The sequence below is a fragment of the Loktanella sp. SALINAS62 genome, assembly GCF_018263905.1.
In the GTDB taxonomy this organism is placed as follows: domain Bacteria; phylum Pseudomonadota; class Alphaproteobacteria; order Rhodobacterales; family Rhodobacteraceae; genus Loktanella.
In genome coordinates this window covers 3,701-47,706 of sequence record NZ_JAAFZU010000028.1, presented here as the reverse complement: position 1 = coordinate 47,706, position 44,006 = coordinate 3,701, and the positions used below count along the sequence as shown (strand labels likewise).

Annotated in this window: 43 protein-coding genes and 1 pseudogene; 11 read left to right on the top strand and 33 right to left on the bottom strand. The window is 59.0% G+C overall.

Annotated features, from left to right (window positions below; genetic code table 11):
* On the bottom strand, window positions 1–355 hold a 355-nt coding region (locus tag GZH79_RS10380), incomplete at its 3' end, for a DUF6691 family protein (RefSeq protein ID WP_249219105.1).
* 2 nt (window positions 356–357) lie between these two features.
* Window positions 358–810, bottom strand: coding sequence for a YeeE/YedE family protein (locus tag GZH79_RS10375; protein WP_211643719.1), 453 nt, complete (start codon window positions 808–810; stop codon window positions 358–360).
* Window positions 811–891: 81 nt separating this feature from the next.
* On the opposite strand from GZH79_RS10375, the gene GZH79_RS10370 reads away from it, so the two are divergent.
* The 5 genes from GZH79_RS10370 (at window position 892) to GZH79_RS10350 (ending at window position 6,003) form a co-directional block, all read left to right on the top strand.
* Complete coding sequence (locus GZH79_RS10370) at window positions 892–1,224, top strand: metalloregulator ArsR/SmtB family transcription factor (protein ID WP_249219104.1); 333 nt, start codon at window positions 892–894, stop codon at window positions 1,222–1,224.
* A gap of 92 nt (window positions 1,225–1,316) precedes the next feature.
* A complete protein-coding gene (locus tag GZH79_RS10365; protein ID WP_211643718.1) occupies window positions 1,317–2,339 on the top strand; it encodes a LacI family DNA-binding transcriptional regulator in 1,023 nt (340 codons plus the stop codon).
* Between the two features lie 145 nt (window positions 2,340–2,484).
* Entirely contained in the window at window positions 2,485–3,783 is a 1,299-nt protein-coding gene (xylA, locus tag GZH79_RS10360) for a xylose isomerase (protein ID WP_211643717.1), read from the top strand.
* Between the two features lie 20 nt (window positions 3,784–3,803).
* A complete protein-coding gene (locus GZH79_RS10355; RefSeq protein ID WP_211643716.1) occupies window positions 3,804–4,859 on the top strand; it encodes a sugar phosphate isomerase/epimerase in 1,056 nt (351 codons plus the stop codon).
* Window position 4,860: 1 nt separating this feature from the next.
* Window positions 4,861–6,003 carry a Gfo/Idh/MocA family oxidoreductase gene (locus GZH79_RS10350; RefSeq protein ID WP_211643715.1) on the top strand — a complete coding sequence of 381 codons (1,143 nt, stop codon included), beginning with the start codon at window positions 4,861–4,863 and terminating at the stop codon, window positions 6,001–6,003.
* A 71-nt stretch (window positions 6,004–6,074) separates the two neighbouring features.
* Here the strand turns inward: GZH79_RS10350 and ugpC are convergent, their stop codons facing one another.
* The 6 genes from ugpC to GZH79_RS10320 all read right to left on the bottom strand — a co-directional run bounded on the left by ugpC (window position 6,075) and on the right by GZH79_RS10320 (window position 12,172).
* Window positions 6,075–7,148 carry a sn-glycerol-3-phosphate ABC transporter ATP-binding protein UgpC gene (ugpC, locus tag GZH79_RS10345; RefSeq protein ID WP_211643714.1) on the bottom strand — a complete coding sequence of 358 codons (1,074 nt, stop codon included), beginning with the start codon at window positions 7,146–7,148 and terminating at the stop codon, window positions 6,075–6,077.
* Window positions 7,145–7,975, bottom strand: a complete 831-nt coding sequence (locus GZH79_RS10340) for a carbohydrate ABC transporter permease (RefSeq protein WP_211643713.1) — start codon at window positions 7,973–7,975, stop codon at window positions 7,145–7,147. The genes ugpC and GZH79_RS10340 overlap by 4 nt, the downstream gene beginning before the upstream one ends.
* Complete coding sequence (locus GZH79_RS10335; protein WP_211643712.1) at window positions 7,965–8,867, bottom strand: sugar ABC transporter permease; 903 nt, start codon at window positions 8,865–8,867, stop codon at window positions 7,965–7,967. The genes GZH79_RS10340 and GZH79_RS10335 overlap by 11 nt, the downstream gene beginning before the upstream one ends.
* 85 nt (window positions 8,868–8,952) lie before the next feature.
* Window positions 8,953–10,158: a sugar ABC transporter substrate-binding protein gene (locus tag GZH79_RS10330; protein WP_211643711.1), complete on the bottom strand. Its 1,206-nt coding sequence runs from the start codon at window positions 10,156–10,158 to the stop codon at window positions 8,953–8,955.
* A gap of 42 nt (window positions 10,159–10,200) precedes the next feature.
* Complete coding sequence (locus GZH79_RS10325) at window positions 10,201–11,145, bottom strand: sugar phosphate isomerase/epimerase (RefSeq protein ID WP_211643710.1); 945 nt, start codon at window positions 11,143–11,145, stop codon at window positions 10,201–10,203.
* 10 nt (window positions 11,146–11,155) lie between these two features.
* Entirely contained in the window at window positions 11,156–12,172 is a 1,017-nt protein-coding gene (locus GZH79_RS10320) for a Gfo/Idh/MocA family oxidoreductase (RefSeq protein WP_283094800.1), read from the bottom strand.
* Between the two features lie 182 nt (window positions 12,173–12,354).
* Between GZH79_RS10320 and GZH79_RS10315 the strand changes: the two genes are divergently transcribed.
* Window positions 12,355–13,380, top strand: coding sequence for a substrate-binding domain-containing protein (locus GZH79_RS10315; protein WP_211643708.1), 1,026 nt, complete (start codon window positions 12,355–12,357; stop codon window positions 13,378–13,380).
* Here GZH79_RS10315 and GZH79_RS10310 read toward each other — a convergent pair.
* From GZH79_RS10310 to GZH79_RS10275, 8 genes are read right to left on the bottom strand one after another with little or no spacing between them, the layout of a single operon-like run.
* The gene (locus tag GZH79_RS10310; RefSeq protein WP_211643707.1) at window positions 13,377–14,522 is read right to left on the bottom strand and encodes an alpha-hydroxy acid oxidase; all 1,146 of its coding nucleotides are present in this window, start codon (window positions 14,520–14,522) and stop codon (window positions 13,377–13,379) included. The two genes, GZH79_RS10315 and GZH79_RS10310, sit on opposite strands and share 4 nt — an antisense overlap.
* 5 nt (window positions 14,523–14,527) lie before the next feature.
* Complete coding sequence (locus GZH79_RS10305) at window positions 14,528–15,916, bottom strand: FGGY-family carbohydrate kinase (protein WP_211643706.1); 1,389 nt, start codon at window positions 15,914–15,916, stop codon at window positions 14,528–14,530.
* Complete coding sequence (gene rhaM / locus GZH79_RS10300; protein ID WP_211643705.1) at window positions 15,913–16,227, bottom strand: L-rhamnose mutarotase; 315 nt, start codon at window positions 16,225–16,227, stop codon at window positions 15,913–15,915. Before rhaM ends, GZH79_RS10305 begins: the two co-directional genes overlap by 4 nt.
* The gene (locus GZH79_RS10295) at window positions 16,227–17,222 is read right to left on the bottom strand and encodes an ABC transporter permease (RefSeq protein ID WP_211643704.1); all 996 of its coding nucleotides are present in this window, start codon (window positions 17,220–17,222) and stop codon (window positions 16,227–16,229) included. The genes rhaM and GZH79_RS10295 overlap by 1 nt, the downstream gene beginning before the upstream one ends.
* Window positions 17,219–18,202, bottom strand: coding sequence for an ABC transporter permease (locus tag GZH79_RS10290; RefSeq protein ID WP_211643703.1), 984 nt, complete (start codon window positions 18,200–18,202; stop codon window positions 17,219–17,221). The genes GZH79_RS10295 and GZH79_RS10290 overlap by 4 nt, the downstream gene beginning before the upstream one ends.
* Before the next feature lie 7 nt (window positions 18,203–18,209).
* Complete coding sequence (locus GZH79_RS10285) at window positions 18,210–19,730, bottom strand: sugar ABC transporter ATP-binding protein (RefSeq protein ID WP_211643702.1); 1,521 nt, start codon at window positions 19,728–19,730, stop codon at window positions 18,210–18,212.
* Window positions 19,731–19,784: 54 nt separating this feature from the next.
* Window positions 19,785–20,786, bottom strand: a complete 1,002-nt coding sequence (rhaS, locus tag GZH79_RS10280; RefSeq protein ID WP_211643701.1) for a rhamnose ABC transporter substrate-binding protein — start codon at window positions 20,784–20,786, stop codon at window positions 19,785–19,787.
* Window positions 20,787–20,827: 41 nt separating this feature from the next.
* Complete coding sequence (locus GZH79_RS10275; protein WP_211643700.1) at window positions 20,828–21,634, bottom strand: DeoR/GlpR family DNA-binding transcription regulator; 807 nt, start codon at window positions 21,632–21,634, stop codon at window positions 20,828–20,830.
* A gap of 186 nt (window positions 21,635–21,820) precedes the next feature.
* On the opposite strand from GZH79_RS10275, the gene GZH79_RS10270 reads away from it, so the two are divergent.
* Together GZH79_RS10270 and GZH79_RS10265 are read left to right on the top strand one after the other, a co-directional pair.
* Window positions 21,821–23,923: a bifunctional rhamnulose-1-phosphate aldolase/short-chain dehydrogenase gene (locus GZH79_RS10270; RefSeq protein ID WP_211643699.1), complete on the top strand. Its 2,103-nt coding sequence runs from the start codon at window positions 21,821–21,823 to the stop codon at window positions 23,921–23,923.
* 27 nt (window positions 23,924–23,950) lie between these two features.
* Window positions 23,951–25,192, top strand: a complete 1,242-nt coding sequence (locus GZH79_RS10265) for an L-rhamnose isomerase (protein WP_211643698.1) — start codon at window positions 23,951–23,953, stop codon at window positions 25,190–25,192.
* A 58-nt stretch (window positions 25,193–25,250) separates the two neighbouring features.
* On the opposite strand, the gene GZH79_RS10260 is transcribed toward GZH79_RS10265, so the two are convergent.
* The 5 genes from GZH79_RS10260 to GZH79_RS10240 form a co-directional block, all read right to left on the bottom strand.
* On the bottom strand, window positions 25,251–25,697 hold the full coding sequence (locus GZH79_RS10260; RefSeq protein ID WP_211643697.1) for a ferritin-like domain-containing protein: 447 nt from the start codon (window positions 25,695–25,697) through the stop codon (window positions 25,251–25,253).
* Window positions 25,698–25,708: 11 nt separating this feature from the next.
* On the bottom strand, window positions 25,709–26,533 hold the full coding sequence (locus tag GZH79_RS10255) for a manganese catalase family protein (RefSeq protein ID WP_211643696.1): 825 nt from the start codon (window positions 26,531–26,533) through the stop codon (window positions 25,709–25,711).
* A gap of 159 nt (window positions 26,534–26,692) precedes the next feature.
* Window positions 26,693–27,757, bottom strand: a complete 1,065-nt coding sequence (locus GZH79_RS10250; RefSeq protein ID WP_211643695.1) for a DUF1513 domain-containing protein — start codon at window positions 27,755–27,757, stop codon at window positions 26,693–26,695.
* Window positions 27,757–28,701, bottom strand: a complete 945-nt coding sequence (locus GZH79_RS10245) for an imelysin family protein (RefSeq protein ID WP_211643694.1) — start codon at window positions 28,699–28,701, stop codon at window positions 27,757–27,759. Before GZH79_RS10245 ends, GZH79_RS10250 begins: the two co-directional genes overlap by 1 nt.
* Window positions 28,698–30,212, bottom strand: coding sequence for a di-heme oxidoredictase family protein (locus GZH79_RS10240; protein ID WP_211643867.1), 1,515 nt, complete (start codon window positions 30,210–30,212; stop codon window positions 28,698–28,700). The genes GZH79_RS10245 and GZH79_RS10240 overlap by 4 nt, the downstream gene beginning before the upstream one ends.
* A gap of 87 nt (window positions 30,213–30,299) precedes the next feature.
* Between GZH79_RS10240 and GZH79_RS10235 the strand changes: the two genes are divergently transcribed.
* Complete coding sequence (locus GZH79_RS10235; RefSeq protein ID WP_211643693.1) at window positions 30,300–30,695, top strand: hypothetical protein; 396 nt, start codon at window positions 30,300–30,302, stop codon at window positions 30,693–30,695.
* A 25-nt stretch (window positions 30,696–30,720) separates the two neighbouring features.
* On the top strand, window positions 30,721–31,191 hold the full coding sequence (locus tag GZH79_RS10230) for a DNA starvation/stationary phase protection protein (RefSeq protein ID WP_211643692.1): 471 nt from the start codon (window positions 30,721–30,723) through the stop codon (window positions 31,189–31,191).
* A 2-nt stretch (window positions 31,192–31,193) separates the two neighbouring features.
* On the opposite strand, the gene GZH79_RS10225 is transcribed toward GZH79_RS10230, so the two are convergent.
* From GZH79_RS10225 to GZH79_RS10210, 4 genes are all read right to left on the bottom strand, one after another.
* A complete protein-coding gene (locus GZH79_RS10225) occupies window positions 31,194–31,463 on the bottom strand; it encodes a DUF1289 domain-containing protein (protein ID WP_211643691.1) in 270 nt (89 codons plus the stop codon).
* Between the two features lie 58 nt (window positions 31,464–31,521).
* Entirely contained in the window at window positions 31,522–32,784 is a 1,263-nt protein-coding gene (locus tag GZH79_RS10220; protein ID WP_211643690.1) for an imelysin family protein, read from the bottom strand.
* A 282-nt stretch (window positions 32,785–33,066) separates the two neighbouring features.
* Window positions 33,067–35,439 carry a PAS domain-containing hybrid sensor histidine kinase/response regulator gene (locus GZH79_RS10215; protein ID WP_211643689.1) on the bottom strand — a complete coding sequence of 791 codons (2,373 nt, stop codon included), beginning with the start codon at window positions 35,437–35,439 and terminating at the stop codon, window positions 33,067–33,069.
* A gap of 225 nt (window positions 35,440–35,664) precedes the next feature.
* Window positions 35,665–36,231: a molybdopterin-dependent oxidoreductase gene (locus tag GZH79_RS10210; protein ID WP_349291184.1), complete on the bottom strand. Its 567-nt coding sequence runs from the start codon at window positions 36,229–36,231 to the stop codon at window positions 35,665–35,667.
* A 231-nt stretch (window positions 36,232–36,462) separates the two neighbouring features.
* Here GZH79_RS10210 and GZH79_RS10205 point away from each other — a divergent pair, with 231 nt between their 5' ends.
* Window positions 36,463–37,098: a response regulator transcription factor gene (locus GZH79_RS10205; protein ID WP_211643688.1), complete on the top strand. Its 636-nt coding sequence runs from the start codon at window positions 36,463–36,465 to the stop codon at window positions 37,096–37,098.
* A 52-nt stretch (window positions 37,099–37,150) separates the two neighbouring features.
* On the opposite strand, the gene GZH79_RS10200 is transcribed toward GZH79_RS10205, so the two are convergent.
* The 8 genes and pseudogenes from GZH79_RS10200 to GZH79_RS10165 all read right to left on the bottom strand — a co-directional run.
* A complete protein-coding gene (locus tag GZH79_RS10200; protein ID WP_211643687.1) occupies window positions 37,151–37,546 on the bottom strand; it encodes a hypothetical protein in 396 nt (131 codons plus the stop codon).
* A gap of 123 nt (window positions 37,547–37,669) precedes the next feature.
* Entirely contained in the window at window positions 37,670–38,371 is a 702-nt protein-coding gene (locus tag GZH79_RS10195; RefSeq protein ID WP_211643686.1) for a hypothetical protein, read from the bottom strand.
* Window positions 38,368–39,234 carry a CsgG/HfaB family protein gene (locus GZH79_RS10190; RefSeq protein ID WP_211643685.1) on the bottom strand — a complete coding sequence of 289 codons (867 nt, stop codon included), beginning with the start codon at window positions 39,232–39,234 and terminating at the stop codon, window positions 38,368–38,370. Before GZH79_RS10190 ends, GZH79_RS10195 begins: the two co-directional genes overlap by 4 nt.
* Before the next feature lie 413 nt (window positions 39,235–39,647).
* Complete coding sequence (locus tag GZH79_RS10185) at window positions 39,648–40,688, bottom strand: YihY/virulence factor BrkB family protein (RefSeq protein ID WP_211643684.1); 1,041 nt, start codon at window positions 40,686–40,688, stop codon at window positions 39,648–39,650.
* 200 nt (window positions 40,689–40,888) lie between these two features.
* The gene (locus GZH79_RS10180; protein ID WP_211643683.1) at window positions 40,889–41,908 is read right to left on the bottom strand and encodes a mechanosensitive ion channel domain-containing protein; all 1,020 of its coding nucleotides are present in this window, start codon (window positions 41,906–41,908) and stop codon (window positions 40,889–40,891) included.
* Window positions 41,909–42,141: 233 nt separating this feature from the next.
* Window positions 42,142–42,399 (bottom strand): hypothetical protein, encoded by a 258-nt coding sequence (locus GZH79_RS10175; protein WP_211643682.1) that lies wholly within the window; start codon window positions 42,397–42,399, stop codon window positions 42,142–42,144.
* A gap of 57 nt (window positions 42,400–42,456) precedes the next feature.
* A complete protein-coding gene (locus tag GZH79_RS10170; RefSeq protein WP_211643681.1) occupies window positions 42,457–43,197 on the bottom strand; it encodes a mechanosensitive ion channel domain-containing protein in 741 nt (246 codons plus the stop codon).
* Between the two features lie 296 nt (window positions 43,198–43,493).
* Window positions 43,494–44,006, bottom strand: a pseudogene (locus GZH79_RS10165) (hypothetical protein); the annotation flags it as partial.

Sequence of the window (44,006 nt, the reverse complement as noted above, 5' to 3'; positions counted from 1 at the left end):
AGACCAGTGTGCCGGGCTGTGCCAATGGCAGTGCCGTCCATGCGGGACCGGGGCAGAACCCGCCAATCCCCCAGCCGATCCCGAACACAGCGGCGCCGGTCAGCAGTGGCGCATCGATGCGGTCGGCGGTTGGTAGATCAAAACTGTCCATGACCACGGGCGCGCCACGACGCCAGACAAGCCGGTAGCCGATAAATGCCGTGACACTCGCCCCACCCATCACAAACGCCAGTGACGGGTCCCATGCCCCAAAGACATCCAGGAAATTCAGCACCTTTGCAGGGTCAGACATGCCGGACACCACCAGCCCCACACCAAAGATCAACCCGCTTACCAAACCAAGGATAATACGCATCATCAAATCCACACATGCCGCAGCACAAAAACTGTCAGACCCGCCGCCACAATGAACGTGGCGACCGCCGCAGCCGAACGACCGGACAGGCGCGCCAATCCGCACACCCCGTGACCAGAGGTGCACCCGGAACCAAGCGCCGTGCCCACCCCGACAGCCAGCCCCGCCAGCGTCATACCCCACAGGTTTGATGGCACGCTGTGCGGGATGTCGGTGCCCGTGGCAATCACAACCAGCGGTGACGCGATCAATCCGACCAGAAACGCTAGCCGCCATGGCCAGTCTTGCGCGGTCATCCGGGTCGGGTCTGCCGGGCTAAGCCCACCCGTCGTTATTCCGGCAATCCCAGCGATGCGCCCGAATAATCCCATGACAAGTACGGCCGACAGCCCGATCAGAACGCCGCCGATCAGCGACGCCCAAGGTGTAAAAGATGTTGTAACGTCTTGCAGCATCGCGATCGGTCCTGTTGTGCGTTGACGGCCTGACCCCGACATATTAGAGCAATGCATATTAGACAAGTGAGATATAAAAAAATGCCTGACATTGCCCCGCTCGAATTGGCCGATCCGCTAGAGGCATTGCGTGAACGTGCGGATGTCGTGTCCGGCTATCTGGACCTGCTGTCGAACCCCAAACGATTGATGATCCTGTGTGTTCTGGCAAAAGGAGAGGCATCGGTCGGTGCGATGCAAGCCAATCTTGGGATCGGGCAATCGTCGCTGAGCCAACATCTGGCAAGGCTGCGGGCGGCGGGCGTGGTATCCACCCGGCGTGATGCGCAGACCATTTACTATACCATTTCAGACCCGCAGATGCGCAACCTGATGGCGCGGCTTTACGACATCTTCTGCGATCCTGCGGCCTGAACAGGCGTCATTGTGGAACGGTGCTTTGGTTGTGGCTTGCGTGTCCGTGCGGTCATATGGCATGAAACACGTCTGTCAGAAAAAGGCGTGGCATGACCCGATCCACTGTTCACGACGTCGCCCGCGTTGCACAGGTCAGCCTGTCGACGGTGGACCGTGTGTTGAATGGACGGCATGCGGTGCGGCCGGAAACCCGCGAACGTGTCGAAAACGCCGTGCGGGCGCTGGGCTATGTCCGCAATATCGCAGCGGCGAACCTGTCACGCGGGCGCGGCTTTCGGTTTCTTGTGTTGCTGCCCGGCGGGGCCAACAGCTTTATGCGGCTGCTTGAAGCCGACGTGCGCGACTATGCCAGCCAGATCAACACTGATGGCGTCGAGGTAGAGGTTCGCACACTTCCGCCCTTTGACAGCGACGCGGTGCGCGGCGCGTTGGACGCCGTGCAAGCGGATGGCTTTGACGGCGTCGCATTGGTCGCGGCCGATTCACCTGCCGTTCGCGATGCTGTGCGCGGTTTGCGCGGTCAAGGCGTGCCAATCGTCACGCTGGTGTCCGACCTGCCAGCAGATCTGCGCGCGCATTTTGTGGGGATCAATAATATCTGGGCGGGGCGCACGGCGGCACGGCTTATCGGGCGGTTTTGCGGCGACAAAACCGGCAAGATCGCAGTCGTGGCCGGGTCGATGGTGTTGCAGGATCATGCGGAACGCTACCTTGGATTTCAGCAGGTCATGGGGCAGGAATTCCCCCACCTGACCGCCCTGCCCCCGATCGAGGCGCTGGATGATGCCGCAGTGGCAGAGCAAAAGCTGACCACTACCCTGCAAGATACACCGGACGTTGTCGCCGTTTACAGCCTTGGCGCAGGCAACCGGGGCGTCGTCACAGCGCTTGAGAAGCTCGACAGTTCGCCGGTGACGATCATGCATGAATTGACAACGCATTCGCGGCAGTGGCTGTTGTCTGGCCGCATTGACGCGGTCATCCGACAAGACCCGGCCCGCGTCGCAAGATCTGCGATCCGCACATTGATCGCGTTGGCCAGTGGAAAGCCGCTGAATAAGGATGAAAACGGTGTCGGAATCGAGATATTCCTGCCCGACAACCTGCCCTGACACGCCCTGAACCGCCGATTTTGCAAAGACCCCTTTCAAGCCGAAATATTTTGACATACGTTTGTCAAAAGCGACCCCGAGGAGGGAGTCGCACCGTAGGAGGACACCGAATGAACCGTTTCACCCCCACTGCGCAGGTTTGGTCATGACCGGCTATTTTTCAGATATCGCTCCGCTGCGCTTTGACCCCGAATCCGACGGGCTGGCATTCCGTCACTACGATGCCGACCGCATCGTGATGGGCAAACCGCTAAAGGATCATCTGCGGTTCGCGGTCGCATATTGGCACAGCTTTGTCTGGGACGGGTCCGACCCGTTCGGTGGCGGCACGTTCGACCGTCCGTGGTTTCCCGCGGACAGCATGGAACTGGCGAAACAGCGCGCCGACAATGCGTTCGATATGTTTCAGGTTCTGGGCGCGCCCTATTTCTGTTTTCACGACCACGACGTGCGCCCCGAAGGCGACAGCCTGACCGAAAACCACCGGCGTCTGAACGAAATCGCGGATGTGTTCGAACACAAGATGGAAGACACCGGTGTCGGCCTGCTGTGGGGCACGGCCAATCTGTTCACGCATCGGCGTTTCATGTCGGGCGCTGCGACCAACCCCGACCCGGATGTGTTTGCATGGTGTGCGTCGACGGTGCGCGCCTGTATGGACGTCACCCATCGCCTGAATGGCGAAAACTATGTCCTGTGGGGCGGCCGTGAAGGTTATGAAACACTGCTGAATACCGACTTGGGCCAAGAACTGGACCATATGGGCCGCTTTTTGTCGATGGTGGTCGAATACAAGCACAAGATCGGGTTCAAGGGTCAGATTCTGATCGAACCGAAACCGCAGGAACCGTCAAAGCATCAGTATGATTATGACGTCGCCACAGTTTATGGGTTCCTCAAGCGGTTCGGTCTTGAAAACGAAGTGCGGGTGAACATCGAACAGGGCCATGCCATTCTGGCCGGTCACAGCTTTGAACACGAAATCGCGCTGGCGCAGACGTTGGGTATTTTCGGGTCCATCGATATGAACCGCAACGATTATCAATCCGGCTGGGACACCGACCAGTTCCCCAACAACGTGCCAGAAGTCGCACTGGCCTATTACGAAATTCTGAAAGGCGGTGGGTTGACGCAAGGCGGCACCAACTTTGATGCGAAACTGCGTCGCCAGTCGCTGGACGCCGACGATCTGATCGCGGGTCATGCGGGTGCAATGGACGTCTGCGCACGCGGGTTCGAAGCCGCGGCAAAGATGCTAGCGGATGACGCGCTCGAACAACCGCGGCGCGAACGGTATGCGGGATGGACCAATGATGCGGCACAGCAGATGCTGAAAAGCGATCTGGCCAGCATCGCAGAGCGTGCAGAAGCCGATGATCTGAACCCGCAGCCCAAGTCGGGGCGGCAGGAAAAGCTGGAAAACATCGTCAACCGCTACGTCTGATACGGCACTGGGAGGATACCATGAAGACCATCAAAGGGCCGGGCCTGTTCCTGGCGCAATTCATCGGCGACGACGCACCGTTCGACAGCTGGGACGGTATTACAAAATGGGCGGCCGATTGCGGTTACAAGGGCGTGCAGGTGCCGGTCTGGGACGCCCGGATCGTTGATCTGGACAAGCTTGCGACATCGCAGACCTATTGCGACGAATGGACGGGTCAGGCCCGCGATAACGGGATCGAGGTGACGGACCTGTCATCGCATATTCTGGGTCAGCTGGTCGCCGTGCATCCCGCCTATGACGCATGGGTCGACGGCTTTGCGCCCGCACAGGTGCAAGGCAAGACAAAGGAACGGACCGAATGGGCCATCGGTCAGGTGAAAAAGGCGCTGACCGCAACCAAAAATCTGGGCATCGGGCAACATGCAACGTTTTCCGGTGGGCTTTGCTGGCCTTTCATCTATCCGTTTCCACAGCGGCCGCAGGGCATGGTCGACACCGGGTTCGAAGAATTGGCCCGTCGCTGGCGCCCGATTCTGGATCACGCCGAAGATTGCGGCGTCGATGTCTGCTACGAAATCCACCCGATGGAAGACCTGCACGACGGCGTCACGTTCGAAATGTTTCTGGATAAGCTGGGCGGTCACGCGCGCTGCAACATGCTGTATGATCCGTCACACTACGTGCTGCAATGCCTTGATTACCTTGACAACATCGACATCTACAAAGACCGGATCAAAATGTTCCACGTCAAGGACGCGGAATTCAACCCGACCGGTCGCCAAGGTGTTTATGGCGGCTATCAGCCGTGGGTCGACCGGGCTGGACGGTTTCGCAGTCTGGGCGACGGTCAGGTCGATTTCGGCGCGATCTTTTCAAAGATGGCCGCCAATGATTTCGACGGCTGGGCCGTCGTGGAATGGGAATGCGCGCTCAAACATCCCGAAGACGGTGCGCGCGAAGGTGCGCAATTCGTCAAGGATCACATCATCCGCGTGACGCCGCATGCATTTGACGATTTTGCAGGTGGTGATATCGACGAGGCGACCAACAAGAAACTGCTGGGGATCGATTGATATGACACGCATCAGACTGGGCATGGTGGGCGGCGGCAACGACGCATTCATCGGCGGGGTTCACCGGATCGCGTCGCGCATCGACGGCCACTACGAACTGGTCGCCGGGGCTTTATCCTCGACCCCGGAAAAGGCAGCCGCCAGCGCCAAGGCGCTGGGGCTGGATCCCGATCGGTCCTATGGCAGCTTTGACGAAATGGCACAGGCCGAAGCCGCCCGAGAGGACGGCATTCAGGCGGTCAGCATCGTCACACCGAACCACGTGCATTTTCCCGCAGCCAAGGCGTTCCTGTCGCGCGGTATCCACGTGATCTGTGACAAGCCGCTGACAGCGACGTTTGACGACGCACAGGCGATGGAACAGGCAGTCTCAGCATCGGACGCGCTATTCATCCTGACCCACAATTACACCGGTTATCCGATGGTGCGTCAGGCGCAGGCGATGATTGCACAGGGCGACATCGGCAATATCCGCGTCGTGCAGGTAGAATATCCGCAGGACTGGATGACCGACGCCGTCGAAGTCGAAGGCGTAAAGCAGGCCGAATGGCGCACCGATCCCGCACGCTCTGGCGCAGGCGGGGCCATCGGGGACATCGGCACCCATGCGTATAACCTTGCGTCCTTTGTCACGGGCCTGACGGGTGAATCGCTGGCCGCCGACCTGCACAGTTTCGGTGCCGGGCGTCAGTTGGATGACAACGCGCATATCATGTTGCGTTATCAGGGCGGTGCGCGCGGCATGCTGTGGTGCAGTCAGGTAGCACCGGGATGCGAAAATGCGCTGAAATTGCGTGTCTTCGGTGAAAAAGGCGCGCTGGAATGGGCGCAAGAGGATCCAAATTACCTGTGGTTCACCCCCCACGGTGAAGCCACACGCAAACTGACCCGCAACGGGGCCGGCGCGACAGAAGCATCGACCGCCGTCAGCCGTATTCCCGGCGGCCATCCCGAAGGCTATCTGGAAGGCTTTGCCAACATCTATACCGAAGCCGCCGCCGCAATCCGCGCAGTACAGGACGGGCAGTCACGCGACGCGGTCATGGGCAAACTGCCCGGCATCGCCGCCGGCATGGAAGGCATGGCGTTCATCCGCGCCTGTGTCGCGTCATCGCAAAAAGACGCGGTCTGGACGCGGATTTAACCAAAACAACACGAAAACGCCGGGCAAACGATGGTTTGCCCGACGTTTTCGTCTGAAACAGGCGCCGAATCTTAGCGGGCGGACAATGCAAGATCGTCTGTCTGCGAAAACAGATGCACCAGCGACGGCTTGATCGTGACCTGAATATCGCCCCTTTCCACACCTTGCAGACGGTCGGATGCGGCGATCATCACGGGCGGCGTGGTATCGCTTAGGACGTAGCTGGATGATCCGGTGCGTTCGACGACGGCTACCGGCAATGTCAGCATGTTGTCGCCCGCCCCCGGCACCAGATGCTCGGGTCGCAAACCGACGGTCACGGGTTCATCTGCGGGGCGGCGACCGTCAAAGGTAAGCCGGGGCGCGCCCGGCAGATCAAGCACAACATGCCGCCCGTCGGCCGCGATCTGGCCGGGGATGAAATTCATTGCGGGCGACCCGATGAACCCCGCCACAAAGCGATTGACCGGATGGTCATACAGGTCCAGCGGCGCGCCCTGCTGTTCGATCACGCCAGCGCGCATGACGACCACATGGTCAGCCATCGTCATCGCCTCGATCTGGTCATGGGTCACATAAACGGATGTCGCGCCGATCCGGTCGTGCAGCTTGCGGATTTCGGCACGCATGTGGACGCGCAAAGCGGCATCAAGGTTCGATAGCGGTTCATCGAACAAAAACGCCTGCGGTTCACGCACAATGGCCCGCCCCATGGCGACGCGCTGGCGTTGCCCACCGGACAATTCACGCGGATAGCGGTCCATCAGGCCATCCAGCCCGGTGATCTGCGCGATTTCTTCGGCGCGGGCGCGGGCTTGCTTGCGAGTCATCCCCTTCAGACGCAGCGCATACATCATGTTCCCTGCGACGGTCTTGTGCGGATAAAGCGCGTAGGACTGGAACACCATCGCCAGATCGCGCGCACGAGGCGGTGCGGCGGACACGTCCTTGCCCGCGATGCGGATCTTGCCGGATGTGATCGTTTCCAGCCCCGCAATGGTGCGCAGCAAAGTTGACTTTCCACATCCCGATGGACCGACCAGCGCCACAAATTGCCCCTGCGGGATACGCACATCGACGTTTTTCAACGCGTGATACGCCCCATAATGTTTGTCGATATTTTCAATTTCGATTTGCGCGGTCATTTGAGCGCTCCTGACGTAAGGCCGCTGACGATCTGGCGTTGCAGCAGGACAAAGAAAAGAATGATGGGTGTCACGTAGATGGCCGCATAGGTCATCACCCCCTGCCAGTCAGAGGTGTTGGGCCCCATAAAGCTTTGCAGACCGACGGTTGCGGGTTGCAGCGCACGGTTCTGTATCAGACTGCGCGAATAAACATATTCGCCCAGGCTTTGCAGAAAGATCAGCAAGGCGGCGACCAGAATGCCATTGCGCGCCAACGGCACATTGATCGACAGGAATGCGCCGATCCGGGTGTTGCCATCCACCAATGCGGCTTCTTCCAGCTCTTTGGGAACCTGCACGAATGTGGCGCGCGTCAGCACGACATAGAACGGCAAGACCTTGGCTGCCTGTGCCAAAATCACGGCGGACCGCGGATAATCCAGCAGGCCGACCTGACTGAACGCCACAAAGATCGGCGTGATCATCAACGACGATGGCAAAACCTGCATCATCAGGATGGAAAACAGGACCACATCCATCCAGCGTGACCGGACACGCGCCAGCGCATAGCCGCATCCTGTGCCCAGCACGACGACGATGACCGTGACGCCCACGGCGATGATGGCCGAATTTTTCAGATATGTGGCCATCTGCATCCGCTGCCAGACTTCGGCTGCGGCAAAATCCGGGTTCGCAGGCCAGAATGTCGGTGGCCAGGCGGTGATTTCGTTGCCCGTCTTCAAGGCGGTGACATACATCCAGTAGACCGGGAACAGATAGGCCGCGACCAGTGCCAGTGCGACGATCAACAGGGCGTATTGGGACAGTCTTTCATCACGCAGCATGTTCGTGCCTCGTTGAGCGGACGTAGATGGCGGCAACACCGATCACGACAATGATCATCAGCACAGACACGGCGGACCCCTGCCCGATGCGGTAATCCTGAAATGACAGTTCCCACGACCAGTATTGCATCACGTTGGACCCGTTCGATGGGCCGCCTTGCGTCAGCGCCGCGAACAGATCGAATTGCTGCAGTGTGAAAATGATCCCCAGCGAAATGACAGCCCCAAGCTGGGCGCGCATCAGTGGCAGGGTGATCGTCAGGAACCGCCAGACGCGGCCTGCCCCGTCCAGTTCTGCCGCTTCGTAAACATCGTCGGGAATGGCGGACAGGCCCACGGACAACAAGATCATGTTGAACGGGACACCGATCCAGACGTTGGCGATGATGACCGAATAAAGCGAATTGGTCGGGTCCGACAGCCAGAAGATTTTATCATCCGTCAGCCCAAGGGTCTGCAACACCCAGTTCAGCACGCCAAAATCACCTGCGAGAATCCAGCTCCAGACCGCGCCGACGACAAGACCGGGCAGGATCCAGCCCGCCAGAAACAGGCCGCGCAACCACGTGGCACCCGGAAAGCGCTGTTGGAAGAACAGCGCCAGACCAAACCCGATCACCAGTTGCGCGGCCACTGACAGCAGGACAAAGACGATGGTGTTCTTTACGATGATATCCGTCGCGCTGTTGGTCAGCACCTCTTTGTAGTTGTCCAGCCCGACAAAGGGCCGGTCGAACGACGCCAGCGTGAACAGATCGACGGACTGGAACGACATCAGGATGTTGTAGGCCAGCGGGAACGCCGAAAAGACGATCAGGAACGTCAGCGTGATCCAGACCAGCATGCGGTCGAACCCGCGTCCGTCACGGAAAGAAGATGAAGTGGCAGGCATGGGGCTGATCCTGACTGCTGCGGTAAGGGAAAATGGGCCGCCCGCAACCGGGAGGGGAATCCGGCGGCCCATGGTTTCGGCGGGTTTAGTTGACCACGTCCGAAATCGTGTCCTGCGCTTCGGCCAGCGCATCGGCTGGCGTCTGCTGGCCTGTCAGTGCGGACTGGATCGCCGTTTGGATCGCACCGCTGATGCGGGGCCATTCCGGCGACGGGCCACGGGTGCGCGCGTATTTCATGGACTCTTCGAACACCGCATAGGCTTCGGGGTATTTGGGGTCCACGACCTCTACGTTGCTGGCGGGCAGATAGCCGAAATCATTCCAGACCCGGTCCATGTCACCATACAAAAATTCCAGAAACGCAAAGGCCGCGTCGGGCTGGTCGGTATTGGCAAGGATCACGTTGTCGCCTTCGCCCAGTGCCGACGCGCGTTCGGCGCCTTCTTCCGGGACGGGCAGCAAGGCCACGCGCCAATCAAAATCGGCGTCCTGGCTCATCCGGGGAATTTCCCATGGACCAGAGATGACCATCGCGGCGGACCCGGCGTTGAAGGTGCCGGTGCTGTCCCACTGGCTGCGGATCAGCGTGTCAGGCGATGCCAGACGTTCATCGATCATCTGTTTCCAAAGGTTCAGCGCGCGTTCTGCGCCATCCGTGGCGATGTTGTCGAAATTGCCGCCGGTCATCTGCACCCATGGCAAAAACTGGAACGTGCCCTCTTCAGAATTTTTCGCCGAAAACGCGATGCCATAAATGTTTTCGTCCGGATTGGTCAGCGTCTGCGCTGTTTCATACAACGCGTCCCATGTGGTCGGCGGTGCGTCGGGGTCCAGCCCGGCTGCGCGGAACAGGTCCGCGTTGTAATACAGCGCGATCGTGTTGGCGCCACGCGGCAGACCGTAAATCCCGTCTTCGTATGTGACCGACGCCAGCGGACCGGGAAAAATGTCGTCAACGTTCACGACATCGGATTCCGCGATATAGGGTGACAGGTCCATCAGCATCCCGCGCGAGGCGAACAACGCCACTTCGGGATTGTCGATATAGGTAATGTCGGGCGCGTCACCTGTCGCGATGGACCGGGCCAGATCGTTGACCATGTCCTGAAACTGCACCGTGCGCAGGTTGATGGTCACGTTCGGGTTCGCGGCCATGTATTCTTCGGCCATGACATAGTGATATTCGCCCGGATCATCGATCGTCCACAGGTCAAGTTCCACTTGTTCCTGCGCAAAGGCTGGCCCCGCGATCAGCGCAGTCGTTCCGGCCAGAATGGTTCTGATAGTCATGCGTTTTCTCCTCCACATGGTTGGTTGCAGTGCCGCCTCTCCTCAGGCGGTTTTGGCCAAGGACGGATCGCCGCCCTCGTAGGCGCCGGTGGCGGGGACATGGGACATGCCGCCGCGGGCGTGTTTGAGATGGTTCAGGGCCGCGACCTGACCGGTCATTTCCAGATCGTCGCGGTAGACGGGATCGTGCCAGCCTTCGATGTCGATGGACCCGGTATAACCTGCCAGCCGCAGTTCGCTGATTACGTCGGTCCAGTTGCTGTCACCGAAACCGGGGGTGCGCATCCAGACAAACGGTTCGCGGCCAAAAATGCCGTGCTCGCGGATCACTTCCCACCGGATCGTTGCATCCTTGCCGTGGACGTGAAAAATCTTGTCAGCCCATTTGCGGATCTGCGGCAGCGGATCGATCAGGTAAACCATCTGGTGGCAGGGTTCCCATTCGATCCCCAGATTATCGTCTGGCGTTTCGTTGAACATCAGCTCCCACGCGTCGGGGTTGTGGGCGATGTTCCAGTCGCCGGTTTGCCAGTTGCCATCCATCGCGCAGTTTTCAAACGCGATCCTGACACCCTTGTCGGCGGCGCGCTTTGCCAGTTCGGACCAGACCTCGCGGTAGCGTGGCAGGCTGTCTGTCAGTGGCTTGCCCCGGACACGACCGGTAAATCCTGCAATGCAGGTCGCACCGAAATGGTGCGCGTTGTCGATGCAGTCTTTCCAACCCTGCAGGGTTTCGCGGTCCATTTCCTTGTCTTCCAGCGGATTGCCGAACATGCCCAGCGTCGACATGGTGATGTCACGGTCCCCGATCGCGTCGCGGCAGCGTTTGCCCAGTTCGGCCAGGTCCTGACCCTTGGTCGTCTGCCAGAAAAACGGCTCAAAGCTTTCGAACCCCATGTCCGCGATTTCCCCGATACGGTCCGCAGCGCGGCCTTCGGTCGCCTGGATCATCGTGCCGATGCGGATCTGTTTCAAAGCGTCAGTCATGTCGTACCTTTCAAAGTGCGGGAAGTGTCACGCGCCGCCCGGTCTGCGCGCTTTCAATCGCGGCAATCACCATGGCGAGGCTTTTGATATTGTCGGTACCGGGGGTCAGCGGTGTCGTGCCATTGCGCACCGCCGCGACGAAATCGGCGATCACACCCGCGTGGCCCGTGTTCAGCGGTGCGGTCAGGGGCGGCACGTCCACAGCGCGAAGCGGGCGCAGAAAACCCGTGTCGCCGTCAACGACCTGTGCGGTAAAACCGTCGTTTCCGTCCCAGATCAGCGTGCCCTTGGTGCCGATGATCCGCCAGCTTGCTTCCCATGCGGTATCGGCGCCTTCGGCAGCCCAGCTACCGCGATAGGTCATCGCAACGCCGCCTGTCATGTCGAATAGCGCATCGGCTGCCGCACCGTGGGCATACCACGACCCCGCCGGATTGGTTTCGCGGCAGTAGACCGCCGTGGCATCCTGCCCGGTCAAAAAGCGCGCGGCATCAAACGTATGGATCGCCATGTCCAGCAACAGGACGTGTTCCATATGGTCACGGAAACCGCCGAAATGCGCGCCGATGAAGAAATCGCAATGGATCGCCGTCAGATCGCCCAGAACGCCGGACGCCAACAGGTCGCGCACCCGCCGGATGCCCGACAGCCAGCGACGGTTCTGAACAACCGCATGAATGCGGTCCGCATCGGCAGCCAGCCCGATCAGGCGCTGTGCCTGATCCAGTGTTTCGGCCATCGGTTTTTCCGACAGCACGTGACAGCCATGCCGCAACGCGGTTTCCACCACGGTCAACCGCGCCGGCGGCACGACAACGTCGAACACCAGATCCGGGCGCAGGTCGGTCAGCATCGCATCCAGATCGCTACCCGCCGCCGCATTTGCCCAGCCCGACGCATCGGCACGGCTGCGCGCCAGCGCGGGGTCCAGATCGACAAAGCCCGAAATCTGGACATTTTCGGCCAGTTCCGGCGTGTCATTCAACGCCCGAAGCCAGCCTTGCGACATAGCTCCGCACCCTACCATAACGGCACTTAACATACTGATATTCCTCCAAGATGCGCCGCAGTCTCCCTCACCGACGTATCACCGTAAACGTTTACAACGCTAGGCTTGGCGCGCGGACCTTGTCAACAGGTTTCGTAAACGTTTACATTTACGAAACGATTCAAAGGGTTTGGCACATTGCAAAAGACGGAACAGGCGCGATGACGGGAATCAGGGCGCTGGCTGACTCTTTGAATATTTCGATTGGCACGGTGTCGCGCGCGCTGAACGGCAAACCCGGCGTGAACCCTGAAACCCGTGACCGGGTGCTGAAAATGGCGCAGGAAACGGGTTATGTGGCCAACGCTGCGGGCCGCAATCTGCGTAAGGGGCTGACCAACACCATCGGGATGGTCATTGGCACCGGCCCCGCAGCGGCCAAGGGCGACAACAATTTCTTTATGGCGGTCACCGATGCGATGCAGCGCGCAATGCTGGAACGCGGCGTCGATCTGATCCTGCTGCCCTGCCACGCCGCGATGGACCCGCTGGCGTTTTTGCAACGCACCTTGCAGCGCGGGTCCATTGACGGGCTTGTGCTGACCGCGACGCTGGAACAAGACCCACGGATCGCCATGCTGGAAGCATCGCATCTGCCATTCATCACGCTGGGGCGGTCCCGCACGCCGGGCAATTATGCGTGGATGGATCTGGATTTCGAAGGTGCCGCACGCCAATCGGTAGCACGGCTAGCCGAACTAGGGCACAGGCGCATCGCCATCGGCATACCAAAGGGGCAGGCAAACCTGTCCGCGCTGTATCTGGAAAGCTGGCGCCAGCAGATGCAAGCCGAAGGATTAAGTCCGTCGGATGATCTGTTGTTCGTGGATGATTTCACCGAAGCCGGTGGCGCACAGGTTGCCGCCCGCCTGCTGGATCAAGCTGACCGGCCAACCGCGATCCTGATGTGTTCCGAACCCATGATCAGCGGATTTTGCGGCGGGTTGCTAGGCGCTGGGGTGCAGCCCGGCGCGGATGTATCGGTCATCGGGTTTCGGCAAAGCCCGCTGTTGCGCCATCTGGCCCCCCCGATCAGTTGCTTTGACATGGACCTTGATGCGCTGGGCGAAGACATGGCCAAGGCGATCCTTGGTCTGGTTTACGATGCCGACAATGCCCTGCACATCACGCGGGCGATCAGCCCGATGACATACGTCGAAACCGCATCGGTGCAGCCGTTGCGTTAACGCATCCGCAGATTGTCAGGCGACAGATCAGCGACGCGCGCCCGGCCCATCAGGCGCATGTTGCGCGTCAACTCGTCCTTCATCAGACCCAATGCACGTTCCACACCGGGCTGTCCGGCGGCGGCCAGCGGCAACAGGTAATAGCGCCCCAGCCCCACGGCCTTTGCACCCAGCGACAGGGCTTTCAGCACATGGGTGCCGCGCGTGACGCCGCCATCCATCAGCACCTCGATTCGGTCGCCTGCGGCCTGCACCACCTCTGCCAGTTGATCGAACGCAGACACCGATCCATCCAACTGCCGCCCGCCATGATTTGACAGGATCACCGCGCTGCATCCGATATCGGCGGCGCGCAATGCGTCTTCGGGGGCCATCACACCCTTTAGGCAGAACGGCCCGCCCCATTGCTGCACCATCTCTGCCACATCGTCCCAATTCATTGTGGGGTCCAGCATTTCGGTGAAATACTGGCCGATTGATGCGGTCCCGCCGCCCATGTCGACGTGTTCATCCAACTGCGGCAAGGCAAATTTTTCATGGGTGACATAGTTCAGCCCCCATGCCGGTTTCAGCACGAATTGCGCGATCCCGCGCGCGTTCAGCCGAAACGGGATCGAAAATCCGGTGCGTTTGTCACGTTCGCGGTTGCCACCGGTGATACTGTCGACAGTCAACATCATCACCTCGACGCCAGCCGCCTTGGCACGGTCCATCATGGCGCGGTTCAGGGCGCGGTCACGGTGGAAATAGAATTGGTAGACCTGCGGCGTTTTATGTTTGCGACGCAGCTCTTCGATGCTGACGGTGCCCAGTGATGACACACCGAACATGGTGCCGAACTTTTCGGCGGCGGCGGCGACAGCGCGTTCGCCATCATGGTGAAACAGCCGCTGCAATGCCGTGGGTGAACAATAGACCGGCAGATCCAGTTTTTGCCCCATCACCGTGACCGACAGGTCCACATCCTGGACACCGCGCAGCACATTGGGCACCAGATCGACGTCGTCAAAGGCTGCTGTATTGCGCGCCTTGGTGGTTTCGTCGTCGGCGGCGCCGTCGATGTAATTGTAAATCGGGCTTGGCAGCCGCTTGCGCGCGAGCGTGCGGAAATCGTGAAAGTTGTGGCAGTCGGTCAATCGCATCGGTTCTATGCCCCTGTTTCGGACTGCAACCCTGCCGCATTCCGCCAGCGTTGGATATAGGCATCGGCCCCGTCAGGCAACGGCGGCAGATGATCCGCCACCACCCCGGATTGCGCCTGTCTTTTCAAGCCTGCAGCAAGCAAAGCTGCGCCCTGTGACGTCCCTGTGGCCCCCCCGGTGGCGATGGTGGGACAACCCGTCACATGCGACAGCATCCGGCGGTATGCTGCATTTTGTGAAAACGGACCCTCTACAACGATCGACCCGCGATGCCCGATCAGCGTCAGACACCGCGCGGTGACCAACGCCAGATAGAACGCCACCGCCGCCCCGCGCTGGCCGCTGCCAACGGCGGGTTCCGCACCGATCCAGCCAGCCGTCTGCCCTTGAAACGGTCCTGTTTCTGGCATCACCGCCGGGGTCAGCATGACCTGACGGTCAAGAACGTCTGCCAATTCGGCCTCTGTCGGGATGGGATAGGGTCCACCGGTGGCAACATCATGCTCGCGCCCCCCCATGAACCGCGCGGACCGCACCGGCGCGCCAAAGGCGTCGACGTTGATCAGCGTATCATCTGCGGGGTCCAGCGCCACATCAGCACCGCCAACCCCCAGCACAATGACCCACGTGCCTGTTGACACCACGCTAAAGGGCGGGTCGTGGCGCAAAAGATGCGGCAGCAGCGACGCGTTGGAATCGTGGATACCGCAATGGACCGGCGTGTCCGGGGCCAGCCCCGTGCGCGCCGCGATCTGCGGCAGGATTGGCCCCAGAACAGCGGCAGGCGGTCGCGGTGCCGCAATCTTGTCCCGGATCCCCAATGTATCGACCAGCGCCGACAAAGCACCCTGCCCCGGATTCCACAGATCGGTATGGCACCCCAAAGAGGTCACATCAGTTGCCAGTTGTCCGGTCAGCCGTGCGCCCCAGAATTGCGGATAGGTCACGATGGCATGGGTGCGGTCACGCAAACCCGAATCCTGCGCGAATTGCCAGTGCAGCTGTGCACCGACGTTCAGTCCATTCGCAAGCCGCGGCGATCCGGTTTCGCTGAACGGCGGACGCAACGCATCATAGTCCGCCGCCACCCCCTGCGGGCCGTCGTGTTCGTAATCCAGCACCGGTGCGGCCAGATCGCCATCTGCATCCAGCAGGGCCACACAAGCACCGTGCGTCGTCACAGAAATCGCGTCGATTCCGTGGCTGGCCTGAAACCCTGCCAGCGCATCCAAAAGAAAGCTCCAATGGCCATCCACATCAAAGTGCGGCCATGGCGGCCCCGCCAGAACGCGATTGGGCCGGGTGACGACCGCGACTTCGGTCAGCGTCGCAGTATCGACCAATGCCAGCTTTGCGTTGGTCTTGCCGATATCGATCACCGCGACATGGCTCATGGCATGTGAAACATCGGGATCAGCGTAACAGAGACCGGGACGTTGTTTGCGTCTGTCCGCATGATATCTGCCATATGCGCCCACCACTTTTGCATCAGCTTGGTCTGCGGCAGGTCTACCATGCCGTGATGATCGGTCCGCCACAGCACCCCGAACAGGGTGTCGGTTTCAGGGTCCAGATGGATGGAATAATCCGTGACACCCGCATCTTTCAGCAAGGTCACAAGTTCCGGCCAGATCGCGTCGTGGCGGCGCTTGTATTCATCCTGACAGCCGGGGTTCAGATACATTTTGAACGCATGCTTTTCCATCAGCCCCTCCGCATGGCCCACAGGCGCGGCAGGGCGATGACCCCGATCAGCAGCGCCCCGATGACGATGGACATGACGATACCCGGCACGTTCAGCAGACCCAGCCCGAATGTCACCAGTCCCATCACCACCGCGGCGATCACGACGCCGGGAATGGTGCCCGATCCGCCCAGAATATTGACGCCGCCCAGCACGACCATCGTCACGATCTCCAGCTCCCATCCGAACGCGATGGACGGTCGCGTCGATCCCAGGCGCGATGTCAGACAAATCGCGGCAACGCCCGACATCAGCCCGGTCAGCAAAAACAGAATGAACTTTACCCGCGCCACGCGGATGCCGGAAAACAGCGCACCCGTCGGATTGTTGCCAATGGCATAAATCGCGCGGCCAAAGTTGGTTTTGTGCAGCACAATCCCATAGATCACGGCGATGAGTGCGAACAGGACCAGTTCGAACGAGATCACCCAGAACACGTAGCCGCGTCCGAAATACGTGAAATCCACCGGGTAACCACCGAAAGCCTGATCGCCCAGCACGATATAGCTGATGCCGCGAAACAGGCTCATGGTGCCAATGGTCACGACGATGGACGGCAGGCCGAACCGCGTGACCAGCAGCCCGTTGAACGCACCGCACAAAAGACCGACGCCCAGCCCCACACCGATCAGAACAGGCGTGCCCGCCCCCATCTGCACGGCGGCCCCCATCGCGGTTGACGCAAGTGCTATGATCGCCGCGACCGACAGATCGATTTCGCCCGCGATGATCAGCAGCGCCATCGCAAAGGCAATCATCGCCTTTTCGGAAAAATTAAAGGTCGCATCGCTCAGGTTCCAGGCATTCAGGAAATAGGGCGAGGCAAAGCTGTTGGCGACGAAAATGGCGATTGCGACCAACAGCAGCAGGCTTTCCCAGCTTTTCAGCCGTGCTTCCAGCGGGGACCGCAGGCGGTCGGGGATGTGACGCCCCGTGGTGTGTTCTGACAGGCTCATGCTGGTTTTTCCGCTGACTTGAGGATGATCCGTCCCGTGTTGCGGCGGGTGCGGGAATTGACGATGACCGCGATGATGATGGCAGCGCCCGAAATGGCCATTTGCCAGAACGGCGAGATATCGACGACAGGCAGCGCGTTCTTGATGATCCCCAGAAACAGCGCCCCCAGTACGGCCCCGCCGACAGTGCCGATGCCCCCGGCAATCGAAATGCCACCGATCACACAGGCGGCCACGACATCCAGTTCAAACCCGCCTGCAATATCGACGTAAGCCACAGCATAGCGCGACACCCACAGATAGCCGGTCAGTCCCGCCAGCGCGCCGCTGATGGTAAAGGCCCAGAACTGCGTCCGCCCGACGTTCAACCCGGTATAGGTCGCGGCGTGTGGATTGCCGCCCACCGCATAGAATGCGCGACCAAGCGTCGTGCGTGTCATCACCACCGTAAAGATCACAATCGCCGCCAGCGCGACCCAGCTCATCATCGGGATGCCCAGCAGCTCGGACCGGGGGAATGCCTTGAACGCGGGCGACATCTGGTGGCTGTTGACCCAAGACCCGTCCGAGACCAGAAACACAAAGCCGCGATAGATCGTCAGCGTGCCCAGCGTGACGACAATGGGCGGGATCGCCAGTTTCCACACAAGGATGCCGTTGAACATACCCATCAGCGCACCCAAGCCGATGGCCACCATGACGATGACCGCGACCGGCAGATCGGGATAGGCCAGGTTCAGCATCGCCACGCACATCCCCGACAACGCCAGGTTCGCCGCGACCGACAGGTCAATGCATTTCGTCAAAATGACGATCATCTGGCCAATCGCCAGCAGGATCAACGGCGATGTATCGTTGAACACCCGCAGCAGGTTCGACGGCGCCACAAAGCCAGCAAAACGCGTGGCGATCAGCAGGCACAGCGCCACGATGGCTGCAAATAGCAACGCTTCGCGCGATGTCAGGTAGCGTTTCAGCATGGTGTCCTCATATTCCCGCCGCTTGGCGCACAAGTTTTTCGGGGGTCAGGTCGTCGCCCGACAGTTCGGCCACCATGCGGCCTTCGCGCATGACGATTACGCGGTCGGACATGCCCACCACTTCGGGGATTTCAGAGCTGACCATGATGACCGCCAGCCCCTGTGCCGCCAGTTCCGCCATAAATGCATGCACGGCGGCCTTTGACCCGATGTCGATCCCCTTGGTCGGTTCGTCCAGAATGATGATCTTGGGCTGTGTCGCCAGCCATTTGGCGATGACGACCTTTTGCTGGTTGCCACCCGACAGCGTGCCCAGTTCCGCGTCCAGCGATGCCGCGCGCAGGTCCAGCCGCTGGGTATATTCGCGCGCCAGATCGAATTCTTCGGCCAGCCGCAAAAACCCATTGCGAGAGGTCCGACCCAGCGACGGCAATGTGACGTTCTGAAAGATCGGCAACGGCGTGATCGCACCCTGATGACCACGGTCTTCGGGGACATAGACCAGCCCGGCGGCGATGGCGTCGGCGGGGGACGTGATCGTGATTGCGGCACCGTCGATTGTGACGGTCCCGCCAGATGGCCGCGTGATGCCAAACAGCGCCTGCATGATTTCTGACCGCCCAGCCCCGACCAAACCGTAAAAGCCAAGGATTTCACCACGCCCCAGATCAAAGCTGATATCGTCAAATTCCGTTGGGTGACACAGCCCGGACACCGACATGACCTGCGCACCCGGATTTCGGTCGCGGGGGGGAAAGACCTGATCCATATCGCGCCCGACCATCATCTTGACCAGATCGGATTCGTCGATGTCGCGGATATGGCCTTCGCTGATGAACTGACCGTCACGAAACACGGTGTAGCGATCCGCGATCCTGAAAATTTCATCGAACTTGTGGCTGATGAACAGGATGGCCTTGCCCTGCGCCTTCAGCTTTTCAACCAGTTCGTAAAGCTCGTGGATTTCCGTATGCGACAGGGCGGCGGTCGGTTCGTCCATGATGACGACGCGGGCGTCGACCGAAAGCGCGCGGGCGATGGCGACCAGATGCTTGTTGGCGATCCCCAGATCGCGCAGTTTTGCTTCGGGGTTCAGGTGTGCGCCGATCCCGGTCAGGATGTCTTGCGCGCGGCTGTTCATCGTTCGCCAGTCGATCAGACCCAGCCGCGTGCGCGGCGCATGGCCGAGAAAGATGTTTTCCGCGACCGACAATTCGTCGAACAGTACGGTTTCCTGATGAATGGCGGTGATCCCTGCCCGCGTAGCATCGCGTGCGGTCGGAAACCGGATGTCCGCGCCGTCGACCTTTATCGTGCCGTCGCTGGGCTGGTAGATGCCGGTCAAAATCTTGACCAGCGTGGATTTACCTGCCCCGTTTTCGCCCACTAGTGCCGTGACCTGCCCGGGATACAACGCAAGCGTCACCTGATCCAAAGCCGTGACACCGGGAAAGGATTTCGTGACCCGGTCGAGGGCAAGAACAGGAACGGCGTCGGCGCTCGCCAAGGCGGGTGACTGCATTTGCATCAAAGTTATCCTGCAAGGTGGTGGCCCCGGCGTCAGCCGCCGGGGCCTGTGCGCTTAGAAGATCGACTTGAACTCGTCGATGTTCGTGCTGTCGTAGATGAACGGGTCAGCCATTGCGCCGGACGTCGTGTCATCCAGTGTCACGTCTCCCATGCGGCCCATCGGGATGGCTGCACCGGGTTCCGCCGTTGCCTCTCCGCTGGCCAGCGCATGGGCGATCATCACAGCCGAATAGCCCAGATCGATCGGGTTCCAGATGGCAAAGGATTTGGACGCGCCGCTTTCGATGGCACCCGCCATTTCAGACGGCAGGCCCAGACCGGTGACATTGATTTCACCCGCCTTGCCCGCATCGGCCACAGCCTGCGCGGCGGCCACGATTCCCACGGACGTGGGCGCGATGATTGCGTCCAGATCGGGGTAGGACTGCATCAGGCCTTGCGCTTCGCGGTAGGATTTATCGGCAAGGTCGTCGCCGTAAACAGTCGCCACGACTTCGATGCCGGGGTAGTTGCCCATGACCTTCTGCATCTCTTCGATCCAGATGTTCTGGTTGGTGGATGTGGTGGTCGCCGACAGGATGGCGACCTGTCCGCCGTCGGGCAGGTTGTCTGCCGCCAGCTTGATGATCATGTTGCCGATCAGTTCGTTGGACGACGGATTCAGGTGCATCTGGCGACCGGATTCCGCAACACCCGAATCCCAGCTGATAACGGTGATGCCGCGCTGCATCGCGCGTTCCAATGCCGGGGCGACCGCATCGGGGTCGTTGGCCGAAATTGCGATGGCGTCCACGCCTTGGGCGATCAGGCTGTTGATGACCTCGATCTGGCCTTCGGCGGTGGTGTCGGTCGGACCGGTATAGATGATTTCGGTATTGCCCAACTCTGCGGCGGCTTCCTCTGCACCCTTGGCTGCAGCTTCAAAGAACCCGATCCCCAGCGCCTTGACGACCAGCGCGATGCGCATGTTGTCCTGTGCCATGGCGCTTGTGCCCATCAGGGATGCCGTCAGGCCAAGTCCTGCGACCAATGCTGTAAAGTTACGACGTTTCATATGTGATTACCTCCTCATTTTCACAAATACGGGTCGCGGCGTCATGCCCCGGCCGCGTTTTCTTTTTGACCGGCACCCGACTGTGCAACGATCACTTCGACTTCGGCGGATTCCAGCATGGCAACCGTCTTGTCAGAGATTTTGTCATCGGTGATGATGATATCGATGCGTTCCAGCGGGCAAAGCACCAGACTGGACCGGTTTTCGAATTTCGAACTGTCGACCAGCACGACCAGATCGTCGGCCTGATTGATCAGCTTTTGCTCGGCCTGGATCAGCAGCGGATCGCCTTCCATCAGACCGATGGGGCCGATGCCCTGCGCGCCCATGAACATGCGCCGCGCATAGAAATTGCGGGTCACATCGTTATCGAAAGGCGACAGAATGATGTTCTGCTCGCGGTAGATCGCGCCCCCCGACAGCATGATCGTGTTTTCCGAATGCTTCAGCAGATGTTCCGCGATCGGAAAGGAGTTGGTGAAAATCTGGCAGCGCCGCATCGCCAGTGGATGCACCATCTGGAATGTCGTGGTGCCCCCGTTGATGATGATGGAATCACCATCCGCACACAGATCGACAGCGGCGCGCGCAATCGCTTGTTTTTCGGGGGCATGCAGCGTTTCGTTGATGGCAAACGGACGCCCCGCCAGCCCGACGAACGGCACCGGATGCATCGCTTCGGCACCGCCACGCACGCGGCGCAGCTTCTTTTGTAAATGCAATGCTGCAATGTCACGGCGGATCGTGGCTTCTGACGCTTCGGTCAGGGCGCACAGGTCGGCCACGGTCACGACTGGGCGGTCCTGAATCGCGGATAGAATGATGCCGTGACGTTCTTTTTCATGCATTTGACGCCCTCCCTGTGGATCAGGTTGGGCCAATCCATCGGGTCTGTCAATCATTTCTAATCACAATCAATCATGCTGCACCGCAGAATGATTGAACTTGCGCGTTTATGATTGACTTGTGCCGCATCTGGACGCACCTATTGGCGCAACGTGAACGTGGGCACCCTGCCCCATGAGGAGGATCAGATGCCAAAAGATACGCCCAATACACTGCTGGAAAATCGCTGGGATGCCGCCGCTGCCGCAGGTATGACAGAACCCGAATTGCTGCTGTATCGGTCCAATATTCTGGGTCAGGACAAGCGGGTCACGAACTACGGCGGCGGCAACACCTCTGCCAAGGTGATGGAAACCGATCCACTGACCGGCGACACGGTCGAGGTGCTGTGGGTCAAAGGGTCCGGCGGCGACATCGGATCCATCAAGATGGACGGATTTTCAACGCTTTACATGGACAAGCTGACCGCGCTTAAAGACCTGTATCGCGGCGTGGAATTCGAAGATGAGATGGTCGGCTACCTGCCCCATTGCACATTCAACCTGAACCCGCGCGCCGCATCCATCGACACACCGCTGCACGCCTATGTGCCACGCAAGCACGTGGATCACGTACACGCCGACGCCATCATCGCGATTGCCGCCGCCAGCAACGGCGAACAGCTGACGCAACAGATATTCGGCGACAAGATCGGCTGGCTGCCGTGGAAACGCCCCGGATTCGAACTGGGCCTGTGGCTGGAAGATTTCTGTCGCAAGAACCCTGATGCCGATGGTGTCATTCTGGGCAGTCACGGGCTGTTCACATGGGGCAACACCGCCAAGGATTGCTATGACATGACCATCACGGTCATCAATCAGGCGACCGCATGGCTGACGGACACTACCAAGGATACCGCTGCCTTTGGTGGACCACGCCACAACAGCCTGTCACCTGCCGACCGCCGGACCGTTGCGGCGCGCCTGATGCCCGCGATCCGCGGATTCGTGTCCGGCAACCAACATATGGTCGGCCATTTCAACGACAGCGACACCGTGCTGGAATTCGTCAAGGCACAAGACATGGAACGGCTGGCCGCGATGGGCACATCCTGCCCCGACCATTTTTTGCGCACAAAAATCAGACCGCTGGTGGTGAATTTCGACCCGGCCGCGCAGAATACCGATGACGTCCTGGCGGGTCTGTCGGACCAGATCGCAGCCTACCGCGATGATTACGCGGCATATTACGACCGCTGCAAACGCGACGACAGCCCCGCCATGCGCGACCCCAACGCGGTCGTCTATCTGGTGCCCGGCGTCGGCATGATCACGTTTGCCAAGGACAAGGCGACGGCACGGATATCAAGTGAATTCTACGTCAACGCCATCAACGTGATGCGCGGCGCGGATGCAGTCAGCGACTATACCGGCCTGCCGGAACAGGAAGCTTTCGACATCGAATACTGGCTGTTGGAAGAAGCGAAATTGCAACGCATGCCAGCCCCCAAATCGTTGGCGGGCCGCGTAGCGCTTGTGACCGGTGGTGCGGGTGGCATCGGTGCCGCAACGGCGGACCGCTACCTGTCCGAAGGCGCCTGTGTGATGCTGGCCGACATCGACGACGGCGCGCTGTCTGCAACCGCAGATGCGCTGTCGCAACGCTACGGCGGGGATGTTGTCCGCACCGTCAACATGAACGTGACAGACGAATCCGCCGTTGCCCGTGCCTATGCCGAATTGGCGGTGGAACTGGGCGGCGTTGATATTCTGGTGTCGAATGCGGGTATCGCATCCTCTGCCCCGATCGAGGAAACAACGCTCGCGTTGTGGAACCGCAACATGGATATCCTGTCGACAGGTTATTTCCTTGTCAGCCGCGATGCGTTCAAAATGTTCCGCGTGCAGGGCATTGGTGGATCGGTCGTCTTTGTCGCGTCCAAGAACGGGCTGGCCGCATCCCCCAACGCATCTGCCTATTGCACTGCTAAAGCGGCGGAAATTCACCTTGCCCGTTGTCTGGCACTGGAAGGCGCAGAAGCAGGGATCCGGGTCAATGTCGTGAACCCCGATGCCGTGCTGCGCGGATCAAAGATCTGGGAAGGCGACTGGCTGGACCAGCGCGCCAGCACCTATGGCACCGACAAGGAAGGTCTGGAAGAAATGTACCGCAACCGGTCCATGCTGAAACGGTCCGTCCTGCCCGAAGACATCGCGGAAGCGGCCTATTTTCTGGCCTCTGACCGGTCGTCGAAATCGACCGGCAACATCATCAACGTCGACGCCGGCAACGTGCAGGCCTTTACCCGCTGAATTTGGCGACCGCTGAAAGGAACCGACATGACCCACGCCTATGATCTGGCAAAGGCGCAATATGCCGACTGGGGCGTCGATACCGACGCCGCCATCGCGCGGCTGAAAACCATCCCGATTTCCATGCATTGCTGGCAAGGCGATGACGTGGTGGGATTTGAAAAACAGACCGGCGCATCCGGCGGCGGCATTCAGGCGACCGGCAACCATCCCGGTCGCGCCCGCACCCCGGACGAGCTGCGCGCCGATCTGGATTTTGCCTATGGCAACATCCCCGGCGCGCATCGCCTGAACCTGCACGCCATGTATATGGACACCGACCAGACCCCCGACCGTGACGAAATCACCTATGACCATTTCGCGTCATGGGTCGACTGGGCCAAAGATACCGGCGTCAAACTGGATTTCAACGGCACGTTCTTTGCCCACTCCAAGGCCGACGACAACCTGACATTGTCGCACCCCGACGCAGGCATCCGCGATTTCTGGATCGAGCACGGCAAACGCTGCCGCGACATCGCCGCGCGTTTCGGTCAGGAACTGGACAGCCCCTGCATCACGAACGTCTGGGTGCCGGATGGCTACAAGGACACGCCAGTTGACCGGATGGCAGCCCGGCGCAGGTTGGAAGCGTCGCTTGATGCGATGTTCGCGAACGCGCACGACCCCGCCCGGATGAAAGACGCCGTCGAAAGCAAGCTGTTCGGGATTGGCGTCGAAGCCGCCACCATCGGCAGCCACGAATTTTATCTGGGCTACGCGATCCGGCGCGGCACCCTGCTGTGCCTTGATATGGGCCATTTCCACCCCACCGAAAGCGTTGCGGACAAATTGTCGGCAACGGCCCTTTCCGTAAAAGAGCTTCTGCTGCATGTCTCGCGCCCGATGCGGTGGGACAGCGACCATGTGATCCTGTTGGACGATTCAATCCGCACCATGGCGGACGAATTGGTCAGCGCGGACATTCTGGACCGCACGCATATCGGACTGGATTTTTTTGACGCGACCATCAGCCGGACGGCGGCCTGGGTTATCGGGACGCGCAATATGCAAAAAGCGCTTTTGGAATCGCTGCTGCGACCATGGCACCGCTTGCGCGCTGCAGAAGACAGTTTCGATTTTTCCACACGGTTCATGGTGACCGAAGAAATAAAAGATCTGCCATCCGGTGCTGTCTGGGCCGAATTCTGCAATCAGATGGGCGTGCCTTGCGGACAATCCCTTATTTCCGAATTGGAACGATATCAGAGCAAGACCGAACAGCGCTAATAAATTGGTTCAAATCCTGAAACGGGGGCCGTGATGACGGCCCCCGTTTAACAATGGATCAGCGCGTCGTCACCGTTTCCATCCATGCACGGTGGCGACGTTCATCTTCCAAAGCTTGCAGAAAGATCGGACGCATTTGCCCATCGGCCACGGTGTTGTCAGATGCCTGTTCATAGGCCTGCACCGTGTCGTCTTCGTTCGTTTTCATCGCATTGATGATGGCTTCGTCACCAACCAGATCGGCCAGAGCAACCTTGCCGGTCGTCATCATCTGCTTCATGTCACCGCCGCTGGGCGCTTCGATCCCCAGATCGGCCGCGAATTTTTCCAGCTGCGCGACGTGGTTCAGGTGATCCTGACGGAATGTTTCGATCTGCGCACTGTGCTCTGCGTCGTCCAGCCGTTCGATGGTGGATTCGTAGGCTGCAATCGCATCATGTTCGAGATGCAGCAGGTTTTGTACCAGCTTTTCCGCGCTGTTTTCTGTTCCGACTGTCGTAACCATTTTGGTCTCCTTTACATCTGTTCTTTCTGGGCGCCACTGTGCTTGCGGGCCTTGCCCAGATCGGGTTTCTGCCCCAGCGGCTCGGGCGGTTTCACCACGCTGAATTCCGCTTTGCCGTTCAGCGATGGACCGCTAGTCCAGCGGCCTTCCGGCGTCGGTTCATCCAGAGAGGTGTTCAGGAAATAGTAGCTATGCTGCGTCGCCTCGTGCGATTCCGGCGTCGAATTCGGGATCGGCAATGCCGCTTCCATGCCACCCAGTTCGTCGATCACAGCCAGCCATTGCTGCTGGTGCATCGTGTCGCGCGCGATCAGGAAAGACAGCATGTCCTTCATGCCCTTGTCGTCGGTCATGTTGTAAAGCCGCGACGCCAACACCCTGCCCGACCCTTCGGCCATCGCGTTGGCGGTCATGTCTGCGGCCAGATTTCCGGTCGCGTAGATATGGCTCATGTCAAACGGCACGCCGTTAGAATCGACCGGCATGGCGGACAGGCCGGACGACAACAGGTGGCGGGGGTTCATGCCGCCCAGAATGGCGTTGACGATGGGGTCTTTGGCGGCTTCTTCCTGTGTGGTGACGGGCGCGCCTTCTAGGTTCAGTGCGACAGCATGACCCAGAAATTCGATATGACTCAATTCTTCGGTCGCGGTCATCATCAGCATGTCGCGGTATTTAGCATCACCGCGCGCACCCATCGCCTGAAAGAAGTATTGCATTGCAACGCGAATTTCGCCTTCGACGCCGCCAATGGCTTGCTGCAACAGTTTTGCGAATTGCGGATCGGGGGTGTCGACCCGTACCTTGTATTGCAGCTTTTCGGAATGGTGAAACATAAATTCTCCTTTGTGCTTGCGACCACGATTGATTGTGATCGTCAAACATGCCCAACAGCCATTTCGTTCCGGCCATGGTGCAGCAGAGTTCAGACGACTTGCCTTATTTTATGTTAACGTTTGTTGGGTCACTGATTTGACTGACAATCCGGCCATCGTTCAGACGATTGGCACCAGATGATTATCCCATGCGACCGCCATGCGGCGCAGTCCGACCGGGGTCAGCATACCGCCAAGCCCGTCCGTGAATGCAAAATCGCCTGCGAACGCGGCGACACCGCAGACATCCGAACGCGCCAGCACCGTGGGGGCCGGATCGTCGCCAAAGATATGCGCAACACCGCCGCGCGGCGACGTTATGGCGACCCTTGTCCCGTCACCGGACCAGGCCACCGATCCGGCGTAGCCGTCCAACCTGCGTTGCAGCGTGTCATCGGCTGACCGCAGATCGATGGCCTGCCCCGCACGGTGAATTCCCAAAAGCGGAACCACTTGGTCATCCGGACCTTGCCACTGCATTGCCATCGCAACGGCGCCATCCGCCCGCGCGGACAAATGACGGATCGACGCCTGTCGCAGATCGCGCGGCAATGTGACCTGCGCCACCAATTGCCCATCGTTCACATAAGTCAGGTTCGGACGCATGGTCGCAAGGTTCAGCTTTTCGCGCGCCCGGTCCGGATGGGTGCGGATTCCACCGTTGGCCACGGCCAATGTCTGTGTGCCCGGCAGACGGACAATTTCGTGCGGACCGATACCGCCGGATGCGATTTCTCCGATCCGGCGGTAGCCTGCCGTTGTATCCCACAGGCCCAGCTGACCTTTGCCAGTGTCGAACGCGTTTTCCGTGGTCACCAGCACAGCCCCGTCGTCGATATATGCACCATGGCCATAAAAATGCCGCCCCGGCGGGGCATCCAGACGTTGACGCACCACGCCCGCGCTACAGTCGATCACCAGTGCGAAGGTCCCCGGACGTCGGGCGAACGCCACGGCTTCTGGTCTGGCCGGGTGTGCGGCTGCGGCATGGCCGCGACCGGGCAGCGGGATACGAAAGCAAATGTCCAACTGCCGGTTTATGCCATACAACGTGAACCTGTCATCCCGGTCCCGTGCCGCCGCCAGCAGGACAGGTGCGCCAACGTCCGCCCATGTCAGCGTGGGTGCGGCACAGGTCGCCAGTGCTGCGCCACAGCCGCGCAAGAATGAACGGCGGCCCTGCATCAGTCGCCGTCCAGTGCGTTGAAACCGGCCGTTATCCCCATCTTTGTCCCGATCTCGCTTTCGATTTGCCGCCGCGCAGCACCCAGCAGGGATTGGATCGCCGCGATGGGCGCGCGCGCCATCGGGTCGGCCACACCGGCAAGGCTGGGGTCATCAATGGCGCGGGCACGCATCAGCGCATCGGTCAGGCTTTTTTCCGCGTCCGGTGCGGGGCCAAGTTGCCGTGTCAATTCTAGCAAGGCTTCGATCTGGGCCGCGATCATCGGTGCCGACAGGTCCGCGCGTCGCAGTTCCGCCCGCAACGGGCGCGGATCGTCATAGGTATTCAGCGGCGCCCCCAGCCGCTGTTCGATCAGGAATTCCAGCCCGGTGACCAAGCTTGTGTAAAATGCTGCCTCGACCTCTTCCGGGGCCAAAAAGCGCGTGTTGTCAGGCGCACCGGCGGTCCGCATCAGGTCGGCAAATTCTGACGTCCAGCCATCCCGGATCGCAGCCGCACTTGCAGCAAGATCGGCGGTCAAGGCAAGCGTCAGATCGCAGGGCTGCGCGTCGCGTTCGTACAAAAGCCGTTCCAACGCCCCCAGACCCCGCGCCGCGACTGACGCGGTGGCAATCGCGTCCGGTGTCCAGGCCGTTTCGCCCTGCCCGATCAGCAACCGCAAACCGCGCCCCGTTGCATCACGGGTGTCCGGCCAAAACAGAATGGACCGCCCCCGCCCCAAAGTTTCGACCGGGCCAAGCGTCAGATGCGACATGCCCGCCCAGGCCGTCGCGGCATCAACAAATGCGGGTTTGAGCGCGTCAACCTCGCAGGGTGTATCAGCCAGCCGGCCCGACGCGGCGGCAAAGGTTTCGACCCGTGGCAACACATGCCGGTCGATCACGGCGTCGACATCGGCAAACGCTGGTGACGCAGCCAGCATAAACACAAGGATACGGATCATAGCGACTCCAGAAATGCGGTCAGGGCCGCGCGGTCATCAGGTGATAAATCGACAAAATTCGCACGGGCGGACGCCGCTTCGCCGCCGTGCCACAGGATGGCTTCGGTCAGGGTGCGGGCCCGGCCATCGTGCAGAAATCCGGCCTCGGGTGAAACGGTCTGCACCAGCCCCAGTCCCCACAACGGCGGCGTGCGCCATTCCGATCCGGTCGCATCACCGGCAGGCAAGTCATCGGCTAGCCCGTCACCCATGTCGTGTAGCAAAAAATCGCTATAGGGCCAGATCAGCTGAAACGCATGCTGCGGACGGTCCGGCAGGCGATGCGTGACATAGGCGGGGGTGTGGCAGGCGGCGCATTGCGCATCGTGAAACACCGCTTGCCCGCGCAGAACCTGAGGATCAGCAGGATTGCGACGTTCGGGCACCGCAAGGGTCGCGCTGTAAAAGGTGACAAGGTCCAGCGCATCTGCTGCGATTTCGAACCCGTCTTGTGCTGCATCCATGCCATCGGGTGCGGCACGGCAGGCGGTTTGTGTTTCGGTGCAATCGCCCCACGCGTCAGGACGCAGCGGCGAGGCAATACCGATATCGCTGTGAAACGCATCCGCCGCCTGCTGGCGCAATGTCGGCGTGGTCGCCCGCACCCCGAACCTGCCCAGCATCGGCTGATCGTATTCGGGCGACCAGACCATATGCGCCCGTCCACTGATGCCGTCGGCGTCTGTATCATCGGGGTCTGCACGGGCCAGAATATCCTCTGCCCGGATCGCTTCGATCAGGCCAAGTCCGATCATCTGCGGCGCGACCCGCGGGCTGAGCCGCGTATCGGGATGCAGCGGCCCATAGGCCAGACCATCAAGCGTCAGCACAGGTTTGCGCAGGCTGACCGTTTCGCCACCCGCAAGAGTCACATCCTCTACCGTCTCCCAATCCATGCGGACCCGGCCTTCTGCCGGGATGCCCGCAAGTGACAGGTCGGAAAACTGCGCCCCATAGACAGGGTCAGGCGCAAAGCCAAGGTAGCTTTCAAGCGCGCTCAGGTCCGCGTCTGACGGCATCGCACGGCCAAGACGCACAACCAGACTGCTGGCGTCATCGTCCGGCCCGGTCGGTGCGTGGCCGCGTCCATCCTTGATATGGCAGTCCTGACATGACCGCGCATTATACAGTGGGCCCAGCCCATCGGATGCGATCGTGGACGCCGGGGCGGATACCCACAGGCGTTCAAACAACCCGTTCCCGACCGCAAAATCGGCGCCCTGCGCAAAGCTAAGATTATCTTGCGGTTGGCTGAAGGCCTGCACGTTCGTCATGCGGCGCACCGTCCCGGCACCGCCGGACTTTGCCGCGAATGGACGGGGGGCATCGAACCGATCAGGCGGGGCCAAAGCCCGCGCTGCCCTGTCGGCCTCTGCCGCAGTCCAAGGGACGTGTTCCAGATGCGGTTCAAGGTCGGGTGCTGACTGATTTGCGCTGACAACGCCGACTGCCAGAAACGGGGTCAGCACCATGAAGATCGCACGCACGGACAAAAAATACTTCCCAACAGATATTATTCCGACTATATTTGTCGGAATACAGCAGGACGTCAAGGCGATATGGCTCAACCACAACTGAAACAAGTCGATGCAGCGTCACCGGAATTACCGCTGCTGACGTTGATCCGCATGTCTGCACTGGACTGCCGGGTTGCGGCGCGCGCATCGGCCACGGCTTGTGCGACCATCGACCCGACCGCATCATCCAATGTCTTTGCAGCTCAGCTGGTTAAAATCCTTCCGCAGGTGCTTGAACGCAGACCCGTGATCTGGCGGCCCGGCACACGCGGGGCGACGTTTGACGAAGAATGGCTGCTGGCCGTCGTCGATGCCGTCAGGCGCGGTGATGTTGACAGCGAACGTTTCCTTTTGCGACGCAGGGTGAAACCTGCATCGCTTCATACGGTACGATTGCTGGTCAGGGGCATGGCGCAGGAAAACGAACGACCTAATTAACGATACAACAGCAAAGGAATTGATCATGGCCGAAACTGCATCCGATCTTAGCCCAGACGCCAGCACAGAAATCGCAACAGCACTCAATCAGGCTGTCGCCGAAACTGTCGTGGCCACAATGCTTGCGCAGAACTTTCACTGGAACGTGACCGGCATGGCGTTTGGCCCGCTGCACGAGTTGTTCCAGACCATCTACGAGGACCATTTTGTCGGGCAGGACGATCTGGCCGAACGCATCCGCGCCATTGGTCAGATAGCCGAAGGAAAGCTTGCGACGCATCTGGAACGGTCCAAAGTGTCCGAAGGCGACGAGCGCGCCAGCGACAAGGACATGATCCGTCACCTTGCCGAAGCGCAGGAAACCATCGGCGCAACACTGGCTGGCCTGTCAGAAGTCGCCGCCAAACACGGCGATATTCGCACAGAGGATCTGGCCATCGAACGCGGACGTATCCACGACAAGTTCGCGTGGATGCTGCGCGCCCACCTGCAGTAAGCTCAGGTTGCCCGGCGCACCACGTCGGGCACTTTGCGCCCTTTTTTCTGTGCCTTTTTCACATAGGCCAATGGCCAGTGCGTGTAGCGGCCCATCTGTTCCTGCTGGGCCATAACAAGCGCCACGAAGGCATCCAGCTCGCGGCTCTTTTTCAGATCCTTTGAAATGGATTTTTGTTCCTTTGTCATCGAACAGCCGATGCAATGCGACCCGGCAGGACCGGGGCGTTTGAACTTGCAGACACCGATACATGGGCTTTGCGTTTTGGGCATGTCGCCTCTTGATTGACCAGATGCGTGCCGACGCAGACCCGTCGGCACGCTGCTTTGGTTATTCGAACACGGCGTCCGGATTGTCGAGACTGTCGGACCCTTCAAATGCGATCTGCGTGCCCCCCAGCGCTGTCACCGCGCGCTCGATCTCGCGGGTTTGGGCGACAAGACCGTCGATTGCGTCTTGTATCAACTGTCCGCCTGCGGTGTTGGCCGGATCCAGCATCATGTCATAATGCAGCCCCGCTTCGGCAGCGACGACCATATCCATCATCTGGAACTGGGTGTGATCAAGCGCCGCCAATAGCGATTCCGCGACGGCGGGGTCGCTGTCCATCAAAAGCGCATGCAGCGACGGGCCGGACGTGACCGTCCCGTCCACACCGACATATTCGCCACGATAGACGTTCCGGACACCCAGCGCGTCATAGAAATGATCCCAATGGGTGTTGTCGGCAAAGCAGGAATGTTCTTCTTCGGGGTCGTTCAGCAACAGCCCCAGCTGCATCCGCTCGCCCGCTTGTTCACCATAGCTGAGTGATCCCATGCCGGTCAGAATCCGCATCGGTCCGGTCGAATCGTCCATGACCGCAGCCCGCGCGGCACCGCCATCAGCCCATGCGTCGGCCATATCCTGCAGGTCCGTCACCAGCAGATCTGTCGCCGCTTTCAGATACGCGCCACGTCGGTCGCAATTGGCGTTGGTGCAATCATCACCTGTCGCATAATCCGTCCAGGGGCGCTGGCCCGCCGTGGCATCATATGGGCCGATGTCCTGCCCCCACAGCAGGAATTCGATGGCGTGATAGCCCGTGGCGACGTTTGCTTCTGCACCACCCGCTTCATGCAGGGTGTCCTGCAACAGCGTCGGGGTGATCGTGCGCGCGTCGATCTCTGTTCCGGACAGCGTAAACGTCGGATTGGCAATGACGTTCAGTCCCGCTGACGGGTTTTCGTCGTACCCTTCGGACGGTGCCGTGCCTGCGGCATCAACATAGTCGATCAGGCCTTCGTCCAGCGGCCATGCATTCACACGCCCTTCCCAATCGTCGACGATCGGGTTGGCAAAGCGGTAAACCTCTGTCTGCTGATACGGCACACGTGCGGCAAGCCAAGCATCGCGCGCAGTCTGAAGCCCCGTGGCCGATGGGGCGGCCAAAAAGTCATTGACCGCCGTTTGCAGCGCTTGCGCGGTGGTCAGGCTGTCACCGTAAGACGCGGCAGCGATATCGGCATAGGTCGTCATCACATCGTCGGATTCAACCGCGTGGGCTGCCGTCGCAACGATGGCGCAAACCGCTGTTGTTGTAAAAAGTCGCATAAAGTTTCCTTATATTCGTCATCGGGTATCAGGCGGAACGACATAAATCTGGCAACTGGCACAAGGGTCGATGTCACCGGGCCACGCCCGATTTCGGCATCCATTGCTTCAGTCAAACAAAGTCATTCAACGGTACAGACCTATTCCTGACAATTTCAATAAGGTTATGCAAGTGTTTTGTCGTGCGCCGTCCTTGCCCGGTATTTTGTGACCCCAGAGTTCCCCACAGAGACAGTGAAACGCCGACGTGAGCCGCACGAATGGCTTGAGTTCCATCAGGGATTAATCTGATAGACCTTGGGAATGTAGAAGCAAACCTGGTCGGGCCTGCGACCACGTCTTGGTGAAAGACACCATGGCCGCGTGCAAGTTCGGACGACGATCACTCCGAAGCGCGGTTTCGAGGTCCGCCAGGCTAAGCCCGAGCGCTTTCAGCTGAAACACTGCAGCAGATCCTGCAGCGTTGTGCGCTTGGTCTGCTAGTTCATGCGCTTCTGCTGGCGACCCGACTGCATCCGAACATCTGCTGGCCAGACGGTCAGTTTCCGCGATGAATTGCGCGATAAGAGCGAACGTTTTTGGAATGCCGATCTGCGCACGTAAAACCGAAAACACATCCTCTGCGGCTGCGATCCGGCCGGTCCTGTCGATCGGCCCAATGTCACCCACGCTGCGCAAAAGGGTATTCTTTGTCAGCGGCTTGACGATCGTATCCGTCACGCCAGCCTTTCGGAAACGTACAAGATCCTCGGCGAGCGCATGCGCAGTCAACGCGATGATAGGCGTGCTGCGATTGGGGCCTTCCGTTTCGCGGATCTGATGCGTGGCCGTGACCCCGTCGATCACCGGCATAGAAATGTCCATCAAAATGATGTCGAACAATTCGGTTGCGGCCGCCTTGATGCCGTCGTGACCATCTTCGGCTTCCACGACGCGATGGCCGGCCTTTTCGAGTATGTCACGCGCGACAAGGCGGTTGATCATGTTATCCTCGACCAGCAAAATGTCGAGCGTCCCGTCCGTTGTTTCCGTCGGATGAATCGGCGTCTTCGTATTGTCCGTTACAGTCGTTTTTTCGACGGGGGTTCCAACCGGTAGACGGACCCAAAACAGGCTGCCTTTCCCCGTCTCGCTTTCGACGCCGATTTCACCCCCCATGGCGATGACAAGCCTTTTGGAGATAGCAAGCCCAAGCCCAGAGCCTTCGGTCACGCGGCTGTAACTGGCGTCAAGCATCTGGAAATCTTCCCAAATGCGGGACTGGTCTTCTTTTGCGATACCGATTCCGTCGTCAATCACACGAAATTCCACCATGTCACTGTCCGGTACGCTGTCGCATTCCAGAACCAGCTGCCCATTACGCGTGAATTTGTTCGCGTTGCCCAAAAGATTGAGAAGCACCTGAAGAAGCCGTGTCCGGTCGGCCCAGACAATTTCCGGGCCCTGCCCTGTCGATACAGTGATTGCGTTTCCGTTGGCGGAAATGCTTGATTGCTGGCTGGCCACTAGCTGGCGAAACAGTTCGTCGGGGCGGATTTCGATAGGCTTCAGGTCCAATTGTCCGGCCTCGGCGCCAGAAATGCTCAGTACATTATTGACGTGGCTCAAGAGTAGACTGGCAGAGGTTTCCATCGCCGACAGATATTTTTTCTGCTTGGGCGCAAGCCGGGTCTCTTGCATCAAAACCATCGTCCCGAGCAGCCCGTTCAGCGGGGTGCGCATTTCGTGGCTCATGACGGCAAGAAGCTCTGCCTTTGCCTTCTCGCCCGCCACGGCCTTGTCCCGCGCCACGACAAGTTCCTTTTCAACAGCAGCGCGCGCAGAGACATCGCGCAGAAAGGAGACAAAAATCTGTTCACCATCGGCGTCGACCGAAGCGATGGTCACCTCGACGGGGAAAACGGCGCCATCCTTTCGCTTCGCTTCGAGTTGCAAAAGACCTGCGCCCACGACGTGATTTTCACCCGTCAGACGAAAGCGTTTCATACCGGCATTGTGTGAATTGCGCAGATGATCAGGTATGATGAGGTCCGCCATATCTTGGCCGATCGCCTCGTCACGCGTGTAGCCGAATATCCGCTCCGCCGCGCCGTTGTAATCCACAACCTGACCTTGCAGATTCATCGCAAGGATGCCGTCAATCGACGTGGAAATCACCTCTTGCAGCCGGTTTCGGGCATTTTCCACCGCGATCTCTGCGCGCGCACTTCTGCGGATCATCCAAAGAAGTACTAGAACGACCAGTAAGAGCGTGAAAACAAGAGCGAAGGTCAGAATCCCGAGACGGGTCAGCAACAACGCCAAAGCTTCGCGTCGCTCGTCTTTTGCCAACGCGAAAAGCTTGACACCTAACAAGGAGAACGTGCGAACCTGATCGCGCAGGTCTTCCAAATCCTGAACGATATCCGGAAGCGCGGCACGCAAAACGGCATCGGAAGCATCGAAACGCGTGACTTGCCGATCAAGAAAGGCATTCATCGCGATAAGCGCTTCGTCCGCGCCATCCTGGGACCGCAGTTCAGCGAATTGGCGGCTTTCTGATGTGACTGTGACCCGACTGTAGAATATGTCGAACCGCCGCCGGGCATTGGCGAGCGTACCGTCCTCGTCGGCCAAGGCGGCGTTGACTGCCACCTGTAGCGCCAGCAGGTCCACTTCGGTTTGGGCCAGCGACCATTGCGTGGCGTCAGAGTTGACGGAAGCCAAGCCGTCGACTTCGTTCTGGATATTATTCGCCAGTAAGATTGCGGTGATGACGCTGACCGCGACGGCCACAGCGATCACAGCCATTGCAACGCTCAGCAGGTTCTTGCCAAGGGTGGAGTGTAATGGCTTTCCTCTCTTGGCTGGCATGGCAATCCCTGCGCTGTTCGCTGAAATCTAGTCCGAAACCAAGATACGGTCGAGCTGCCAGATGCTACGGGCATAGACCGATTCAGATTGATACGCCTTGTTCGCATCGTAGGGATAGACAATCCAAAGCGGACCCTTGTCGCGCACTGACATCGGCTCACCATTATGCAGGTAGGCGATGATCGGGCCGCCTTCGACCGCATCGGACAAGGGGATATCAACTGCGTAATCGTTGATAGCCGTCGCCGTTAATTTGCCCTCTCGTATACCAAGCTGATCAAGCAATTCCCTTAACGGGACACCTGTGAAGCTTTGTTGACCGGTCGTCCAAGGCGTTGTGGTCGTAAAGTTGACGTCCCCCAGCGACCGCAGCAGGTCCATGTCGAACTGCGCTGTCTCGTTCGAGTTGGTCATAGGCACAGCCCCGGATACCGTCAGAAGAACCTCGCCCGTTGGTGCAGGCAAATCTTCTGCAATGACGGCGCCCCAAGGCAGAAAGACGGCGATCAGCAAGGCATACAGATGTCGAGCGAAATTCATTGTGTATTCTCCGAATGTCAGGCTTTCACGCTCAAGAGTATTCGCATGTTCCAAGATACAGATCAGCGTGGCATTGGAATATGCGACTATACTTTTGGATAGTAACCTGATACCTATGGTTAAGGTATCGCGGTGGATTGTTCACCGAAGAATACGCAAGAAAGCCCAGCATGATCGATTTTTGGCTTGATCGCTTTGTAACGGCCAACAGACCTCAATCTAGTTTGAAAGCTCATGCCAAGGGTGAAAATTTCATAACGACCGAACTTGTTAAGGCTTTATGCCATGATTGACCCTGACCCCCACACACAGACTTCGGACTTGCGCCTTTTGATTGCCGACGATCACGATCTGGTCCGCGAGTCGATTGCCGCATTGCTGAAGCAGGAAGGCGATATTCTTGTCACGACCGTTGCGACACTTGACGAGGCGTTGGCTGCTGTCGAAAAGTCTGGCCGCTTCGATCTCGTACTACTCGACTACAAGATGCCAGGCATGAATGGTCTCGATGGTCTTGCACGTATGAGAAAGTCAAACGATGGCCATCCCGTGGCGCTGATGTCAGGCAATGCCTCTCGCGCCGTCGCAGAGGAAGCGATTGGTTCCGGTGCTGCTGGGTTTATTCCAAAAACGATGGCATCACGCTCCATGGCCTCTGCAGTACGCTTTATGGCTGCGGGCGAAGTTTTCGTGCCATACGGATTCATGCAACAGGATGACACGACGGTCGGTGATCTCAGTCCGCGAGAAACCGAAGTGCTTCGTGGCATCGCCGAAGGCAAATCCAACAAGGAAATTGCCCGCGATCTGGAATTGCAGGAAGTGACGATAAAACTGTATGTCAAAACGCTTTTCCGCAAGCTTGAGGCCCGTAACCGAACCCACGCGGTGATCATCGCGCGAGACATGAACCTCTTGTAATCCAAAGCGTGTAAAAAGCAGATGCATGCGCTGCTTTTGTCATGGCGGTCGCCTACTGCGAATGATTCACCTGATCATCGCCTTGATACGTCTTGATCAAATCACCCAGGATATCCGATACCGATTGCTGTTTGCCATTATTCGTCTGGTCGTTCTCGATCATGATCAGGCCTTCGGACCCATCGCCCAGCGTCATGTATACCTGAACCCAGTTTCCGATGGCATAGGAATTGGAAACGTAGCCGGGTCCAGACGCGCCCGACGGCCCGTCTGCGTCTCCTTTGGTCGCTCTCATGGCGTCAGGACCGCGCATGTGCAGGGTCAGGTGGTTTTCCCTGCTGCGCGGTGCAAAATTCCAAGGCCGCGAACCGATGACGAAAGGCGTTTCGCCTGCGACAGCCTCAAGCGGTAACAGCAGGCAAATGCTTAGGGGTGCGATGATTTTCATTTTCTTCTCCATCTGTTGATGATTGGGGCGGTCCGGGAAAAAATCCCGAACCGCCTGACGCACCTGCCCTTGCCTTTGGGGGGACGTCGAGAAACGGCAAACGCTGGCAGATGCGTGTCCCGATCAGTTGATCCCGTCGATCGTCACACCGATGTTGTTGCCGATCGAGGTTGCGACAGACGAAACCGCCGGATCGACAAGCGTGCCGAGACCGGTCACGTCAGTGAACGAGACAAGATCCACCAAGGACGTGGACGTCCCGACCGCATAGGCCGTCTGAACGTTGTTACCCACCAGGAAAGCATCCGACCCCGATGTGGTCACAAGGTCTGCCGTAAAGTTGTTGGCAAGCGAGGTCGCGTCGCTGTCGACAGTCCCGTTGATCACACCGATCGTCGTCGACGACGCTGTCAATGTTCCCGGCAATGACACGTCCAAGGTGCCCAAAAGCGGGTCGACGCCGCCGAACGTCTGGATGGCATCGTATTGGGTGGAAACGTCTGCTTCGAGTGCTGCGCTGTTGCCCAGCACAGTCGAAGACGTCTCGACCGCAAGCACATCATCAAGCGTCAGTCCCGAAAGGCTGACCACATCGTTGGTAATGCCCAGCGAGGAGCTGGTCGATGCAAAGTCGCCCAAGCTGGTCTGATCGACCTCGACCTGCTCAAGTCCGGTCGGGGCAACCACGACGTCACTGACTGCATTCGTCGTGACAGAAGATATGACGTCGGCGTTCCAGTTCCACGTCACTGTGTCAAAAGCCATTGCCGGCGCTGCGGCGCAGATGGCGATTGCGGAGACTACGAGTTTTTGCATATTCATCATGTTTCTTCCTCATTTGAGTTGGCTTCGTCTAGTTTGTCGGGGTATTCCCCTCCCGGTTGACAGCCTTCATACGGAATTGCTGGCAAACCGAGCCCTTCGGTGAGGATTTGGTAAACCGCCAATTCCACCACCGATCGCACTCCAAGCTGCAATGGTTCATTGCGAACTTTACCGGAGTCGAATTCTACAAATTGGTCGCCAAAGAAACGGAAAATACCCGTTTCATATTCAACGCCAACGATCTGCTTTTGAAGACTGGTGACATAAACCGTTCCCAGACTTTTCATATCTATCAGGCGCAGATCGAGCCCCACATTAATGACGGCGGCGCGCCGGCTGGCGCCAACACCGGCGACGAACAACCGCTCGCCACCTGAATGAATGTTATAATTCAGCTCCGTGACTGCGCCCAGAACGAGGAAATGCGCAGGCGCAACATCCGGTTCACCAATCGGACGTTTGATCATATTTGTCTGGACAAGCTGCTGTTCGGACAGCGCGATCCGCGGATCTAGCCGCTCTGCAAGATTGACCTGACGCGTCTTATAGAATGCGCTGATGACCATTTCGGACGTACCCTGCGTTACCTCCGTGCTGTCGTTGGCAGCGTCGTAAGCGCGTTTGCCGGTCTTGTCCGTGATATTGCCAACTGCAAAAGTTGGACGGTTCAGCCCCGGATTCTTTGCAAGTTCCGTAAGGCATATTGTATAGGGTGTGCTGTTATTGGTAACTGGCGGTCCAACAATTGGATTGGTCTGCGACCCTGCATCAATACTGGGCGAACATGCACCAAACGAAAGAGCCACCAAGGCAGTACCAGCTAATTTTCGAATTGGAATCCTGTTACTGTAGTGGATAAACATATTGACCTCTCTCGCTGTCCCAGAGAAAGGATCGCCTAATTTTTTATTTTTAGATATCGTGCAGAAGCTTGGTTAACAGCGCTGTGCGAATACCTGTTCTTATACCAAAGGATATGAACGTGGCGCAGACGAAGTGGGTTGCCACTGACTCTGTCCGGAAAAAGGCAAAGCGACATTGCCCAGTCGATGATTGGGGATCAAGACGCGTCAATTCTGAAGCCGCACAGCATCGTCGCAGCCACCCAAGGACTGTCGCGGGACCGAAATCGGTCCCGCCGATACATTGCTCAGCCGGATCGGCGGCCGCAGCGAGGCCCAACATATTTTGGTAAAACCTGAACTGCCGCAGCGCAGCAGTTCCTAAACAGACGCGATGCCGCGGTGAGATTTAAGACCCATCATAATCGCCGCGTTCAGGGCTTTCGGCCAAGCGTATCGGCCATTCTGGCATCACGTTTCCCCATCGGTCGGACCTTACCGCGCGTGGTGTCCCGCGCCGTCTGGTGTTCCATCTCTGCGTTCAAAAGTGCGCCCAAAAGCACCACGAAAGCCGTCAGCCAGATATAGAGCAAAAGGATCACGACACCTGCGAGCGTGCCGTAGGTTGGCTGGTAGCTGGCAATATTCCGCACGAAGGCGAAAAACAGCCATGAGCCGCCCAGCCAAAGTGCCGTTCCGATGACGGCGCCGGGCGTAACCCAGCTCCACCGTGGTGGACGCCGGGCTGGCGCGTGCCGGTAGATCATCCCAAGCGACAACATCGACAGCATCGCAAGGAGCGGCCAGCGGCCAACCGTGGCGATGGTATCGTTCCAACCCGAAAGCGTAGATGTCTCGATCCACGGCGGTATAATTAGCGCTACAAAAATCGTGCCAAGGGCCATGATCGCAAGGATACCGGTCAACCAGAGCGAGATGAAATTGCGCACGACGATGCTGCGCGTCTCAGCCTCTGCATGTGCCAAGTTGATACCGCTCACAAGGTTATCGATGCCCCGCGAAGCCCAGAAAAGCGAAAGCGCAAGGCTGAACAGCGCTGTCGCTGTCGCTTGGCCGGTCGCCTGACCGGCAAGCGCAACAGCCTGGTCGCGCACAACAGTCAAAGGTTCGGGCGGGACCACGCCCTCGAATGCGTCGATTTGATCGACGACCAGATCCGGCTCGAATACCATGCCCGCCAGTGCCGCTAGCATGGCGATTGCCGGAAACAGCGACAACATGCCAAAGAATGCGATGCCCGCCGCCAAGAGGGGAAACAGCTCTGGTCCGACCCGGCGGCCCGATCTGATGATTATGTCGCGCCAGCCCACAAGTTGGATGCCGTATGGCCGCCAAGCCCGGCGCCCGCGACCGACCTCGCCCGCTGCTTCTTTCTTCGCCGCAGGCTGGTCCCCTTCCAGATCAGGCGTCGTTCCTTCAATCGGCCCCGGCCCCTCGCGGTATCTTTCTTGCATCTCGCCACTCTTTGCCCGGCTTGTATCAGGACATAACGCGGCATCTCAGGCAATGATCCATTGCTGCGCGGAACATCTATCAAAGTAAGAAAAACGCTACCGGGCGAGCCAAAGTCGTTACCGCGTTTAAAACACAACTCGATCACGCGCTGTTACGCACTGATGCCGCTGCCGTGACAAAGGTGTTCCTTGCTGTTTCTTTATGGCGTTCCGGATTTAATTTCGGCCCGAGTCTGCGGCAAAGCACCGGGATATTCGCCCTGAATAAAGGACATAAGCTTCTCACGCATCTCGCATCGCAAGTCAAAAGCATGTCCCGCACTGCTGGCAGAGACCAGCACCCTCACCTCCATCACGTCGGGACGAAAATCGGTCACCGCCAGATTGAACACTTTTCCATTCCACAGCTTTGACTCTCGTGCGATCTGCTGCGCTTGGTTGCGGATGACATCTATGGGCGCAGTGTAGTCGAGATATATCAGGACCGTGCCGATCAGATCGGACGTCTCGCGCGTCCAGTTTTGGAACGGCTTTTCGATGAAATAGCTCAGCGGAACGATCAACCGCCGCCAGTCCCACAGACGCACCACGACATAGGTCGATGTGATTTCTTCCACCTGACCCCATTCGTTTTCGATCAGTAACGCGTCGTCGATGCGTATCGGCTGTGTTGTGGCCAATTGTATGCCAGCGAAAATGTTTTTGAGCAGTGGCTGAAGTGCGAGGCCAGCCACCAGACCTGCGGCACCGGCAGAGGCGAGAAGACTGACCCCGTATTGCCGGACCGGCTCAAACGTCATGAGCATCGCTGCAATGGCGATCGTAATGATCAAAATGCTGGCAACCCGTAGCAGGATGCCGGATTGTGTGATGTGCTTGCGCGCAAGCAGATTGTCCTCTTGATCGACATGATATCGCCGCAGATGAATAGCGGCCCAGATGTGCATGGCGGTGTATAGTAGCCAAGCGATGGCGGCGATGACGCACAGCATCAGCGCGTCGCGGACAATGCCAGCGGCCCACGGATTGATCGGGGCCACGGCAGTGCCGAAAGCAAAGGCAAGGATCAGGATAATAAAGCGGACCGGGCGACGGGTTCGCGCAATCAAGGAACGCCAAAATTCATCCCTGTTGGCCAGCGACCTTTGCACAGCCAGAACAAGCAGGCGATTAATCAGATATCCCGCCGCCAATGCAGCCAACAAGATGGCAACCGTCATCGTTCCTTCCGGCAACGTGCCCGAGATTTCTTTGATGAATTGTTCAAGGTTTACCATGATAAGAGCAGTCTACTGTGGTTATGGTGTCGGTGCCTGTTTAGCCCGTCGATCCGTTGACAAGTCGCCCTGATGATCCGCGTCCCGGCCTTCTGACGTTGATGGGGAAAATGGCTTTGATGCATCACGCGCCAGTTGCACTACAGCGCCATTAACCTTCTTGGATTGCGCCACTTTCAAAATTGCGCCGCGAGGTCGGCAGCAAACCTGAGCATAAGAGCGGCAGCTGACGCCGCAGCGGCTTTGGCGGCCTGCCGGTTCAGGGTCGCCGCACGGTTGAAGGCTGTCACGATACGATTGAGGTCAGCGTAATTCAGCTCTTCGAAACGCGAGACCCGGCGCAACCTGCGTTTCCCGGAAAGATACCAGAACCACGCTGCCGCTGCCGCAGTAAAAAGCCCGAACGCGTCAAGAACCATTGTCAGGATTGCCACGTATCTCTCCTTGGGTGTCGGGACCAGACGTGCCACAGCAATGTGGCGCTTGCGAAATCAATGCATTTCCTCTCGGGCCGGTTCCTCTTTCCGCGCTGTATGCAGCAGCGCCATGACCTCGAGCGTGACGGCATCTTCGAGAACCTCTGCAAGACGTGTGGGGCAAAAGAGGCTGATCGTGACCCGCGCCTTGCCAAGGTCGGTCGTTGAAAATCGGATGCGGCTTTCGGGGTCAAGAATGTCGACACCACTGCGCCGCTCGATCCCGGCGTTGGCACGCGCGGCCTCTTCCCGGTGCGGACCGTAGTGACGCTCTACGATGGCAACCAGATCGGACTGTCGGTCTGGCAAATCAACGTCAGCCTCCGTCGTGACGGCGAAGCTGTGAAACGTGTAATCTCGTACCACAGTCAGGTTTCGGATCGGCGAGGAGAAAAAGACGCTGTTCGGCACGACAGCCGTGCGGCCGGTATAATGAAAAGAGTTCGGCAGGAACTCTTGCATTGTGGTGGCGAGCAGCGAGTGGTCGACCACCTCGCCCCGGACGCCCGATACCTCGATCCAATCGCCGACCGCAAACGCACGCGTCGACGCGCGCATAAGTGAACCGGAGATGCACAGGATCATCTCCTTTGTCGCGACGACAATGGCGACGGCGACCGCGGCGAGCGAAAGCGCGAAGGTCCGCAATTGCGGGGCCCAGATCAGGACCAGGCCGAACAGCAGAAAGATGAGAAAGACGTTCCGGCTTGTCGCGATCCAGCGGCGCATCACATGCGGCGGCAGATCGCTTCTCATTCGGATAAGCCTTACGACAACGATGCGTGCGACCCAAAACGCGAGCAACAAGAGGATTGACGCAACAAGGTCGGGGGAGAACGCGCCAAGCACCGAACGAAGGGTCAAATTTGTCAAATCCAAAGGCATCAATGCGCCAGCTTATCAAAGGCAGGTGTCCAGTAGAGGTAAACCCAACCTTGATTCCGACAAGGCAAACGATGCGCAAAACCATAGGCATGCTCGCGCTGCTATAACCATTGTGATCCCAAGTATATTGCGCTCGATTAAGTTTTCAGGCCCAAGCGATTTGAGACTTACCTGACCATCCGAAAATAATCGATCTCGATATTATCTTCCATGCCGGTATTGCAAAACCCGATCTGAGAGTTTGATGTTCCGTCGATCTTGCCAGCTGAAATGATTGACGCACCCTCTACACTGTCGGCCGACGCCGCAAACGTCACATCACCCTGAGCAATCAATTGGCTTCCGAATATCTGAAGGTCAGAGGCCACGTTGATCCCGCCTGATGTGACGATCTGGGCTCCGCCCCCGGCGGCGCAAGAGTCGTTCGCGCCCAACCGAAATCCATTTGGCGACGTGACGGAATTGCTATCAACGCTCTTTGTGACCAGCAACACATCTTCAAGCGCCGCCCCTTTTGACATTTTCACAGGGCAATCAGTCACGATGACCACATTTTTCAAAGGTGTGCTTCCATCAATGGTCAACTGCTTGCCGGAACAAGATACGTCATACATGCTGCCAGGCACCAGATCAGCCATGGACAGGGTCGTCGTGGATAAACTCCGCATGCTGGGGCTGGT

What these genes read in the sequence shown, in the direction of transcription:
- GZH79_RS10375 (WP_211643719.1), bottom strand. Translation starts at nt 810, where the DNA reads ATGCTGCAAGACGTTACAACATCTTTTACACCTTGGGCGTCGCTGATC.
- GZH79_RS10370 (WP_249219104.1), top strand. Translation starts at nt 892, where the DNA reads ATGCCTGACATTGCCCCGCTCGAATTGGCCGATCCGCTAGAGGCATTG.
- GZH79_RS10365 (WP_211643718.1), top strand. Translation starts at nt 1,317, where the DNA reads ATGACCCGATCCACTGTTCACGACGTCGCCCGCGTTGCACAGGTCAGC.
- xylA (WP_211643717.1), top strand. Translation starts at nt 2,485, where the DNA reads ATGACCGGCTATTTTTCAGATATCGCTCCGCTGCGCTTTGACCCCGAA.
- GZH79_RS10355 (WP_211643716.1), top strand. Translation starts at nt 3,804, where the DNA reads ATGAAGACCATCAAAGGGCCGGGCCTGTTCCTGGCGCAATTCATCGGC.
- GZH79_RS10350 (WP_211643715.1), top strand. Translation starts at nt 4,861, where the DNA reads ATGACACGCATCAGACTGGGCATGGTGGGCGGCGGCAACGACGCATTC.
- ugpC (WP_211643714.1), bottom strand. Translation starts at nt 7,148, where the DNA reads ATGACCGCGCAAATCGAAATTGAAAATATCGACAAACATTATGGGGCG.
- GZH79_RS10340 (WP_211643713.1), bottom strand. Translation starts at nt 7,975, where the DNA reads ATGCTGCGTGATGAAAGACTGTCCCAATACGCCCTGTTGATCGTCGCA.
- GZH79_RS10335 (WP_211643712.1), bottom strand. Translation starts at nt 8,867, where the DNA reads ATGCCTGCCACTTCATCTTCTTTCCGTGACGGACGCGGGTTCGACCGC.
- GZH79_RS10330 (WP_211643711.1), bottom strand. Translation starts at nt 10,158, where the DNA reads ATGACTATCAGAACCATTCTGGCCGGAACGACTGCGCTGATCGCGGGG.
- GZH79_RS10325 (WP_211643710.1), bottom strand. Translation starts at nt 11,145, where the DNA reads ATGACTGACGCTTTGAAACAGATCCGCATCGGCACGATGATCCAGGCG.
- GZH79_RS10320 (WP_283094800.1), bottom strand. Translation starts at nt 12,172, where the DNA reads ATGGTAGGGTGCGGAGCTATGTCGCAAGGCTGGCTTCGGGCGTTGAAT.
- GZH79_RS10315 (WP_211643708.1), top strand. Translation starts at nt 12,355, where the DNA reads ATGACGGGAATCAGGGCGCTGGCTGACTCTTTGAATATTTCGATTGGC.
- GZH79_RS10310 (WP_211643707.1), bottom strand. Translation starts at nt 14,522, where the DNA reads ATGCGATTGACCGACTGCCACAACTTTCACGATTTCCGCACGCTCGCG.
- GZH79_RS10305 (WP_211643706.1), bottom strand. Translation starts at nt 15,916, where the DNA reads ATGAGCCATGTCGCGGTGATCGATATCGGCAAGACCAACGCAAAGCTG.
- rhaM (WP_211643705.1), bottom strand. Translation starts at nt 16,227, where the DNA reads ATGGAAAAGCATGCGTTCAAAATGTATCTGAACCCCGGCTGTCAGGAT.
- GZH79_RS10295 (WP_211643704.1), bottom strand. Translation starts at nt 17,222, where the DNA reads ATGAGCCTGTCAGAACACACCACGGGGCGTCACATCCCCGACCGCCTG.
- GZH79_RS10290 (WP_211643703.1), bottom strand. Translation starts at nt 18,202, where the DNA reads ATGCTGAAACGCTACCTGACATCGCGCGAAGCGTTGCTATTTGCAGCC.
- GZH79_RS10285 (WP_211643702.1), bottom strand. Translation starts at nt 19,730, where the DNA reads ATGCAAATGCAGTCACCCGCCTTGGCGAGCGCCGACGCCGTTCCTGTT.
- rhaS (WP_211643701.1), bottom strand. Translation starts at nt 20,786, where the DNA reads ATGAAACGTCGTAACTTTACAGCATTGGTCGCAGGACTTGGCCTGACG.
- GZH79_RS10275 (WP_211643700.1), bottom strand. Translation starts at nt 21,634, where the DNA reads ATGCATGAAAAAGAACGTCACGGCATCATTCTATCCGCGATTCAGGAC.
- GZH79_RS10270 (WP_211643699.1), top strand. Translation starts at nt 21,821, where the DNA reads ATGCCAAAAGATACGCCCAATACACTGCTGGAAAATCGCTGGGATGCC.
- GZH79_RS10265 (WP_211643698.1), top strand. Translation starts at nt 23,951, where the DNA reads ATGACCCACGCCTATGATCTGGCAAAGGCGCAATATGCCGACTGGGGC.
- GZH79_RS10260 (WP_211643697.1), bottom strand. Translation starts at nt 25,697, where the DNA reads ATGGTTACGACAGTCGGAACAGAAAACAGCGCGGAAAAGCTGGTACAA.
- GZH79_RS10255 (WP_211643696.1), bottom strand. Translation starts at nt 26,533, where the DNA reads ATGTTTCACCATTCCGAAAAGCTGCAATACAAGGTACGGGTCGACACC.
- GZH79_RS10250 (WP_211643695.1), bottom strand. Translation starts at nt 27,757, where the DNA reads ATGCAGGGCCGCCGTTCATTCTTGCGCGGCTGTGGCGCAGCACTGGCG.
- GZH79_RS10245 (WP_211643694.1), bottom strand. Translation starts at nt 28,701, where the DNA reads ATGATCCGTATCCTTGTGTTTATGCTGGCTGCGTCACCAGCGTTTGCC.
- GZH79_RS10240 (WP_211643867.1), bottom strand. Translation starts at nt 30,212, where the DNA reads ATGGTGCTGACCCCGTTTCTGGCAGTCGGCGTTGTCAGCGCAAATCAG.
- GZH79_RS10235 (WP_211643693.1), top strand. Translation starts at nt 30,300, where the DNA reads ATGGCTCAACCACAACTGAAACAAGTCGATGCAGCGTCACCGGAATTA.
- GZH79_RS10230 (WP_211643692.1), top strand. Translation starts at nt 30,721, where the DNA reads ATGGCCGAAACTGCATCCGATCTTAGCCCAGACGCCAGCACAGAAATC.
- GZH79_RS10225 (WP_211643691.1), bottom strand. Translation starts at nt 31,463, where the DNA reads ATGCCCAAAACGCAAAGCCCATGTATCGGTGTCTGCAAGTTCAAACGC.
- GZH79_RS10220 (WP_211643690.1), bottom strand. Translation starts at nt 32,784, where the DNA reads ATGCGACTTTTTACAACAACAGCGGTTTGCGCCATCGTTGCGACGGCA.
- GZH79_RS10205 (WP_211643688.1), top strand. Translation starts at nt 36,463, where the DNA reads ATGATTGACCCTGACCCCCACACACAGACTTCGGACTTGCGCCTTTTG.
- GZH79_RS10200 (WP_211643687.1), bottom strand. Translation starts at nt 37,546, where the DNA reads ATGAAAATCATCGCACCCCTAAGCATTTGCCTGCTGTTACCGCTTGAG.
- GZH79_RS10195 (WP_211643686.1), bottom strand. Translation starts at nt 38,371, where the DNA reads ATGATGAATATGCAAAAACTCGTAGTCTCCGCAATCGCCATCTGCGCC.
- GZH79_RS10190 (WP_211643685.1), bottom strand. Translation starts at nt 39,234, where the DNA reads ATGTTTATCCACTACAGTAACAGGATTCCAATTCGAAAATTAGCTGGT.
- GZH79_RS10185 (WP_211643684.1), bottom strand. Translation starts at nt 40,688, where the DNA reads ATGCAAGAAAGATACCGCGAGGGGCCGGGGCCGATTGAAGGAACGACG.
- GZH79_RS10180 (WP_211643683.1), bottom strand. Translation starts at nt 41,908, where the DNA reads ATGACGGTTGCCATCTTGTTGGCTGCATTGGCGGCGGGATATCTGATT.
- GZH79_RS10170 (WP_211643681.1), bottom strand. Translation starts at nt 43,197, where the DNA reads ATGAGAAGCGATCTGCCGCCGCATGTGATGCGCCGCTGGATCGCGACA.